74 protein-coding genes and 2 other annotated features (1 of these 76 cut by a window edge) are annotated in these 56,161 nt (G+C 38.3%); of the genes, 69 read left to right on the forward strand and 5 right to left on the reverse strand.

Translation table 11 applies throughout. The annotated features are described in order from the left end of the window. The 28 genes from DS745_RS04365 to tuf form a co-directional block, all read left to right on the forward strand. The coding region (locus tag DS745_RS04365) for an IS3 family transposase (RefSeq protein ID WP_153188168.1) at positions 1-88 on the forward strand (88 nt) is incomplete at its 5' end. 171 nt (positions 89-259) lie between these two features. Continuing rightward, on the forward strand, positions 260-1,633 hold the full coding sequence (gene radA, locus DS745_RS04370; RefSeq protein WP_129077050.1) for a DNA repair protein RadA: 1,374 nt from the start codon (positions 260-262) through the stop codon (positions 1,631-1,633). Between the two features lie 4 nt (positions 1,634-1,637). Next, positions 1,638-2,711 carry a DNA integrity scanning diadenylate cyclase DisA gene (gene disA / locus DS745_RS04375; protein ID WP_129077052.1) on the forward strand — a complete coding sequence of 358 codons (1,074 nt, stop codon included), beginning with the start codon at positions 1,638-1,640 and terminating at the stop codon, positions 2,709-2,711. Between the two features lie 194 nt (positions 2,712-2,905). Beyond that, the gene (locus DS745_RS04380) at positions 2,906-3,994 is read left to right on the forward strand and encodes a PIN/TRAM domain-containing protein (RefSeq protein WP_129077054.1); all 1,089 of its coding nucleotides are present in this window, start codon (positions 2,906-2,908) and stop codon (positions 3,992-3,994) included. 156 nt (positions 3,995-4,150) lie between these two features. After that, complete coding sequence (ispD, locus tag DS745_RS04385) at positions 4,151-4,846, forward strand: 2-C-methyl-D-erythritol 4-phosphate cytidylyltransferase (protein ID WP_129077135.1); 696 nt, start codon at positions 4,151-4,153, stop codon at positions 4,844-4,846. Beyond that, positions 4,843-5,316, forward strand: coding sequence for a 2-C-methyl-D-erythritol 2,4-cyclodiphosphate synthase (gene ispF, locus DS745_RS04390; protein ID WP_129077055.1), 474 nt, complete (start codon positions 4,843-4,845; stop codon positions 5,314-5,316). The genes ispD and ispF overlap by 4 nt, the downstream gene beginning before the upstream one ends. Positions 5,317-5,448: 132 nt before the next feature. After that, positions 5,449-6,903 (forward strand): glutamate--tRNA ligase, encoded by a 1,455-nt coding sequence (gene gltX / locus DS745_RS04395; protein WP_206662912.1) that lies wholly within the window; start codon positions 5,449-5,451, stop codon positions 6,901-6,903. Beyond that, positions 6,901-7,116 (forward strand) — a binding site (T-box leader). It overlaps the preceding gene by 3 nt. Before the next feature lie 77 nt (positions 7,117-7,193). Next, entirely contained in the window at positions 7,194-7,832 is a 639-nt protein-coding gene (gene cysE, locus DS745_RS04400) for a serine O-acetyltransferase (RefSeq protein ID WP_129077058.1), read from the forward strand. A gap of 123 nt (positions 7,833-7,955) precedes the next feature. Further along, positions 7,956-9,356, forward strand: coding sequence for a cysteine--tRNA ligase (gene cysS, locus DS745_RS04405; protein WP_129077060.1), 1,401 nt, complete (start codon positions 7,956-7,958; stop codon positions 9,354-9,356). 9 nt (positions 9,357-9,365) lie between these two features. Continuing rightward, a complete protein-coding gene (locus DS745_RS04410) occupies positions 9,366-9,794 on the forward strand; it encodes a Mini-ribonuclease 3 (protein ID WP_129077136.1) in 429 nt (142 codons plus the stop codon). Then, positions 9,787-10,536: a 23S rRNA (guanosine(2251)-2'-O)-methyltransferase RlmB gene (gene rlmB, locus DS745_RS04415; RefSeq protein ID WP_129077061.1), complete on the forward strand. Its 750-nt coding sequence runs from the start codon at positions 9,787-9,789 to the stop codon at positions 10,534-10,536. The genes DS745_RS04410 and rlmB overlap by 8 nt, the downstream gene beginning before the upstream one ends. A gap of 1 nt (position 10,537) precedes the next feature. Further along, on the forward strand, positions 10,538-11,050 hold the full coding sequence (locus DS745_RS04420) for an NYN domain-containing protein (RefSeq protein WP_129077063.1): 513 nt from the start codon (positions 10,538-10,540) through the stop codon (positions 11,048-11,050). 201 nt (positions 11,051-11,251) lie between these two features. Further along, positions 11,252-11,902 (forward strand): RNA polymerase sporulation sigma factor SigH, encoded by a 651-nt coding sequence (sigH, locus tag DS745_RS04425; RefSeq protein ID WP_129077064.1) that lies wholly within the window; start codon positions 11,252-11,254, stop codon positions 11,900-11,902. Positions 11,903-12,318: 416 nt separating this feature from the next. Continuing rightward, on the forward strand, positions 12,319-12,468 hold the full coding sequence (gene rpmG / locus DS745_RS04430; protein WP_129077066.1) for a 50S ribosomal protein L33: 150 nt from the start codon (positions 12,319-12,321) through the stop codon (positions 12,466-12,468). Positions 12,469-12,620: 152 nt separating this feature from the next. Then, positions 12,621-12,815, forward strand: a complete 195-nt coding sequence (gene secE, locus DS745_RS04435; protein ID WP_129077067.1) for a preprotein translocase subunit SecE — start codon at positions 12,621-12,623, stop codon at positions 12,813-12,815. Between the two features lie 121 nt (positions 12,816-12,936). Next, on the forward strand, positions 12,937-13,470 hold the full coding sequence (nusG, locus tag DS745_RS04440) for a transcription termination/antitermination protein NusG (RefSeq protein WP_129077068.1): 534 nt from the start codon (positions 12,937-12,939) through the stop codon (positions 13,468-13,470). Between the two features lie 155 nt (positions 13,471-13,625). Beyond that, complete coding sequence (gene rplK / locus DS745_RS04445; RefSeq protein WP_071315258.1) at positions 13,626-14,051, forward strand: 50S ribosomal protein L11; 426 nt, start codon at positions 13,626-13,628, stop codon at positions 14,049-14,051. Between the two features lie 119 nt (positions 14,052-14,170). Continuing rightward, the gene (gene rplA / locus DS745_RS04450; protein WP_129077070.1) at positions 14,171-14,866 is read left to right on the forward strand and encodes a 50S ribosomal protein L1; all 696 of its coding nucleotides are present in this window, start codon (positions 14,171-14,173) and stop codon (positions 14,864-14,866) included. A 43-nt stretch (positions 14,867-14,909) separates the two neighbouring features. Beyond that, positions 14,910-15,043, forward strand: a sequence feature (ribosomal protein L10 leader region). A gap of 102 nt (positions 15,044-15,145) precedes the next feature. Next, positions 15,146-15,661 carry a 50S ribosomal protein L10 gene (gene rplJ, locus DS745_RS04455; protein WP_129077072.1) on the forward strand — a complete coding sequence of 172 codons (516 nt, stop codon included), beginning with the start codon at positions 15,146-15,148 and terminating at the stop codon, positions 15,659-15,661. A gap of 47 nt (positions 15,662-15,708) precedes the next feature. Further along, positions 15,709-16,071: a 50S ribosomal protein L7/L12 gene (gene rplL / locus DS745_RS04460; protein ID WP_129077073.1), complete on the forward strand. Its 363-nt coding sequence runs from the start codon at positions 15,709-15,711 to the stop codon at positions 16,069-16,071. A 128-nt stretch (positions 16,072-16,199) separates the two neighbouring features. Then, positions 16,200-16,808, forward strand: a complete 609-nt coding sequence (locus DS745_RS04465) for a class I SAM-dependent methyltransferase (RefSeq protein ID WP_129077074.1) — start codon at positions 16,200-16,202, stop codon at positions 16,806-16,808. 545 nt (positions 16,809-17,353) lie between these two features. Further along, a complete protein-coding gene (gene rpoB, locus DS745_RS04470; RefSeq protein ID WP_129077076.1) occupies positions 17,354-20,899 on the forward strand; it encodes a DNA-directed RNA polymerase subunit beta in 3,546 nt (1,181 codons plus the stop codon). Between the two features lie 37 nt (positions 20,900-20,936). Then, a complete protein-coding gene (rpoC, locus tag DS745_RS04475) occupies positions 20,937-24,560 on the forward strand; it encodes a DNA-directed RNA polymerase subunit beta' (protein WP_129077078.1) in 3,624 nt (1,207 codons plus the stop codon). 79 nt (positions 24,561-24,639) lie between these two features. Beyond that, positions 24,640-24,888 carry a 50S ribosomal protein L7ae-like protein gene (locus DS745_RS04480; RefSeq protein WP_129077079.1) on the forward strand — a complete coding sequence of 83 codons (249 nt, stop codon included), beginning with the start codon at positions 24,640-24,642 and terminating at the stop codon, positions 24,886-24,888. 108 nt (positions 24,889-24,996) lie between these two features. Continuing rightward, on the forward strand, positions 24,997-25,431 hold the full coding sequence (rpsL, locus tag DS745_RS04485) for a 30S ribosomal protein S12 (protein ID WP_129077081.1): 435 nt from the start codon (positions 24,997-24,999) through the stop codon (positions 25,429-25,431). 44 nt (positions 25,432-25,475) lie between these two features. Then, on the forward strand, positions 25,476-25,946 hold the full coding sequence (gene rpsG, locus DS745_RS04490; protein ID WP_129077083.1) for a 30S ribosomal protein S7: 471 nt from the start codon (positions 25,476-25,478) through the stop codon (positions 25,944-25,946). Between the two features lie 137 nt (positions 25,947-26,083). Next, positions 26,084-28,162, forward strand: coding sequence for an elongation factor G (gene fusA, locus DS745_RS04495; RefSeq protein WP_129077084.1), 2,079 nt, complete (start codon positions 26,084-26,086; stop codon positions 28,160-28,162). A 119-nt stretch (positions 28,163-28,281) separates the two neighbouring features. Then, complete coding sequence (tuf, locus tag DS745_RS04500) at positions 28,282-29,472, forward strand: elongation factor Tu (protein ID WP_129077086.1); 1,191 nt, start codon at positions 28,282-28,284, stop codon at positions 29,470-29,472. A 578-nt stretch (positions 29,473-30,050) separates the two neighbouring features. Here tuf and DS745_RS04505 read toward each other — a convergent pair. Next, positions 30,051-30,971 (reverse strand): nuclease-related domain-containing protein, encoded by a 921-nt coding sequence (locus DS745_RS04505; RefSeq protein WP_129077088.1) that lies wholly within the window; start codon positions 30,969-30,971, stop codon positions 30,051-30,053. 376 nt (positions 30,972-31,347) lie between these two features. Here DS745_RS04505 and rpsJ point away from each other — a divergent pair, with 376 nt between their 5' ends. The 37 genes from rpsJ (at position 31,348) to rpsI (ending at position 50,878) form a co-directional block, all read left to right on the forward strand. Further along, positions 31,348-31,656 (forward strand): 30S ribosomal protein S10, encoded by a 309-nt coding sequence (gene rpsJ, locus DS745_RS04510; protein ID WP_071307865.1) that lies wholly within the window; start codon positions 31,348-31,350, stop codon positions 31,654-31,656. A 67-nt stretch (positions 31,657-31,723) separates the two neighbouring features. Then, positions 31,724-32,353 (forward strand): 50S ribosomal protein L3, encoded by a 630-nt coding sequence (gene rplC, locus DS745_RS04515; protein WP_129077090.1) that lies wholly within the window; start codon positions 31,724-31,726, stop codon positions 32,351-32,353. Positions 32,354-32,379: 26 nt separating this feature from the next. Beyond that, a complete protein-coding gene (rplD, locus tag DS745_RS04520; RefSeq protein WP_129077091.1) occupies positions 32,380-33,003 on the forward strand; it encodes a 50S ribosomal protein L4 in 624 nt (207 codons plus the stop codon). Then, on the forward strand, positions 33,003-33,293 hold the full coding sequence (gene rplW / locus DS745_RS04525) for a 50S ribosomal protein L23 (protein ID WP_071315273.1): 291 nt from the start codon (positions 33,003-33,005) through the stop codon (positions 33,291-33,293). Before rplD ends, rplW begins: the two co-directional genes overlap by 1 nt. A 26-nt stretch (positions 33,294-33,319) precedes the next feature. After that, positions 33,320-34,150: a 50S ribosomal protein L2 gene (gene rplB, locus DS745_RS04530; protein WP_129077093.1), complete on the forward strand. Its 831-nt coding sequence runs from the start codon at positions 33,320-33,322 to the stop codon at positions 34,148-34,150. Between the two features lie 57 nt (positions 34,151-34,207). Further along, on the forward strand, positions 34,208-34,486 hold the full coding sequence (gene rpsS / locus DS745_RS04535) for a 30S ribosomal protein S19 (RefSeq protein ID WP_129077094.1): 279 nt from the start codon (positions 34,208-34,210) through the stop codon (positions 34,484-34,486). A gap of 20 nt (positions 34,487-34,506) precedes the next feature. Beyond that, entirely contained in the window at positions 34,507-34,848 is a 342-nt protein-coding gene (rplV, locus tag DS745_RS04540; protein WP_129077096.1) for a 50S ribosomal protein L22, read from the forward strand. A gap of 3 nt (positions 34,849-34,851) precedes the next feature. Beyond that, positions 34,852-35,511, forward strand: coding sequence for a 30S ribosomal protein S3 (gene rpsC, locus DS745_RS04545; RefSeq protein ID WP_129077098.1), 660 nt, complete (start codon positions 34,852-34,854; stop codon positions 35,509-35,511). A 2-nt stretch (positions 35,512-35,513) separates the two neighbouring features. Beyond that, positions 35,514-35,948 carry a 50S ribosomal protein L16 gene (gene rplP / locus DS745_RS04550; RefSeq protein ID WP_129077100.1) on the forward strand — a complete coding sequence of 145 codons (435 nt, stop codon included), beginning with the start codon at positions 35,514-35,516 and terminating at the stop codon, positions 35,946-35,948. Then, positions 35,938-36,141: a 50S ribosomal protein L29 gene (gene rpmC, locus DS745_RS04555; protein ID WP_129077101.1), complete on the forward strand. Its 204-nt coding sequence runs from the start codon at positions 35,938-35,940 to the stop codon at positions 36,139-36,141. The genes rplP and rpmC overlap by 11 nt, the downstream gene beginning before the upstream one ends. A 20-nt stretch (positions 36,142-36,161) precedes the next feature. Further along, positions 36,162-36,425: a 30S ribosomal protein S17 gene (gene rpsQ, locus DS745_RS04560; RefSeq protein WP_129077103.1), complete on the forward strand. Its 264-nt coding sequence runs from the start codon at positions 36,162-36,164 to the stop codon at positions 36,423-36,425. 43 nt (positions 36,426-36,468) lie between these two features. Beyond that, entirely contained in the window at positions 36,469-36,837 is a 369-nt protein-coding gene (rplN, locus tag DS745_RS04565) for a 50S ribosomal protein L14 (RefSeq protein WP_071315280.1), read from the forward strand. Between the two features lie 62 nt (positions 36,838-36,899). Beyond that, positions 36,900-37,211, forward strand: coding sequence for a 50S ribosomal protein L24 (gene rplX, locus DS745_RS04570; protein WP_129077138.1), 312 nt, complete (start codon positions 36,900-36,902; stop codon positions 37,209-37,211). A gap of 25 nt (positions 37,212-37,236) precedes the next feature. Continuing rightward, entirely contained in the window at positions 37,237-37,776 is a 540-nt protein-coding gene (gene rplE / locus DS745_RS04575) for a 50S ribosomal protein L5 (protein ID WP_129077105.1), read from the forward strand. Between the two features lie 31 nt (positions 37,777-37,807). Further along, entirely contained in the window at positions 37,808-37,993 is a 186-nt protein-coding gene (rpsN, locus tag DS745_RS04580; RefSeq protein WP_011064535.1) for a 30S ribosomal protein S14, read from the forward strand. Between the two features lie 28 nt (positions 37,994-38,021). Next, positions 38,022-38,420 (forward strand): 30S ribosomal protein S8, encoded by a 399-nt coding sequence (gene rpsH, locus DS745_RS04585; protein WP_129077106.1) that lies wholly within the window; start codon positions 38,022-38,024, stop codon positions 38,418-38,420. A gap of 30 nt (positions 38,421-38,450) precedes the next feature. Beyond that, positions 38,451-38,990: a 50S ribosomal protein L6 gene (rplF, locus tag DS745_RS04590; RefSeq protein ID WP_129077108.1), complete on the forward strand. Its 540-nt coding sequence runs from the start codon at positions 38,451-38,453 to the stop codon at positions 38,988-38,990. Between the two features lie 31 nt (positions 38,991-39,021). Further along, a complete protein-coding gene (gene rplR / locus DS745_RS04595) occupies positions 39,022-39,384 on the forward strand; it encodes a 50S ribosomal protein L18 (RefSeq protein ID WP_129077110.1) in 363 nt (120 codons plus the stop codon). 17 nt (positions 39,385-39,401) lie between these two features. After that, entirely contained in the window at positions 39,402-39,902 is a 501-nt protein-coding gene (rpsE, locus tag DS745_RS04600; RefSeq protein ID WP_129077111.1) for a 30S ribosomal protein S5, read from the forward strand. 13 nt (positions 39,903-39,915) lie between these two features. Then, the gene (gene rpmD / locus DS745_RS04605; protein ID WP_066159606.1) at positions 39,916-40,104 is read left to right on the forward strand and encodes a 50S ribosomal protein L30; all 189 of its coding nucleotides are present in this window, start codon (positions 39,916-39,918) and stop codon (positions 40,102-40,104) included. Between the two features lie 25 nt (positions 40,105-40,129). Beyond that, the gene (rplO, locus tag DS745_RS04610) at positions 40,130-40,570 is read left to right on the forward strand and encodes a 50S ribosomal protein L15 (RefSeq protein WP_071307883.1); all 441 of its coding nucleotides are present in this window, start codon (positions 40,130-40,132) and stop codon (positions 40,568-40,570) included. Next, positions 40,570-41,862: a preprotein translocase subunit SecY gene (secY, locus tag DS745_RS04615; RefSeq protein WP_129077112.1), complete on the forward strand. Its 1,293-nt coding sequence runs from the start codon at positions 40,570-40,572 to the stop codon at positions 41,860-41,862. Before rplO ends, secY begins: the two co-directional genes overlap by 1 nt. A 63-nt stretch (positions 41,863-41,925) precedes the next feature. Next, positions 41,926-42,579, forward strand: a complete 654-nt coding sequence (locus DS745_RS04620) for an adenylate kinase (RefSeq protein ID WP_129077113.1) — start codon at positions 41,926-41,928, stop codon at positions 42,577-42,579. Then, positions 42,576-43,322 (forward strand): type I methionyl aminopeptidase, encoded by a 747-nt coding sequence (gene map / locus DS745_RS04625; RefSeq protein WP_129077114.1) that lies wholly within the window; start codon positions 42,576-42,578, stop codon positions 43,320-43,322. Before DS745_RS04620 ends, map begins: the two co-directional genes overlap by 4 nt. A gap of 16 nt (positions 43,323-43,338) precedes the next feature. Beyond that, on the forward strand, positions 43,339-43,644 hold the full coding sequence (locus tag DS745_RS04630; RefSeq protein ID WP_129077115.1) for a KOW domain-containing RNA-binding protein: 306 nt from the start codon (positions 43,339-43,341) through the stop codon (positions 43,642-43,644). Between the two features lie 4 nt (positions 43,645-43,648). Continuing rightward, positions 43,649-43,867 (forward strand): translation initiation factor IF-1, encoded by a 219-nt coding sequence (infA, locus tag DS745_RS04635; protein ID WP_071307888.1) that lies wholly within the window; start codon positions 43,649-43,651, stop codon positions 43,865-43,867. 38 nt (positions 43,868-43,905) lie between these two features. Further along, entirely contained in the window at positions 43,906-44,019 is a 114-nt protein-coding gene (gene rpmJ / locus DS745_RS04640) for a 50S ribosomal protein L36 (protein WP_003322638.1), read from the forward strand. 21 nt (positions 44,020-44,040) lie between these two features. Continuing rightward, positions 44,041-44,406, forward strand: a complete 366-nt coding sequence (rpsM, locus tag DS745_RS04645) for a 30S ribosomal protein S13 (RefSeq protein WP_129077116.1) — start codon at positions 44,041-44,043, stop codon at positions 44,404-44,406. Positions 44,407-44,424: 18 nt separating this feature from the next. Continuing rightward, positions 44,425-44,817, forward strand: a complete 393-nt coding sequence (rpsK, locus tag DS745_RS04650) for a 30S ribosomal protein S11 (RefSeq protein WP_129077117.1) — start codon at positions 44,425-44,427, stop codon at positions 44,815-44,817. Between the two features lie 203 nt (positions 44,818-45,020). Continuing rightward, positions 45,021-45,965: a DNA-directed RNA polymerase subunit alpha gene (locus DS745_RS04655; RefSeq protein WP_129077118.1), complete on the forward strand. Its 945-nt coding sequence runs from the start codon at positions 45,021-45,023 to the stop codon at positions 45,963-45,965. A 131-nt stretch (positions 45,966-46,096) separates the two neighbouring features. Next, positions 46,097-46,459, forward strand: coding sequence for a 50S ribosomal protein L17 (gene rplQ / locus DS745_RS04660; RefSeq protein ID WP_071311403.1), 363 nt, complete (start codon positions 46,097-46,099; stop codon positions 46,457-46,459). Between the two features lie 137 nt (positions 46,460-46,596). Continuing rightward, positions 46,597-47,433, forward strand: coding sequence for an energy-coupling factor ABC transporter ATP-binding protein (locus DS745_RS04665; protein WP_129077119.1), 837 nt, complete (start codon positions 46,597-46,599; stop codon positions 47,431-47,433). Further along, on the forward strand, positions 47,418-48,284 hold the full coding sequence (locus DS745_RS04670; RefSeq protein WP_129077120.1) for an energy-coupling factor ABC transporter ATP-binding protein: 867 nt from the start codon (positions 47,418-47,420) through the stop codon (positions 48,282-48,284). Before DS745_RS04665 ends, DS745_RS04670 begins: the two co-directional genes overlap by 16 nt. Further along, on the forward strand, positions 48,284-49,081 hold the full coding sequence (locus tag DS745_RS04675; protein ID WP_129077121.1) for an energy-coupling factor transporter transmembrane component T family protein: 798 nt from the start codon (positions 48,284-48,286) through the stop codon (positions 49,079-49,081). The genes DS745_RS04670 and DS745_RS04675 overlap by 1 nt, the downstream gene beginning before the upstream one ends. A gap of 33 nt (positions 49,082-49,114) precedes the next feature. Then, entirely contained in the window at positions 49,115-49,858 is a 744-nt protein-coding gene (truA, locus tag DS745_RS04680) for a tRNA pseudouridine(38-40) synthase TruA (RefSeq protein WP_129077122.1), read from the forward strand. A 170-nt stretch (positions 49,859-50,028) separates the two neighbouring features. Further along, entirely contained in the window at positions 50,029-50,466 is a 438-nt protein-coding gene (gene rplM / locus DS745_RS04685; RefSeq protein ID WP_129077123.1) for a 50S ribosomal protein L13, read from the forward strand. A 19-nt stretch (positions 50,467-50,485) separates the two neighbouring features. Next, complete coding sequence (rpsI, locus tag DS745_RS04690) at positions 50,486-50,878, forward strand: 30S ribosomal protein S9 (protein WP_129077124.1); 393 nt, start codon at positions 50,486-50,488, stop codon at positions 50,876-50,878. Positions 50,879-51,080: 202 nt separating this feature from the next. Here rpsI and DS745_RS04695 read toward each other — a convergent pair whose 3' ends face one another. The 3 genes from DS745_RS04695 to DS745_RS04705 all read right to left on the reverse strand — a co-directional run bounded on the left by DS745_RS04695 (position 51,081) and on the right by DS745_RS04705 (position 52,485). Next, complete coding sequence (locus tag DS745_RS04695; protein ID WP_129077125.1) at positions 51,081-51,581, reverse strand: YsnF/AvaK domain-containing protein; 501 nt, start codon at positions 51,579-51,581, stop codon at positions 51,081-51,083. 65 nt (positions 51,582-51,646) lie between these two features. Further along, a complete protein-coding gene (locus DS745_RS04700) occupies positions 51,647-52,111 on the reverse strand; it encodes a YsnF/AvaK domain-containing protein (protein ID WP_129077126.1) in 465 nt (154 codons plus the stop codon). A gap of 182 nt (positions 52,112-52,293) precedes the next feature. Beyond that, the gene (locus DS745_RS04705) at positions 52,294-52,485 is read right to left on the reverse strand and encodes an alpha/beta-type small acid-soluble spore protein (RefSeq protein WP_129077127.1); all 192 of its coding nucleotides are present in this window, start codon (positions 52,483-52,485) and stop codon (positions 52,294-52,296) included. A 194-nt stretch (positions 52,486-52,679) separates the two neighbouring features. Here DS745_RS04705 and DS745_RS04710 point away from each other — a divergent pair, with 194 nt between their 5' ends. The 4 genes from DS745_RS04710 to DS745_RS04725 all read left to right on the forward strand — a co-directional run bounded on the left by DS745_RS04710 (position 52,680) and on the right by DS745_RS04725 (position 56,021). After that, entirely contained in the window at positions 52,680-53,468 is a 789-nt protein-coding gene (locus tag DS745_RS04710; RefSeq protein WP_129077128.1) for a class I SAM-dependent methyltransferase, read from the forward strand. Between the two features lie 172 nt (positions 53,469-53,640). Beyond that, a complete protein-coding gene (locus DS745_RS04715; protein WP_161568177.1) occupies positions 53,641-54,075 on the forward strand; it encodes a DUF2521 family protein in 435 nt (144 codons plus the stop codon). A 62-nt stretch (positions 54,076-54,137) separates the two neighbouring features. Beyond that, positions 54,138-54,854 carry an N-acetylmuramoyl-L-alanine amidase CwlD gene (gene cwlD, locus DS745_RS04720; RefSeq protein WP_129077130.1) on the forward strand — a complete coding sequence of 239 codons (717 nt, stop codon included), beginning with the start codon at positions 54,138-54,140 and terminating at the stop codon, positions 54,852-54,854. Between the two features lie 117 nt (positions 54,855-54,971). Beyond that, complete coding sequence (locus tag DS745_RS04725) at positions 54,972-56,021, forward strand: Mrp/NBP35 family ATP-binding protein (RefSeq protein WP_129077131.1); 1,050 nt, start codon at positions 54,972-54,974, stop codon at positions 56,019-56,021. Positions 56,022-56,060: 39 nt separating this feature from the next. On the opposite strand, the gene gerD is transcribed toward DS745_RS04725, so the two are convergent. Further along, positions 56,061-56,161, reverse strand: the 3' end of a protein-coding gene (gerD, locus tag DS745_RS04730; protein ID WP_129077132.1) for a spore germination lipoprotein GerD. The gene runs 499 nt beyond the window's last position; 101 of the gene's 600 nt are visible here — the last part of the coding sequence; its start codon lies beyond the right edge, outside the window — the gene reads right to left on this strand; the stop codon is at positions 56,061-56,063.

Below are 56,161 nucleotides of genomic sequence, written 5' to 3' on the forward strand. Positions count from 1 at the left end.
GAATTACTACAACAATTATAGATACCAATGGGATTTAAAAAAGATGACCCCTGTACAGTACAGAGATCATCTTCTTAACGCTGCCTAGTCTTTTTTTAAAATGTCCTTTACAAGGGGTACAGTTTAGGTTTGCTTCTGGCTTTTTAATCAAAATACATATATTCATAGGAGAAATAACATATACATGTCATTACAAGTTAATTGCCTAGTTATGTTAAACTATATCTACCTGAATTATAGATGAGAAAGGGAAGTAACAATGGCGAAACGTAAAACGAAGTTTGTTTGTCAAGATTGTGGTTATGAGTCAACGAAATGGATGGGGAAATGCCCTGGCTGCCAAAGTTGGAATTCAATGGTAGAGGAGTTTGAAGAGCAGGATAGTAAGAAAAGAGGGTTTGTTACCTCTGGTGGTTCTGCAAGTAAGAAGCCACAACCAATAACAGAAATTGAACGTGATTTAGAGCAAAGAATTAGTACCAATATGGTAGAGCTTAATCGAGTGTTAGGTGGAGGAATTGTTCCGGGCTCATTAGTACTTGTCGGTGGTGATCCTGGGATCGGAAAGTCAACATTATTATTGCAAGTTTCAGCCAAGTTAGCACAAAATAATCATAGAGTATTGTACATATCTGGTGAAGAATCTGTAAAACAGACAAAAATTAGAGCTGACCGTTTAGATATCACATCCAGTAACTTATTTGTTCTAGCTGAAACAGACTTAGAAATTATTGAAAAGGCTATTGATGAAATAACACCTGCATTAGTAGTCATTGATTCTATCCAAACTGTCTATATGGCTGATATTACTTCAGCACCGGGAAGTGTGTCACAGGTAAGAGAAAGTACCGCTACATTAATGAGAGTCGCAAAAACGAAAGGCATTGCTATTTTTATCGTTGGCCATGTTACGAAGCAAGGAGCAATTGCGGGGCCGAGATTACTCGAGCACATGGTTGATTCTGTTCTTTACTTTGAAGGAGAACGTCACCATACGTATCGAATACTTAGAGCAGTAAAAAATCGATTTGGCTCAACAAACGAAATAGGGATTTTTGAAATGAAAGAAGTTGGTCTTGAGGAAGTCTTGAATCCATCGGAGATCTTTCTAGAAGAACGATCGCAAGGAGCTTCCGGCTCTATCGTTGTTGCTTCAATGGAAGGTACAAGAACTGTCTTAGTGGAACTACAAGCTTTAGTTTCTCCAACGACATTTGGTAACCCTAGGAGAATGGCCACAGGAATTGATCATAATCGAGTTTCATTATTAATGGCTGTACTAGAAAAGCGAGTCGGACTCTTGCTACAAAACCAAGATGCCTATTTAAATGTGGCTGGTGGAGTGCGCTTAGATGAACCAGCTGTAGACTTAGGGATTGCGATTAGTATTGCTTCTAGTTTTCGTGATTACCCTACGAGTCCAACAGATGTAGCTATTGGAGAAATTGGTTTAACAGGCGAAGTCCGCAGAGTGTCACGAATTGAGCAACGGGTACTAGAAGCAGCCAAACTAGGATTTAAGAGAGTAATTATACCAGAAAAAAACATTGGTGGTTGGAATATACCTAATGGAATATCAGTAGTGGGTGTATCTACAGTAAAAGAAGCTTTAGACATCTTGATGGGGGGTTAAGGAGTTGGACCATAGTAATAAAACGGCATTTATAAATGATGTTTTAAAATTAGTTGCACCCGGTACACCACTGCGTGAAGGTATTGATAATGTACTACGGGCAAAAACAGGTGGACTCATTGTATTAGGATATAACAATGAAATGATGAACATTGTCGATGGCGGTTTTTTTATCAATTGTGAATTTTCACCAGCATATTTATATGAATTAGCCAAGATGGATGGAGCCATTATTCTAAGTGAAGACGCCGGGAGAATACTGTACGCGAATACCCAACTCGTTCCTAACCCTTCCATATCTTCATCTGAAACAGGAATTAGACATCGGACAGCCGAGCGAGTGGCTCGCCAAACCAATAATTTAGTTATTTCAATATCACAACGACGAAATGTAATTACACTTTATCAAGGTGAGTTTCGTTATTCATTAAAGGATATTGGTGTGATATTAACAAAGGCAAATCAAGCGATTCAAACACTAGAAAAGTATAAATCTGTATTGGACCAGGGGATTACTAATTTAGGTGCACTAGAATTTGAAGAGTTGGTTACTTTTCAAGAAGTTGCTCAAGTAATTCACCGAGTTGAAATGGTTCTCCGGATTAAAAGTGAAATCTTAAATTATGTAAATGAACTTGGGGATGAAGGTCGCTTAATTTCCATGCAACTTGAAGAATTAGTCTCTAATGTAGAGAAGGAAGCAGGACTTTTAATTAAAGATTATGTCAAAGATCCTAGTCAGGACGAACAAGTGATTTTGCGGCACTTGAAGAAGTTGTCAAATGATGAATTACTTGATGATCAGGTCATCGTAAAGCTTTTGGGCTTTTCAAAAAATATTAACTTCTCGGAGCATACAATTACCCCTAGAGGTTACCGAATATTAAATAAAATCCCTCGTATTCCACCTGTGGTAGTCGATAATTTAGTTGAGAAGTTTGAAGATATTAGACAAATCATGAGAGCTTCAATTGAGGAACTAGACGATGTAGACGGAATTGGTGAGGCAAGGGCCAAGAAGATTAAAGATGGGCTAAATAGAATACAAGAACAGCTATTTATTGATCGACATATTTGAAGAAATTTCTTGACTGTCGATTATATTGACGATATAATAAAATATTTTTATAAAAATTGACAATCAATCCCGACTTTGTTATTTTAAAACTATGTATAATTTGATAATTTCTTCAAAGAAATTAGAAAAATTGCATACATTTTAAAGTTTGACCTTTGAAATAAATGTCTATACTGATAGAGGAGGTGAAATAGATGCTGAGATGGATAGTAAAACTATTCTTTGTTTTTATCGGTGGAACATTAGGGTATTTATTTGTTCCAGAATTAATACAAATCTTAAATTTTGGGTTGTCTAATTGGTTCACAAATGCCTATGTGGGTGCTGCAATCGGTGCAATTATATTTTATTTATCTTCATTTTGGATTACAGATTATGTTGTAGGTTTAATTCGTTTAGTAGAGGAAAAATTAGTTAAGGCTCCTGTTACAGATGTTCTATTTGGAACAATGGGGATCATTTTTGGGCTAATAGTTGCGTTTTTAATTGTCTTACCTCTAAATACAATAAACCTTCCTATACTTAGTTCTGTATTACCAATCTTCTTAACTATATTATTAGGGTATTTAGGGTATCAGGTTGGATTTAAAAAACGTGATGAATTGGTTAACTTATTCACACGAAAAAATGAAAGAAAAAAAGAAATTGATGAAGTAGTGAAAGAAAGACACGGTGTTGAGTTGAAAATTTTAGATACAAGCGTGATTATTGACGGAAGAATCGCAGACATTTGTCAAACTGGGTTTCTTGAGGGGACTCTTGTAATTCCTCAATTCGTACTTGAAGAATTGCAACACATTGCTGATTCTTCGGACGTTCTAAAAAGAAACCGTGGCCGCCGTGGCTTAGATATATTGAATAAAATCCAGAAAGAATTATCAATTAATGTAGAGATTTATGAAGGCGATTTTGATGACATACAAGAGGTTGATAGTAAATTAGTAAAGCTTGCAAAATTAGTTTCTGGGCTCGTTGTTACAAATGATTTTAACTTAAATAAGGTCTGTGATCTTCAAGGAGTACCAGTATTGAACATTAATGATCTAGCAAATGCAGTAAAGCCAATTGTCTTACCTGGTGAAGAACTTCATATCCAAGTAATTAAAGATGGTAAAGAGCATAATCAAGGAATTGCCTATTTAGATGACGGAACAATGATCGTTGTCGAGGGTGGCCGTGATCATATTGGTAAGCACATTGATGTAGTAGTGACGAGTGTACTACAAACATCGGCGGGCAGAATGATCTTTGCAAAGCCAAAATTGTTAGAAAAGGCATTATAGATAGTTATAGTAAAAGCAAAAAGCCTAGAAGCCTCAAAATGAACTTTTAAAAAACGTTAGGTTAGAGTTTTCTGACCTAACGTTTCCTTTTTATGCAGAGTTCGTTATAATCATAGCGATGATATATTATTTAGGTGGATGGGAGAACAAAGATTGATGAATTATTCAGTAGTAATCCCTGCGGCTGGCCAAGGAAAGAGGATGAAGTTAAATCACAATAAACAGTTTTTGCAGTTAGAAAACAAGCCTGTTATTATTCACACCTTAGAAATTTTTCAACAGGACGAATGGTGTAAGGAGATTATTGTGGTTGCTAATCCGAATGAAGCTGAGCAAATAAGGGACTTAACGAATACATATAGAATTACGAAAGCGAAACAAATCGTCTCAGGCGGAAGCGAAAGACAACATAGTGTATATAATGGTTTAAAGGCCGTAAAAGATAGTGAGATTGTTCTTATCCATGATGGAGCACGTCCATTCGTAGAGGAAGACCTCATACATAAATTAGTCATTGAAACTGACAGAAGTGATGCTGCGATATTGGCAGTACCAATCAAGGATACGGTAAAAGAATGTATTGAGTCTACTATTACACACACAGTAGATCGGTCTAGTTTATATTCAGCACAAACACCTCAAGCATTCAGCCTAAAAACTATATTGGAAGCACATAAGTTAGCAGAAGAAAACCAGTTTTTAGGTACTGATGATGCTAGTTTGGTTGAAAACTTGCAAAAAAAAGTTTCAATCGTTATGGGAGATTATTTTAATATAAAGCTAACAACGCAAGAGGACATCGTTTTTGCACGATCTATCTTACAAGTAAAGCGAGGAGCTGTTGAGTTATGAGAATTGGACAAGGTTATGATGTACATCAGTTAGTTGAAGGAAGGCCATTAATTATTGGTGGAATTGAAATACCTCATGAAAAGGGCTTATTAGGACATTCCGATGCTGATGTTTTGTTGCATACAGTTGCTGATGCAATTTTAGGTGCAATTGCCCAAGGAGATATTGGTAAACATTTTCCTGATACTGATCCTGCTTATAAGGGAGCAGACTCCGCTAAGCTTTTATCGCATGTCTGGGAATTAGTAAAGAAAAAGGGGTATAAGTTAGGGAACATTGACTGTACAATTATTGCCCAAAGGCCTAAAATGGCTCCGCATATACCTCAGATGAGACAACGCATCAGTGACTTGCTTGAGGCTGAACTTGATCAAGTCAATGTTAAGGCGACAACGACAGAGAAGTTAGGATTTTGCGGAAGAGAAGAAGGAATAGCAGCACTTGCGACTGTTTTATTAGTTAAAATATAAAATCAAAAATGCAAGATGTAGAATGGTGTGAGAATTGCTATGAAGACATCACACACTAATCCTACATTTTACATTCTACCTTCTACATTATAAAATAAGAAAAGTTATATGAGGAAATGGATGGTGTTACATATGTCAAAACAAGTAAGAGTTCGTTTTGCCCCAAGTCCGACAGGGCATTTGCATATTGGTGGAGCTAGGTCTGCACTATTTAACTACTTATTCGCTCGTAATCAAGGTGGAAAGTTTATCGTACGTATAGAAGATACAGACCAAGCAAGAAATGTTGATACTGCTCAAGAAAAGTTACTAGAGAGCATGAAGTGGTTAGGAATTGAGTGGGATGAAAGTGTTGATATCGGTGGTGAATTTGGTCCATATCGTTGTATGGATCGACTAGACATTTACAAAGAACACATTGAGAAGTTAATTAGTATGGGGAAAGCCTATTACTGCTACATGACAGAAGAAGAAAGTGAAAAAGAAAGAGAAGAGCAGGTAGCAAGAGGTGAGACACCTAAGTATAGTGGCCGAGATCGTCACCTAACACAAGCAGAGCGTGACGCATATGAAAAAGAGGGACGCAAGCCTGTTGTTCGCTTTTTTGTTCCTGAAGGTCAAGAAGTAGTGGTAGATGATGCTATCCGTGGCAGAGTAAGCTTTGAAACAGATGGCATTGGCGATTTTATCATTGCTAGACGCGATGGTATTCCAATGTATAACTTTGCAGTAGTTGTTGATGATCACTTAATGCAAATTTCTCATGTCATTCGTGGAGAAGAACATTTATCAAATGCTCCTCGCCAAGTATTGTTGTTTGAGGCTTTTGGCTGGGAAACTCCAAAGTTTGCTCATGCATCGTTAATTCTAAATCAAGACCGTCAAAAAATGAGTAAGCGTGATGAATCAATTATTCAGTTTGTAGAGCAATATCGTGATCTAGGCTATTTACCAGAAGCACTTGTAAACTTTCTTTCACTTTTAGGTTGGTCGCCGGTAGGAGAAGAAGAGATTTTTACGAAAGAAGAATTGATTGAACAGTTCAGTTTAGAGAGAGTTTCTAAAGCTCCGGCTGTTTTTGATACACAAAAGCTAGAGTGGATGAATAATCAATATATGAAGAAGGCAGATCAAGACAGAGTTGTTGAACTGGCATTGCCACATTTAGTTAATAGTGGTAAACTTCCAGTAGAAATGTCTGATGATCAATTAGCTTGGGCCCACGACTTAATTTTACTTCATCAAGAAAAGATGAGTTATGGAGCAGAAATTGTTGAGCTAACAGAGTTGTTCTTTAAGTCTGAAATTGAGTATAATGAAGAAGCGAAAGCTGTTTTAGCAGAGGAGCAAGTACCTACAGTACTAACAGAGTTTAAAGCTCAGTTAGAGGCACTAACTACTTTTACAGCAGAAGATATCAAGGCTGCAACAAAAGCAACTCAAAAAGCGACTGGACAAAAAGGCAAGCAGTTATTCATGCCAATCCGTGTAGCCACCACAGGACAAACACACGGACCTGATCTTCCGCAAGCGATTAGCTTGTTAGGAAAAGAAATTGTTATAAATCGCCTACAAGGATTATTATAGAAAACGTTGATGAGGATAAGTAAAAAGATTTATTCTTCATAGAGAGAATTGCCTAGGCTGAAAGCAGTTTAAGAATAAACTTTTGAAATGCCCCTCTGAGTCTTCTGCTAAAAAGCGTGAGCTAAGTAAGTAGAAGCGGTACTCTCCGTTATAGAGCAAAGAGGAGTATGTAATACTCAAACAGAGTGGAACCGCGCATCAAGCGTCTCTGTGCATTCGTGCACAGAGGCGTTTTTTTATACTTAATAAGATATTAACCCTAATTGGAGTTCTGAAGGGAGAGAGTTTGGTTGTTTAGAACATTACGAAATGATATTGATGTCGTTTTTGACCAAGACCCAGCAGCTAGAAGTAGACTAGAAGTGATATTTACCTATTCAGGACTTCATGCTATTTGGTGTCACCGCCTTGCTCATTGGTGTTGGAAAAAGAGAATGTTTTTCCTTGCAAGGTTTATTTCACAAGTGTCACGTTTTATTACAGGAATAGAAATTCACCCTGGTGCAGTAATTGGCCAAAGACTATTTATTGATCATGGTATGGGTGTAGTCATTGGGGAAACATGTGAGATAGGAGATAATGTAACAATTTACCAGGGTGTAACATTAGGCGGAACTGGGAAAGAAAAAGGTAAACGACATCCAACAATTGAGGATAATGTCCTGATCGCATCTGGAGCAAAGATTTTAGGTTCAATGACAATTGGGAAAAATTCTAGAATAGGTGCAGGTTCAGTAGTATTAAAAGAAGTACCGCCAAATTCTACAGTTGTGGGTATTCCAGGTCGTGTCGTCATGCAAGATGGCGTTAAGATTAGTAGGGACTTGGATCATATCAATTTACCAGATCCAGTTGCAGATAAATTTAAAGAATTAGAAGAAGAAATCAAACGACTTAGAAGTGAAGTAGAGATACTGAAAAATAAATAACAATTAGGAATTGTCAATTTTGAATGGTTATTGTTTTGGTGTTGAACTTCGAAGCAATGCCCTAAGACCAATTCATAATTCACAATTCATAATTCAAAATTTTGTTCAGAGGAGTGTAACTAAATGGCGATTAAAGTTTATAACACGTTGTCGAGGCAGAAAGAAGTTTTTAAACCGCTTGAGGAAGGTAAGGTAAAAATGTACGTCTGCGGTCCAACTGTTTATAATTACATTCATATTGGGAACGCAAGGCCAGCCATTATATTTGATATGGTACGAAGATACTTTGAGTTTCGTGGTTATGATGTAACATATATATCTAACTTCACAGATGTTGATGACAAATTGATTAATGCGGCAAAGGAATTAGGAGAAGATGTCCCAACAATTGCTGAGCGTTTTATTAATGCATATTTTGAAGATGTAGGGGCACTTGGGGTAAAGTGTGCTGACCATCATCCACGAGTAACGGAAACTATGCCTGAAATTATTGAGTTTGTTCAGGGGCTTATCGATAAAGGTTTTGCTTACGAAGTAAGAGGAGATGTCTATTTTAGCACTAGAAAATTTGAAGGTTACGGAAAACTTTCACAACAATCAATCGACGACCTTCAGTCGGGAGCTAGAATTGAAGTTGAACAACAGAAGGCAGACCCGTTGGATTTTGCGCTTTGGAAGAAAGCGAAGTCAGGAGAAATTTCATGGGAAAGCCCATGGGGAGAAGGAAGACCAGGGTGGCATATTGAGTGCTCTGCAATGGTCAAGAAATATCTAGGGGATACGATCGATATACATGCTGGTGGTCAAGACCTTTCTTTCCCTCACCATGAAAATGAAATTGCTCAATCTGAAGCTATGACCGGTAAAACGATGGCAAACTATTGGCTTCATAATGGGTATATTAATATTGATAATGAAAAAATGTCGAAATCTCTTGGGAACTTTATTTTAGTTCATGACATTATTAAAAAATACGATCCTGAAATTATCCGGTTTTTTATGCTAATGGCGCACTATCGGAGTCCAATTAATTTTAACGATGAGCTATTAAGTAGTGCAAAGAATGGGTTAGAACGTTTAAAAACAGCTGTAAAAAATTTGGAATATCGTTTAGAAGAAACGGCTAATCTGGGTAATAATGAAACTGAATGGTTAACAAAAGTGGAAGCTGAAAAAGAGAATTTTATCCGTGAAATGGATGATGATTTTAATAGCGCTAATGCAATTGCAACATTATTTGATTTAGCGAAGCTTGCAAATGTCTATTTAAGAGAAGACCATTCTTCAACGGCTGTCCTAGAGCGCTTTTTAGCAGTATTTAATGAGTTAGCAGACGTACTTGGTTTAGCCTTATCATCTCCGAGTGAACTGCTTGATGAAGAGATTGATAAGTTAATTGAACAACGAAATGAAGCTAGAAAGAATAAAGACTTCGCGCTAGCTGATAAAATTCGTGATGAGCTAAAAGATTTAAATATTGTATTAGAAGATACACCACAAGGAGTTCGTTGGAAGAGGGTTTAGAAAATAATGATGAAATTAACTGAATCAACAATCGATTTGCAACAGTTAAATGCATTAGCTTTGGCGTATATGGGTGACTCCATTCTTGATACTTACGTACGCTATCGTCTAATTGCATCGGGGAAAGTTAGGCCACAACAACTTCATAAGAAAGCAACGAGTTATGTATCAGCAAAGGCGCAGGCAGAAGTAATCAACTGCCTGCTTGCCACTGATTTTTTATCAGAGGAAGAAGTTGCGGTTGTCATGAGAGGTAGAAATGCAAAGCCTGGCAATATTCGCAGAAGTACAGATTTACAAACATATCGATTAAGCACAGCGTTCGAGGCTTTAATTGGATATCTTTATTTACTTAATAGATACGAGAGGCTAGACGAAGTCATTGCGAGAACATTTGCTATCCTCGAAAAAGAAGAAGGGAGTGAAACAAATGAGTAGTGAATTTATTGTTGGTAAAAATCCAGTATTAGAAGCTTTACGCTCGGGTCATACGATTAATAAAATCTGGATTAGCGAAGGGACTCAAAAAGGACAAGTAAATCAAGTAATTGACCTAGCTAAGGAAAATGGCATTCAGTTTCAATTTGTTCCTAAGAAAAAGCTAGAGTCACTAGTTGATACGCAAAATCATCAAGGGATAGTTGCATCAGTAGCGGCGTATGAGTACGCAGAACTTGAGGATTTATTTATCAAAGCTCAAGAAAAAGGGGAAGAACCATTCTTCTTGTTGTTAGATGAAATTGAGGATCCACATAACCTCGGCTCTATACTTCGGACAGCCGATGCAGCTGGTGCTCACGGAGTAATAATTCCTAAACGTCGGGCGGTAGGTTTAACGGCTACTGTAGCTAAAGCATCTACAGGTGCAATTGAATATGTTCCTGTTGTAAGAGTAACAAATTTGGCTAGAACAATGGATGAACTTAAAAAACGTGGACTTTGGTTTGCCGGCACCGATGCCAAAGGAGATACAGATTTTAGACAAGCTAGTTTTGACTTGCCAATTGGGTTAGTTATTGGTAGTGAAGGAAAAGGAATGAGCCGTTTAATTAAAGAGAAATGTGATTTCTTACTCGGAATACCTATGCATGGGAAAGTAACTTCTCTTAATGCATCTGTTGCTGCTAGTCTTTTGATGTATGAGGTGCGTAGAAAGCGTAATCCAATAGGAACGAAGTGAGATGGCTGAGATACTTCTCGTTGATGGCTACAACATTATTGGGGATTGGCCAGAACTAAAAGAGTTAAAGAAAGATGATTTAGAGGGTGCCCGCGATCAATTAATAGAGAAAATGGCAGAGTATCAAGCTTTTAGCGGGATGAAAGTTTATATCATTTTTGATGCCCATATGGTTCCTGGCATAGGAAAGAAATATAAAAACTATCGATTAGAGATCATCTATACAAGAGAGAATGAAACCGCAGATGAACGGATTGAGAAGTTAGTAAAAAAGCTAAAACGTATTGATACACAGGTGTATGTTGCTACATCCGATTTTGTTGAACAGTCAGTTACATTTGGGTATGGTGCATTACGTAAGTCAGCGAGAGAACTCCGAGTAGAAATGGGTATTGTAAAAAAAGGGATCGACAAAGAAGTAAGAAAGTCGAAAAAACGCGAAAACACAACGAAAATTCCGATTTCTGACGAAATGGCAGAAATTTTTGAAAAATGGCGTCGAGGGGACATGTAAGCGGTTGACGAGCCTTAAAACTATACTATATAATATTTCTATATTTAGGTAATTGGTTTTGTTTAAAAAGGTTACAAGTATCGTACTACTAATAAATCTTTTATTTTTCGGTGGTAGTATTAGGGAATTTACATAACCCACTTTCGCTTAATAACTCCCTTTTTAAACGTATACAATTCATCGAAGGTCGGAGGGATGATGGTGAGCATAGAACTCAAGGAAATCACAAATGCTGACTTTGAACAAATGGAAGATGAGTACTTAGTAGACTATGTTCGCGAGGGAGATAGTGGTGCTTTAGAATACCTAATTAACAAGTATAAGAACTTCGTTAGGGCTAAAGCGAGATCGTACTTCTTAATTGGTGCTGACCATGAAGACATAGTGCAAGAAGGAATGATTGGGCTTTATAAGGCAATTCGCGATTTTAAAGGGGACAAGCTGTCTTCGTTTAAAGCATTTGCCGAGCTTTGTATTACAAGGCAAATCATTACTGCAATAAAGACAGCAACGAGACAAAAGCATATTCCTTTAAATTCCTATGTATCTTTGGATCGACCGATTTATGATGAAGAGAGTGATCGCACACTCCTTGACGTCATTTCCGGAACACGTGTAACTGACCCAGAAGAACTCCTTATTAATCAAGAAGAGTTCGATGATATTGAACTTAAAATGGGTGAGATATTAAGTGACCTCGAAAGAAAAGTATTAATGTTATATTTGGATGGTAGATCGTATCAGGAAATTTCTGTTGATTTAAAAAGACATGTTAAATCTATTGATAACGCTTTGCAAAGAGTAAAGCGAAAGCTAGAGCGTTATGTAGAGTTAAAAGGAATAAGCATTTAAAAAAACAGGGCGAGCCCTGTTTTTTAAATTAAGAATTAAGAATTAAGAATTAAGAATTGAGAATTAAGAATTGAGAATTAAGAATTAAGAATTAAGAATTAAGAATTAAGAATTAAGAATTAAGAATTGAGAATTGAGAATTGAGAATTAAGAATTAAGAATTAAGAATTATGAATTATGAATTATGAATTATGAATTATGAATTATGAATTAAGAATTATGAATTATTATAGTGATGCTTCGAAGCACTACAAAAACATTCTTCATTTTACATTCTACATTCTACATTACCAAGAGGGTTTTAAGTAGGGTAATATTGGTTACACTGATATAAGACGTTATTGACACTGTTTAGGCCCTATGATATGGTTTATTAGTATGTGAATATTCTCATTTGTAAGATAGGGGTAGTATAGATGCGTAAGAAAATAGTTCTTGCATGCGATATTTGTAAGTCTCGTAACTATACAACAGAAAAGAACAACGCTACGACTGCAGAAAGAACAGAAATGAAGAAATTCTGCAAGGTTTGTAACGAGCATACCCTTCATCTTGAAACAAAGTAATCTTGTATTCAGTGCATATTTGTACAAGCATATGTATAAAGGGTTAGAAAAATTAACTTGTATCGCAAGCATAATTTTTTCCCCTGACTTGCTTTTATTAAGTATATACAGATTTAATTTAAGTTAGTGTTTAAAGGGTGGAGGTGGCTTGAATGGCTGAAACAGTTAAAAAAACAGGTCAATTTTTTCGTGATGTAGTAAAGGAACTTAAAAGAGTATCTTGGCCTACTCGTAAAGAATTAACTCGATATACTGCAGTAGTAGTTGCTACGGTAATTTTTATAGCAATTTTCTTTGCGGTTGTTGACTTAGGTATTTCTAGTTTAGTTCGCTTTATTTTAGGATAATTGGTCTATCCTTTTATAATAAGAGTTCGTTCAAAAAGGAGTGTATGCCTGCTTTTTTGAACATCCTCTTTAAGTAGGATTGGTCCATAGAGGAGGGAAGGACGAAAAGGTCCTGTTCATTATGGAGAAGAATTGGTATGTTGTTCATACTTACTCAGGTTATGAGAACAAAGTAAAAGCAAATTTAGAAAAGCGTGTTGAGTCAATGGACATGGCAGACAAGATCTTCCGAGTGCTTGTTCCTGTTGAAGAAGAGACAGAAACAAAAAACGGAAAAACAAAGTCTGTAACTCGTAAAGTCTTTCCAGGCTACGTATTAGTAGAGATGGTCATGACTGATGACTCATGGTATGTAGTTCGAAACACTCCTGGTGTAACTGGGTTTGTTGGTTCAGCGGGTGCGGGTTCAAAACCAACAGCGCTGTTACCAGAAGAAGTAGAAGCTATCTTACGTCAAATGGGTGTTGAAGAACCACGTGAAGAGATTGACTTTGAACTTAAGGAATCAGTAAAGGTTAAAGAAGGTCCTTTCGCGAACTTTGTTGGCTCGATTGAGGAAATTTCAATTGAGAAAAGAAAAATCAAGGTTCATGTTAATATGTTTGGTCGTGAGACGCCAGTTGAATTAGATTTTACTCAAGTAGAAAAAATCTAAAATTTATAACTTGCTTTCTTACTTTTAAAATGATAATATCTTATATGTTCTTAAACGCGAGTTAATAGAACAACTTTCGAATAGAAAGTAAATTGAGTGGGAGGATCAATTCTAGGATCCGGTTACCACATCACGGACTTAAGGAGGTGTGTCGCGTGGCTAAAAAGGTTATAAAAATGGTAAAGTTACAAATTCCTGCTGGGAAAGCTAATCCAGCACCGCCAGTTGGACCTGCACTAGGTCAAGCGGGAGTTAACATTATGGGATTCTGTAAAGAATTTAACGCTCGTACTGCTGATCAAGCTGGTTTAATTATCCCGGTTGAAATTACGGTATTTGAAGACCGTTCATTTACATTTATTACGAAAACTCCACCTGCTGCAGTATTACTTAAAGTAGCTGCTGGTATCCAAAGCGGATCTGGTGAGCCAAATCGTAAAAAAGTAGCAACTGTTAAGCGTGATAAAGTTCGCGAAATCGCAGAACAAAAGATGCCAGACCTAAACGCTGCTAACGTTGAGTCAGCAATGCGTATGGTTGAAGGTACTGCACGTAGTATGGGAATTGTTATTGAAGACTAATCCCTTGTTACTAAATGAAGGGACTTAGGAGGGTTGCGATTAGGCTCAGTTTTTTGAGCGCGCAACCTTTATTAGTGGGAGGTACTACCGCTAAAACCACAATCAAGGAGGAAATAAAATTGGCTAAAAAAGGTAAAAAGTATCAAGAGGCTGCAAAGCTTGTTGATCGCACAAAATCTTACCCTGTTGAAGAAGCAATTGAATTAGTGAAAAAAACTTCAGTAGCATCGTTTGATGAGACAGTTGAAGTTGCATTTAGATTGGGTGTAGACCCTAAGAAAGCTGACCAACAAATTCGTGGTGCAGTTGTTCTTCCACACGGAACTGGTAAAGTTCAACGTGTGTTAGTATTCGCTAAAGGCGAAAAAGCAAAAGAAGCAGAAGCAGCTGGAGCTGACTATGTTGGTGATGAGGACTACATCAACAAAATCGCTCAAGGTTGGTTTGACTTTGATGTAGTAGTAGCGACTCCTGACATGATGGGTCAAGTTGGTAAACTTGGACGTGTATTAGGACCTAAAGGTTTAATGCCGAACCCTAAAACAGGAACTGTTACTTTCGAAGTTGAAAGAGCTGTTAATGAAATCAAAGCTGGTAAAATCGAGTACCGTGTTGATAAAGCTGGAAACATCCACGCACCAATCGGAAAAGTTTCTTTCGATACAAACAAGTTAGTTGAAAACTTATCAACTGTAGTTGAAACTTTAGTTAAAGTTAAACCTGCAGCTGCTAAGGGAACTTACATGAAAAATATCGCAGTAGCTTCAACAATGGGACCTGGAATTAAAGTTAACGTTTCATCTGCTACTAAATAGTTCCAGTTGACTCAGGCTTTAATACAAGATATACTAGCCATTGTGAATTGAATAATTCATACCGTAGACAGTAGGTGCGTCTAACGCTTAATTTCCTACCGAGGTTTGTTAAATGTTGATCTAATCAATATAACAAAAGCCTCCGTGTGTCTGCATGGAGGCTTTTCCTATAAGGATCACCTCAAAAAAACGGTATGGTTTTACTACTATCGAACAGATAGTGAATAGAAGACCTTGGGCATGCCTTAAGATTTTCTAATAATCATAGGAGGTGTAAATATGAGCGTACGTGAACAAAAACAACAATTCGGACAAAAACAAGTATTAGTTTCTGAGATCGCAACGAAGCTTCGTGACAGCAAAGCAACAGTAGTTGTTGACTACCGTGGTTTAAATGTTGCTCAGGTAACTGAATTACGTAAGCAACTTCGTGAAGCGAATGTTGAGTTTAAAGTATATAAAAACTCTATGACACGTCGTGCAACTGCAGAAGTTGAGTTAACTGACCTTGACTCAGTTTTAGTAGGACCGACGGCTATTGCTTTCAGTAACGAAGACGTAATTGCTCCTGCTAAAATCCTTAATGACTTCGCGAAAAAGAACGATGCATTAGAAATTAAAGCAGGTATTATCGAAGGTCGATTTGCTTCATTAGAAGAAGTTAAAGCACTTGCTGAACTTCCTTCAAGAGAAGGTTTACTTTCTATGTTGCTTAGCGTTCTTCAAGCTCCAATGCGTAACTTTGCATTGGTTACAAAAGCTGTTGCTGAACAAAAAGAAGACCAAGGTGCTTAATAGCCCGATAAAATTAAATTTAACTTATAACTAGGAGGAAATATAAAATGAGTAAAGAGCAAATCTTAGAAGCAATCAAAGAAATGACTGTTTTAGAATTAAATGACCTTGTAAAAGCAATCGAAGAAGAGTTTGGCGTAACTGCAGCTGCTCCTGTAGCTATGGTTGGTGGCGGTGCTGCTGCTGCTGAAGCTGAGCAAACTGAGTTTGATGTAATCCTTACATCTGCTGGTGCTTCTAAAATCAACGTTATCAAAGTTGTTCGTGAGTTAACTGGATTAGGATTAAAAGAAGCTAAAGCATTAGTTGATGGTGCTCCAGCTCCACTTAAAGAAGGCGTATCTAAAGAAGACGCTGACGCTATGAAAGCTAAGCTTGAAGAAGCTGGCGCTGCTGTAGACGTTAAGTAATTTAATGAAAAAACTCGCATTTATGCGAGTTTTTTTAATTTATATAAAAAGTAAGATGCTAAAAGTATAGATCAGCAAGAGAATAAACATAATGAATCTTGGTGAATAAAGTAAAGGTGTGATAAAACGTGTCGAATCACTATTATTCAGAAAAACCGACGGTTGAAAGTTCTCGTAAAAAATGGGACTCTGAGTTACGGGGAATTAAAATGGTGTTTACATCTGATGCGGGAGTATTTTCAAAGAAAGAAGTAGATTTTGGTACTCGCTTGTTACTAGAAGTATATCAGTACCCATCGATAGAGGGAGACATTTTAGATGTGGGTTGTGGTTATGGTCCAATTGGATTAACTTTGGCTAAGGAAGGACAAGATAGAAATCTAGTAATGGTTGATATGAACGAAAGAGCATTAGAATTATCCGAACTTAATGCGAAGCTTAACGATATCACGAACGTTTCCATTAAAAAAAGCAATCTACTAAATGCGCTTGAAGGAAAAAGCTTTGCTTCGATCCTATCTAATCCTCCTATTAGAGCTGGAAAAAAGGTTATTCATCAATTATTTGAAGAGGCTTATGATCATTTAGAAAATATGGGGGAGTTGTGGATTGTTATTCAAAAGAAGCAAGGTGCTCCTTCTGCTATTGAAAAATTAGAAGAGTTATTTGGAGAAGTTCAAATACAAAAAAAGTCAAAAGGTTATTATATTATTCGCGCAAAAAAACAATTGACTTAAAAATTCATTTGTGTTAGTGTTATTTAATGCGTATGAATATCGTTTTAAACTCATTTTTTCTCAAAAGTCAATCATATTTTTACTGTTTAAATATCCATTTTTTGGGCAGACTAATATAATCAATCCTACCATTAATATGCTATTTTAGGTAATTGCCTTGGACACATAGGTACATAGTTTGACTACAACTTAGAGAAAGAAATGTGTTTGAAACAAATTGGTCTTTTTTAATTTGTTTAGCCTAGAACCATGGGTTGGTACTTGTGCTTACTTTCGAAAAAGGCCTTTATGAATGTGGTTTTTTTAAGTGAAAAACCCTTTTTCTTTTTCTTTATAAGATATTTATTTTTTATGTTATCAGCAAAACTTAGGTTTGTATATAACAGTTTTGATCTCCTAGTTTGAAAAAGCTACCTGAACTACTGCTAAGTGCAACCGAGTTTTCTAATATATGCTTAGTTAACAGCTAGGCCAAAAGATTAGTCAAAATAAAGTTTTGGCTAAAAAGATCGAAACTAAAACGCTAGATTTAAGGGGTGAATCAGTTGACAGGTCAACTAGTTCAGTATGGACGACACCGCCAACGAAGAAGCTATGCTCGTATTAAAGAGGTACTAGAGTTACCGAATTTAATTGAGATCCAAACAGCTTCTTATCAATGGTTTCTTGATGAGGGACTAAGAGAAATGTTTCAAGACATCTCTCCGATTCAAGATTTTACAGGAAACTTAATTTTGGAGTTTATTGATTACAGTTTAGGTGAGCCTAAATACTCTGTGGAAGAGTCGAAAGAACGAGATGTTACTTATGCAGCACCACTACGTGTGAAAGTACGTCTAATTAATAAAGAAACAGGAGAAGTAAAAGAGCAAGAAGTCTTTATGGGTGATTTCCCGTTAATGACTGAAACAGGTACGTTCGTTATTAATGGTGCAGAACGTGTAATCGTTTCCCAGCTTGTTCGTTCTCCAAGTGTTTATTATAGTAAGAAAATCGATAAAAACGGAAAAAAAGGTTTTACAGCAACTGTGATTCCAAACCGTGGTGCATGGTTAGAACTTGAAACAGACGCTAAGGATGTCGTTTACGTTCGTATTGATCGTACTCGTAAAATTCCAGTAACAGTTCTATTACGTGCTTTAGGTTTTGGATCTGATCAAGAGATCATTGATCTACTAGGTGAAGATGAGTACTTAAGAAACTCATTAGATAAAGATAACACCGATAGTACGGAAAAGGCTCTATTAGAAATCTATGAGCGTCTTCGTCCAGGTGAGCCACCTACAGTAGAAAATGCAAAAAGTTTATTAGAATCACGCTTTTTTGATCCGAAACGTTACGATCTAGCTAATGTAGGTCGTTATAAAATTAATAAAAAGCTACACATTAAAAACCGTCTCTTTAACCAACGCTTAGCTGAAACGTTAATTGATCCTGAAACAGGAGAAGTTTTAGCTGAGGAAGGCGTAATTATTGATCGTCGTCTACTTGACCGCCTAATTCCTTACTTAGAAAATAATGTAGGGTTTAGAAACGTTTCATTACGTGGTGGTGTGATTGACGAGGTAGAAGTACCTTTACAATCTATTAAGGTATTTGCGCCAAACAACCAAGAAGAGAATATGCCAATTAACGTTATTGGTAATGGTAATGTAGAGCAAACCATAAAAAATATTACACCTGCTGACATTATTGCTTCTATTAATTACTTCTTTAACCTATTACATGGTATTGGTGATACAGATGATATTGACCATTTAGGAAACCGCCGTTTACGTTCAGTTGGTGAGCTATTACAAAACCAATTTAGAATCGGACTTTCAAGAATGGAACGTGTTGTTCGTGAACGTATGTCAATTCAAGATGCGAACATGATTACACCACAAGCGCTTATTAATATCCGTCCTGTTATTGCATCAATTAAAGAGTTCTTTGGAAGCTCTCAGTTATCACAATTTATGGATCAAACAAATCCATTAGCAGAGTTAACACATAAACGTCGTCTATCAGCATTAGGTCCGGGTGGTTTGACGCGTGAGCGTGCAGGGTTTGAAGTACGTGACGTTCACTACTCTCACTACGGGCGTATGTGTCCGATTGAAACGCCAGAGGGGCCAAACATCGGATTAATTAACTCACTTTCTTCTTACGCAAAAGTAAATCAATTTGGTTTCATGGAGACACCATATCGTCGTGTTGACCCAGAAACAGGTAAAGTTACTAGAAAAATTGACTACTTAACAGCCGATGAAGAGGATAACTATGTAGTTGCACAGGCAAATGCCCTATTAGACGAAGATGGTTCATTTATTGATGAAAATATCATCGCTCGTTTCCGTGGGGAGAACACCATCGTTAAACGCGAACGTGTAGACTACATGGATGTATCACCTAAACAGGTAGTATCTGCGGCGACTGCGTGTATCCCGTTCTTAGAAAACGATGACTCTAACCGTGCGTTAATGGGAGCGAACATGCAACGTCAGGCAGTGCCTTTACTACAGCCACAGTCTCCATTAGTTGGAACTGGTATGGAACACATGTCTGCAAGAGACTCAGGTGCTGCGGTTGTTGCTAAGTATAGAGGAATTGTTGAGCGTGTTACTGCAAAAGAAATCCAAGTTCGTCGTCTTTTAGATGTTGAAGGAAATGAAGTAAGAGGCGATTTGGATCGCTATAATTTATTGAAATTTGTTCGTTCTAACCAAGGAACTTGTTATAACCAACGCCCAATTGTAAAAGAAGGCGATGTTGTTACAAAAGGTGAAATCCTTGCGGACGGTCCATCAATGGAGCAAGGAGAACTTGCTTTAGGTCGTAACGTTATGGTAGGGTTCATGACTTGGGAAGGGTTTAACTACGAGGATGCGATCATTCTTAGTGAGCGTCTTGTAAAAGATGATGTATATACTTCTATTCATATTGAAGAGTACGAGTCTGAAGCTCGTGATACAAAGTTAGGACCTGAAGAAATTACGAGAGATATTCCAAACGTTGGTGAGGATGCGTTACGTAACCTTGATGAGCGAGGGATTATCCGTGTTGGTGCAGAAGTAAAAGATGGAGATATTCTTGTTGGAAAAGTAACTCCTAAAGGAGTAACTGAACTTACGGCTGAAGAACGACTTTTACATGCAATCTTCGGAGAAAAAGCACGTGAAGTACGTGATACGTCACTTAGAGCTCCGCATGGTGGAGATGGAATTATCCTTGACGTAAAAGTGTTTAATCGTGAAGACGGAGATGAACTTCCGCCGGGAGTAAATCAACTCGTTCGCGTATATATCGTTCAGAAGCGTAAAATTCATGAAGGCGATAAAATGGCTGGACGTCATGGAAACAAAGGTGTTATCTCAAGAATTATGCCAGAAGAAGATATGCCATACTTACCTGACGGAACGCCTATCGACATCATGCTTAACCCTCTAGGGGTACCATCGCGAATGAACATCGGACAAGTGCTTGAGCTACATTTAGGAATGGCTGCTAGAAAGCTAGGCATTCATGTAGCATCTCCGGTATTTGACGGTGCTCGTGAGGAAGACGTGTGGGGTACACTTGCAGAAGCAGGTATGGCTAGAGACGGAAAAACAGTTCTTTATGATGGAAGAACAGGTGAGCCATTTGATAATCGTATTTCAGTAGGGATTATGTATATGATCAAACTTGCTCACATGGTTGATGATAAACTTCATGCTAGATCTACTGGACCATACTCACTTGTTACCCAGCAGCCACTTGGTGGTAAAGCGCAGTTCGGAGGACAGCGCTTTGGAGAGATGGAAGTATGGGCACTTGAAGCTTATGGAGCAGCTTACACTCTACAAGAAATTCTTACAGTTAAGTCAGATGACGTTATCGGTCGTGTGAAAACGTATGAAGCAATTGTAAAAGGTGAGAATGTTCCAGAACCTGGTGTACCTGAGTCATTTAAAGTATTAATTAAAGAACTTCAAAGTTTAGGTATGGATGTTAAGATGTTATCTAGCACCGAAGAAGAAATCGAAATGCGTGAGCTTGATGATGATGAAGAAGAGCAAAACAATGATAAGCTTAACTTAAATCTTGAAACTACTGAAATAAACGGATAAATCGAAGAACCTGAAAGCCGAAAGGGAGGTTGACCCCTTGATAGATGTAAACAATTTTGAGTACATGAAGATTGGTCTTGCTTCACCGAACAAAATTCGTTCTTGGTCTCGTGGTGAGGTCAAGAAGCCAGAAACAATCAACTATCGTACGTTAAAGCCAGAAAAAGACGGTCTTTTTTGTGAGAGAATTTTCGGACCAACAAAAGACTGGGAATGTCATTGTGGTAAATATAAACGCGTTCGTTACAAAGGTGTCGTTTGTGACCGTTGTGGTGTTGAAGTAACTAGAGCTAAGGTTCGTCGTGAGCGAATGGGGCATATTGAGTTAGCTGCCCCTGTCTCTCACATATGGTACTTCAAAGGTATCCCTAGCCGTATGGGGCTTGTCCTAGATATGTCTCCTCGTTCGCTAGAAGAAGTTATTTACTTTGCTTCTTATGTCGTAACGGATGCTGGAGATACACCTCTTGATACAAAACAACTGCTTTCTGAAAAAGAATATCGTACGTATCGTGAAAAGTACGGAAAAGGCTTCACTGCTCAAATGGGTGCAGAGGCAATTAGAAAACTTTTATCAGACATCGACCTTGAAAAAGAAGTTGATTTATTAAAAGAGGAATTAGTTACAGCCCAAGGCCAACGTCGCACAAGAGCAATTAAGCGTCTTGAAGTATTAGAGGCATTTAGAAATTCAGGGAATGATCCTTCATGGATGATCCTAGACGTACTGCCGGTTATTCCGCCTGAACTACGTCCGATGGTTCAATTAGATGGTGGACGCTTTGCTACATCTGACTTAAATGATTTATATCGTCGTGTTATTAACAGAAATAACCGTTTAAAGCGCCTTTTAGATTTAGGTGCTCCAAATATTATCGTTCAAAATGAAAAGCGTATGCTACAAGAAGCTGTAGATGCTTTAATTGATAATGGTCGTCGCGGGCGTCCTGTTACAGGACCTGGTAACAGACCGTTAAAATCTTTATCACATATGCTTAAAGGGAAACAAGGTCGTTTCCGTCAAAACTTACTAGGGAAGCGTGTTGACTATTCAGGACGTTCCGTTATCGTAGTAGGTCCACATCTACAAATGTATCAATGTGGATTACCGAAAGAAATGGCTCTAGAACTTTTCAAACCATTCGTTATGAAAGAACTAGTTGCTAAAGGTATTGCACACAACATTAAGAGTGCAAAGCGAAAAGTTGAGAGAGTGCAACCAGAGGTTTGGGATGTATTAGAAGAAGTAATTAGAGAGCATCCGGTTCTATTAAACCGTGCCCCTACGCTTCACCGTCTTGGAATCCAGGCGTTTGAACCAACTCTAGTTGAAGGAAGAGCGATTAAACTTCACCCACTCGTATGTACAGCTTACAACGCTGACTTTGATGGTGACCAAATGGCTGTTCACGTTCCGCTTTCTGCCGAAGCACAAGCAGAAGCTAGAATTTTAATGCTAGCAGCACAAAACATTCTTAACCCGAAAGATGGAAAACCAGTAGTTACACCGTCTCAGGATATGGTATTAGGAAACTATTACTTAACGTTAGAACGTAAAGATGCTGTTGGTGAAGGTGCTATCTTTAAAGATACAAATGAAGCATTAATTGCTTATCAAAATGGCTATGTTCACTTGCACAGCCGAGTAGCAATTCCGGTCGCTTCTTTAAAGAAAACAACTTTTACTGAAGACCAACAAAATCAATTGTTGTTAACGTCAGTTGGAAAATTAATTTTCAATGAAATTTTACCGGAAACATTCCCTTATATAAATGAGCCTTCAATGACAAATCTTCAGGAAGCTACGCCTGAGAGGTACATTGTGCCGCTTAATTCTAATGTAAAGGAAATCTTCCAAGAAAGAGACGTTGTTACTCCTTTCAAGAAAGGTTTCTTAGGAAATGTTATTGCTGAGGTATTTAAGATCTTTAAGATTTCTGAAACATCAAAAATGCTAGATAGAATGAAGGCATTAGGATTTAAATACTCTACAAAAGCAGGTATCACGGTTGGTGTTGCTGACATTGTTGTATTACCTGAAAAGAAAGAAATTTTAGCAGATGCAGAATTAAAAGTAGATAGAGTTGTAAAACAATTCCGTCGTGGTTTAATTACAGAGGAAGAACGTTATGATCGTGTTATTTCTATCTGGAGTGCTGCTAAAGACGTTATTCAAGAAAAATTAATGGGTACACTTGATAAGTTAAACCCAATCTTTATGATGAGTGACTCTGGTGCCCGTGGTAATGCATCGAACTTTACGCAGCTTGCTGGTATGCGTGGACTAATGGCAAACCCATCTGGTCGTATCATTGAGTTACCGATCAAGTCAAGTTTCCGTGAGGGATTAACAGTACTAGAGTACTTTATCTCTACACATGGTGCGCGTAAAGGTCTTGCCGATACAGCATTAAAAACTGCTGACTCAGGTTACTTAACTCGCCGTCTCGTTGACGTAGCACAGGATGTTATTGTCCGTGATGATGATTGTGGAACTGATAGAGGATTAGATATTGCAGCAATTAAAGATGGCACAGAGATTATTGAAAGTCTATATGATCGCTTAGTTGGGCGTTTTATCTTTAAAACTGTGTATCACCCAGAAACAAAAGAAGTTATTATCGGAAAGAACCAGTTGATTACAGAAGATATAGCTAAAGAAATTGAAGATGCAGGTATCGTAGGCGTTACGATCCGTTCTGCATTTACATGTGATACTAGACATGGAGTATGTAAAAAATGTTATGGTCGCAACTTAGCTACAGGATCTGATGTTGAAGTTGGTGAGGCAGTTGGTATTATCGCCGCTCAATCGATTGGTGAGCCAGGAACACAGCTTACAATGCGTACGTTCCATACAGGTGGGGTTGCCGGAGATGATATCACTCAAGGTTTACCGCGTATCCAGGAGCTTTTCGAAGCGCGTAATCCGAAAGGTCAAGCAGTTATTTCTGAAATCGATGGTAAGGTTATCGATGTTTCTGATGTACAGGATAAGCGTGAAGTAACTGTACAAGGTGAAATCCAGACAAGAAATTATCCAATTCCATACGGGGCTAGAATTAAAGTTACCGTTGGTCAGGAAGTAAGTGCTGGTGAAGTTCTAACTGAAGGTTCAATTGACCCTAAAGAACTGTTAAAAGTCTCTGGTATTAATGGTGTTCAAGAATACTTGCTACGCGAAGTTCAAAAAGTTTATCGTATGCAAGGGGTAGAAATTGGTGACAAGCACGTTGAGGTAATGGTGCGTCAGATGCTAAGAAAAGTTAGAGTATTAGACGCTGGAGATACTGAAGTGTTGCCAGGATCGTTAATTGAAATACCACAATTCATTGATGCGAATAAGAAAGTATTACTTACCGGCGGTCAACCTGCAACAGGTCGTCCAGTATTACTAGGTATTACGAAAGCATCTCTTGAAACAGACTCATTCTTATCGGCCGCTTCATTCCAAGAAACAACACGTGTTCTTACGGATGCAGCAATTAAAGGTAAGCGAGATGAGCTTCTTGGTCTGAAAGAGAATGTAATTATCGGTAAGCTAGTTCCAGCTGGTACTGGTATGACAAGATACCGTAATATTGATCTAAAGCTTGAAGGCCAAGAGGAAAAAGAAGTAGAAGCACTTGAGAATGAAAAAGAAATTGTACTTCATGACTAAATAGTGTTGACACTGATGCATAAAGGATGGTATTATATCTGAGTGCGTTAAAGAACCTGATACTTTGGAGGATAAAATAATGTCTTATGAAAAAGTAGCACAGGCTAAGGAAAAAGTAATTGGCACGAAACAAACACTTAAAGCTTTAGAGGATGGGATTGTTACAGAGCTATATATTGCAAGTGACGCCGACTACAAAGTAGTTCATAAAGTCCTGGCATTAGCCGAGAAAAAAGACGTCCCTACCATAAAAGTTCAATCCATGAAAAAGCTTGGAAAAGCTTGTGGAATTGATGTTTCAGCAGCCACTGTAGCGATTATAAAGTAAATACGTTTTTGCTAGGGGTTTAACCCTTGGCAAAAACGTTACTTTTGGAGAAAAATGAACCACCTGGCTCAGTGGTCTTTAAAATAGTTTTAGGAAGGAGGAAATCAAATGCCTACAATTAACCAATTGGTACGTAAAGGTCGTACAGATAAAGTTAAAAAGTCTGACTCACCTGCGTTAAACAAAGGTTACAATAGCTTCAAGAAGTCACAAACTAACCAATCTTCACCGCAAAAACGTGGTGTATGTACTCGTGTTGGTACTATGACTCCGAAAAAACCGAACTCAGCATTACGTAAGTATGCTCGTGTACGTTTAACAAACGGAATTGAGGTTACTGCATACATCCCAGGTATTGGTCACAACCTACAAGAGCACAGCGTAGTACTTATTCGCGGTGGTCGTGTAAAAGACTTACCAGGGGTTCGTTACCACATCGTACGTGGAGCTCTAGATACAGCTGGAGTACAGAACCGTATGCAAGGTCGTTCTAAGTATGGAACAAAGAGACCAAAAGCTGGTAAAACAGCTGCGAAAAAATAAATTAAATTAAAATAGATGTTTTAAGATTGAAAGGAGGGGAAATAATGCCTCGTAAAGGACCTGTAGCTCGTAGAGATGTATTACCTGATCCGCTTTATAATTCAAAGTTAGTAACTCGTCTTATCAACCGTATCATGGTTGACGGTAAAAGAGGAGTAGCGCAAACTATTTTATATAGAGCGTTTGACCTAGTTCAAGAACGTACTGGAAATGATCCAATGGAAGTTTTTGAACAAGCTATTAAAAACATCATGCCAGTTCTTGAAGTTAAAGCTCGCCGTGTTGGTGGTGCTAACTATCAAGTGCCGATCGAAGTTAAACCTGAGCGTCGTACGACGTTAGGACTTCGTTGGTTAGTTAACTACTCTCGTCTTCGTGGAGAAAAAACGATGGAAGAGCGTTTAGCTAACGAAATCATGGATGCTGCTAACAACACTGGAGCATCTGTTAAGAAGCGTGAAGACACGCACAAAATGGCAGAAGCGAACAAAGCATTCGCTCACTACCGTTGGTAGAATTAAAAGCAATTTTTATATATTTATAGCTAGAAAAGTCGGACGGACGTTCAACCCTAAGTTGAACGTCTATCGTCAGGCTTGTTAAGCTATATACAACCCAAATTTTTTCAACATTAGGAAGGAGAAAGAAACCTATGGCAAGAGAGTTCTCCTTAGAAAAGACACGTAATATCGGTATCATGGCTCACATCGATGCTGGTAAAACAACATGTACTGAACGTATTCTTTTCTATACAGGCCGTATCCATAAAATTGGTGAAACTCATGAAGGAGCTTCACAAATGGACTGGATGGAGCAAGAGCAAGAGCGTGGTATTACAATCACATCTGCTGCTACAACTGCTCAGTGGAAAGGTCACCGTATCAACATCATCGATACACCAGGACACGTAGACTTCACAGTTGAAGTTGAACGTTCTTTACGTGTACTTGATGGCGCTGTTGCGGTACTAGATGCACAATCAGGAGTAGAACCACAAACAGAAACAGTTTGGCGTCAAGCAACTACATATGGTGTACCTCGTGTAGTTTTCGTAAATAAAATGGATAAGATCGGTGCTGATTTCCTATACTCAGTAGGAACATTACATGATCGTCTTGGTGCTAATGCACACCCAATCCAATTACCAATCGGTGCTGAAGATCAATTCACTGGAATTATCGACCTTGTAGAAAACGTTGCATACTTCTACGAAGATGATCTAGGAACACGTACAGACGCTAAAGAAATTCCTGAAGAATATAAGGAATTAGCTGAAGAGTGGCGTACAAAGTTAATTGAAGGTGCTGCAGAATTAGAAGAAGAATTAATGATGAAGTACTTAGATGGTGAAGAAATCACGAAAGAAGAGCTTAAAGCGGCTATCCGTAAAGGCACAACTAACGTTGAATTCTATCCAGTAGTTTGTGGATCTGCATTTAAGAACAAAGGTGTTCAGTTATTACTAGACGCTGTTCTTGAATACTTACCTGCTCCAACAGACGTTCCATCAATCAAAGGTATTTTACCTGATTCTGAAGAAGAAGTAACTCGTGAGTCAAGTGACGATGCACCATTCTCTGCACTTGCATTCAAAGTTATGACTGACCCTTATGTTGGGAAACTTACATTCTTCCGTGTTTACTCTGGTACAGTTAACTCAGGTTCTTATGTACTTAACTCTACTAAAGGTAAGCGTGAAAGAATTGGACGTATCCTACAAATGCATGCAAACTCACGTGAGGAAATCTCAATGGTTTACGCAGGTGACATCGCAGCAGCAGTAGGTCTTAAAGATACAACTACTGGTGACACATTATGTGACGAGAAAAACGCTGTTATCTTAGAATCAATGCAATTCCCAGAGCCAGTTATCTCATTATCTGTTGAGCCTAAATCTAAGGCTGACCAAGATAAAATGGGTATGGCACTGTCGAAGCTTGCTGAAGAAGATCCAACGTTCAAAACTCACACTGATGAAGAAACTGGTCAAACGATCATCGCTGGTATGGGTGAGCTTCACTTAGATATCATCGTTGACCGTATGCGTCGTGAATTTAAAGTTGAAGCTAACGTAGGTGCTCCACAGGTAGCTTACCGTGAAACAATCCGTAAATCGGCTAAAGTTGAAGGTAAGTTCGTACGTCAGTCTGGTGGTCGTGGACAATACGGTCACGTTTGGATTGAATTCTCACCACTTGAAGAAGGAGAAGGCTTTGTCTTCGAAAACAAGATCGTTGGTGGGGTTGTACCTCGTGAATACGTACCTGCTGTTGAAGCTGGTATTAAAGAATCTATGCAAAACGGTATGCTTGCAGGTTACCCATTATTAGACCTTAAAGCTACTATCTTTGATGGATCTTACCATGACGTTGACTCTAACGAAATGGCGTTCAAAATTGCTGGATCTATGGCACTTAAGAACGCAAAAGCTCATTGTAATCCAGCTATCCTTGAGCCAATGATGAGAGTTGAAGTTGTTGTTCCTGAAGAGTACATGGGAGACATCATGGGAGATGTAACAAGCCGTCGTGGACGTGTAGAAGGTATGGAAGCACGTGGAAATGCGCAAGTAGTTCGTGCAATGGTTCCACTTTCTGAAATGTTCGGTTACGCAACATCTTTACGCTCTCGTACACAAGGACGCGGAACATACTCAATGCACTTCGATCATTATGAAGAAGTACCGAAGAGTATCTCTGAAGAAATCATTAAGAAGCAAACAGGACAATAATTTTCCAAGATTATTGTATCTGAGTTTAAAATGTTGTAATCTAAGAAAGGTGGTTTAAGGATCGCCTTTCCTAAAAAAATTATAAATTAATTTCCAATTATTTAAGGAGGCTTTTCAAAATGGGTAAAGAAAAATTTGACCGTTCGAAAACGCATGCTAACGTTGGTACAATCGGACACGTTGACCATGGTAAAACTACATTAACTGCTGCAATCTCTACAGTACTTCACAAGAAGTCTGGTAAAGGTACAGCTATGGCTTATGATCAAATCGATGGTGCTCCAGAAGAGCGTGAGCGTGGTATCACAATCTCAACTGCACACGTTGAGTACGAAACTGATGCTCGTCACTATGCACACGTTGACTGCCCAGGACATGCTGACTATGTTAAAAACATGATCACTGGTGCTGCTCAAATGGACGGCGGAATTTTAGTAGTATCTGCTGCTGACGGCCCAATGCCACAAACTCGTGAACACATTCTTTTATCTCGTCAAGTAGGTGTACCATACCTTGTTGTATTCATGAACAAGTGTGACATGGTAGACGACGAAGAATTATTAGAATTAGTTGAAATGGAAATCCGTGATCTTCTTAGTGAATACGACTTCCCAGGAGACGACATTCCTGTAATCAAAGGTTCTGCTCTTAAAGCTCTTGAAGGAGACGCTGAGTGGGAAGCTAAAATCTTCGAACTTATGGATGCTGTAGATTCTTATATTCCAACACCACCTCGTCAAACTGACAAGCCTTTCATGATGCCAGTTGAGGATGTATTCTCAATTACTGGACGTGGAACAGTTGCTACTGGACGCGTTGAGCGTGGAGTAGTTAAAGTTGGGGATGTAGTAGAAATCCTTGGTTTAACTGAAGAGCCAAAATCAACAACTGTAACTGGTGTTGAAATGTTCCGTAAGCTTCTTGACTATGCTGAAGCTGGAGACAACATTGGTGCTTTACTTCGTGGTGTATCTCGTGATGACATCCAACGTGGACAAATCCTTGCTAAGCCAGGAACTGTAAAAGCTCACACTAAGTTCAAATCAGAAGTTTACGTTCTTTCAAAAGAAGAGGGTGGACGTCACACTCCATTCTTCTCTAACTACCGTCCACAGTTCTACTTCCGTACAACTGACGTAACTGGAATCATCCAACTTCCAGAAGGCGTTGAGATGGTAATGCCTGGTGACAACATCGAAATGACTGTTGAACTAATCGCTCCAATCGGTATCGAAGAAGGAACTAAGTTCTCTATTCGTGAAGGTGGCCGTACTGTAGGCGCTGGAGTAGTAGCAACAATCATGGAGTAATCTCCATAAATATAAGGTAGCTCCTACGGGGGCTACCTTTTTAATTAGGATTAATTGGATTGAGTTTTGAGTAGTTGGGGCTAGAGTTTAAAGTATTTTTAAGATGAATATGTGCGAACCGACGACAGATCTGTAAGCAACTGTAAAAAGCGTAATCGATTCGAGTTGAACCGATGAAGGATCTGTAAGCAACTGTAAAAAGCGTGATCGATTCGAGTTGAACCGATGAAGGATCTGTAAGCAACTGTAAAAAGCGTAATCGATTCGAGTTGAACCGATGAAGGATCTGTAAGCAACTGTAAAAAGCGTAATCGATTCGAGTTGAACCGATGAAGGATCTGTAAGCAACTGTAAAAAGCGTGATCGATTCGAGTTGAACCGATGAAGGATCTGTAAGCAACTGTAAAAAGCGTAATCGATTCGAGTTGAACCGACGAAGGATCTGTAAGTAACTGTAAAATTCGTTATCGTTTCGGCCTAAATCGACGACAAATCTGTTAGTAATTGTAAAACCCTTAATCGATTCGGTGCTATCCGCCAACACAACTGTAAAAATAGCACATTATTCTATAAATTAGCTAGATTTTTTTAATGTAATGCAAAGCTTTACCCGCTCCTACCACTTTAAAATTATCCATGAGAATTCTTTGTATAATATACTTAGAACTTACTATCCTGCACCAGTCCCAAACAATATTCTTAGTAATTCTTACATCCGGAAACAAAAGAGCAAATTCTCCCACACTCCTCAACACACCACTTTCAACAGTCTCCTTAAAACCACACTTACCACAACTAAGCAAGTGAGCCTCCTTCATCCCACTGTAAAAAGAACCACAAGTTGGACATACGATCCCTTTCTTAATATCATCATACTGGTATTTAGGGACAAGGCTATATGGATTTTTACTGATATGCAAATCTAATAGTTTTTCAGCTAACTTGAAATGATTATTATTAAGCTTTAGTGAGGAGTTAAGTTTGAAATCATAGATATGTCGATTGATTTGTGTAGGGTAAATAATGGGTTGATGGATAGGGGAATTATATAAATGAAATTCAGGGTTAACAAAAATGAGGTGACTATCGATGGTGCAATTAAAACCAATTTGCTTTAGTAAGCGTCGTAAGGAGGAATCGCTTCGCTTTAATTGAAGCAGCGGGTCTTTAATTTCAGTCTTACCAAGAGTAAACCACCTGTCACTCTCAAAATAATAATCTCCTTCAAAGTTTTTAACTTCATATATATATACTTTCTCAGGAGCTATCAAGACTTTATCAAGTTGAAATAAGGAATTATTAATTTCGAGTAAGAGGTCGTTAAGAATAAGACAATTACTCCTCTGGTGATCAATCATATGATCAAAAGCTAGTTCACCTTCGTAACCTTTCTCCAAGTTAAAATAATGTTGCTTATCTTTCTCTGAAAGCTCCATACGTAAATACAGCTGGCGAAACAAAAGTAACTCTTCACTTTCACAACGTTCTTTAATAACCATATACCACAACCTCTCTATTTAATATCCTAATTTTACAACTAGCTAAACATATAAACAATCTATATTATATAGAAGGAAACAGAATTAACTTCCCGTTAAAGCTATTGGAAGAAATTATATTCTGCATACATGCATAAATTTTTCAGCCAAAGCTTGCAAATAGTTTAACATGTATATATAATAGTAAAAGTGCGACCGGTACTTAAAGAAAACACTTGCTTTCTTCTAGTATAATCTATATAATAGATAATGTTGGTCGTTGACAGCGATGATGCGGAAGGTTGCTGACACACCCGAGCCCGTTGCCATGGTGAAGGTGAGGAAATTTTCGCGGAGTATGTCTATTTATAAAATGGACGATAAAGGAGGTTATTACATGGCAAAGCAAAAAATTCGCATTCGTTTAAAGGCTTATGATCACAGAATTCTAGATCAATCTGCTGAAAAAATCGTAGAAACAGCTAAACGTTCAGGTGCTCAAGTTTCTGGACCGATCCCTCTTCCTACAGAGAAGTCAATCTACACGATTTTAAGAGCGGTTCATAAGTACAAAGATTCTCGTGAGCAGTTTGAAATGCGCACACATAAGCGTCTAATTGATATTGTGAACCCAACTCCACAAACTGTGGATGCTTTAATGCGTTTAGACTTACCGTCAGGCGTAGATATCGAAATCAAACTTTAATAGTTAGACCAAACAAACACTTAATGGCAAAACAATTATAAATTATATATATCAGGAGGTGTGACTCATGACCAAAGGAATCTTAGGGAAAAAATTAGGAATGACTCAAGTATTCACTGAAAAAGGTGACGTGGTGCCAGTAACTGTTATCGAAGCTACTCCAAACGTTGTCCTTCAAAAGAAATCAGTTGAATCAGACGGATACGTTGCGATCCAATTAGGATATGATGATGTGAAAGCATCGCGCGTAACGAAACCAGCAAAAGGTCATGCTGAAAAGGCCAATGCTAATCCTAAGCGCTACATGAAGGAAATTCGTGGCACTGACTTTGCTGCTTACGAAGTTGGTCAAGAAGTCAAAGTAGATACATTTAGTGAAGGTGACATCGTTGACGTAACAGGTGTTTCTAAAGGAAAAGGTTTCCAAGGATCTATCAAACGTCATAACCAATCACGTGGACCAATGGCTCACGGATCGCGTTATCACCGTCGTCCTGGTTCGATGGGACCAGTTGCTCCAAACCGCGTATTCAAAGGTAAATTATTACCTGGACGTATGGGTGGCGAACAAATCACTGTACAAAATTTAGAGATCGTTAAGGTAGATACAGAGCGTAACTTACTTTTAGTTAAAGGTAATGTTCCTGGAGCTAGAAAAGGCTATGTAACTATCAAGAGCGCTGTTAAAGCGAACTAATCGACAGAAAGAAAGGAGGATACCTCATGCCGAAAGTTGCATTATTTAATCAAAACGGAACACAAGTTGGTGATATCGAATTATCAGAAGCTGTGTTCGGTATTGAGCCAAATCAAAATGTATTACACGATGCTGTTGTGATGCAGCAAGCTTCATTACGTCAAGGAACACATGATGTGAAAGGACGTTCAGAAGTACGTGGTGGCGGACGTAAACCGTGGCGTCAAAAAGGAACTGGTCGCGCAAGACAAGGTTCTATCAGATCACCTCAATGGGTTGGTGGTGGAGTTGTATTCGGACCAACACCTCGTAGCTATAGCTACAAATTACCTAAAAAAGTACGTCGTTTAGCGATTAAATCAGCTTTAGCTTCAAAGGTACAGGCTGCAGAAATCGTAGTACTTGAAGGTTTAACATTAGAAACACCGAAAACAAAAGATATGGTGGCAATCTTAAATAATTTATCAGTTGATCGTAAAGCGTTAGTAGTTACTGGTGACTACAATGATAACGTTGCGTTATCAGCTCGTAATATCCCTGGAGTTACATTTGTAACTGCTGAAGGTATCAACGTGCTTGACGTATTAAAACACGACAAACTAGTTATTACTAAAGATGCTGTTCAAAAGGTAGAGGAGGTGCTAGCGTAATGGAAAACGCTCGTGATATCATTAAGCGCCCCGTAATTACAGAACGTTCAACTGACCTTATGTCAGAAAAGAAATATACTTTTGAAGTAGATGTTCGTGCTAACAAAACTCAAGTCAAAGATGCGATCGAGGAAATCTTTGGAGTGAAAGTAGCTAACGTAAACACGATGAATTACAAAGGGAAGTTCAAGAGATTTGGACGTCACTCAGGTTACACGCCTCGTCGTAAAAAAGCTATCGTTACGTTAACTGCTGAGAGTAAAGAATTAGAATTCTTTGAAGGTGTTTAAGTTTTAAGTGAAGGAGGGAAATAACAATGCCGATTAAAAAGTATAAACCGACCAGTGCCGGTCGTCGTGGTATGACTGGATTAGACTTCCAAGAGATCACAACTGACAAGCCGGAAAAATCATTACTAGCGCCGCTTCATAGAAAAGGCGGACGTAATAACCAAGGTAAATTGACTGTACGTCATCAAGGTGGCGGACACAAACGTCAATACCGTGTAATTGACTTTAAACGTAATAAAGATGGAATTCCAGGACGCGTTGCTACGATCGAATACGATCCAAACCGTACTGCTAACATCGCTCTAATCAACTATGTTGATGGTGAGAAGCGTTACATCTTAGCGCCAAAAGGACTTAAAGTTGGTATGGAAGTTATGAGTGGTTCAACTGCTGATATTAAAGTAGGTAACTCACTACCATTAATCAACATTCCAGTTGGTACTGTTATTCATAACATTGAGTTAAAGCCAGGTAAAGGTGGGCAATTAGTTCGTTCTGCTGGTACTGAAGCTCAATTACTAGGTAAAGAGGGAGACTACGTATTAGTTCGCTTAAACTCTGGTGAAACACGTATGATCTTATCTAACTGCCGTGCTACTGTAGGGCAAGTTGGTAACTTAGAGCATGAACTTGTAAACATTGGTAAAGCAGGTCGTTCTCGTTGGTTAGGTATTAGACCTACTGTTCGTGGATCTGTAATGAACCCTAACGATCACCCACACGGTGGTGGTGAAGGTCGTTCGCCTATCGGACGTAAATCACCAATGTCTCCATGGGGTAAACCAACTCTTGGATACAAAACTCGTAAGAAAAACAAACACTCTGACAAGTACATTGTACGTCGTCGTAAAAAATAACGGGATTGCACTACGGTTCAAAAGAGCCGTAGCACAGTCGCGAAGGGAGGCACACTCATGGGTCGTAGCTTAAAAAAGGGACCTTTTGTCGATGATCACTTGATGAAAAAAGTTGTTGAATTAAACGAAAAAGACGAGAAGAAAGTTATTAAGTCTTGGTCACGTCGTTCAACAATCTTCCCAGATTTTATTGGTCACACTATTGCTGTTTATGATGGACGCAAGCATGTACCAGTATATGTTACTGAAGATATGGTAGGTCATAAGTTAGGTGAATTTGCACCGACAAGAACTTATAAAGGCCATGCTGCTGATGATAAGAAAACAAGACGTTAAGATGAGAGGAGGTACTAAATATGCAAGCGAAAGCAGTTGCTAAACAAGTGCGTATTGCTGCTCGTAAAGTACGTCTAGTTGTAGACTTAATTCGGGGCAAGCAAGTTGGTGAAGCTGTAGCAATCCTACGCCATACACCTAAAGCAGCTTCTCCAGTTGTAGAAAAGCTGTTAAACTCTGCAATTGCAAATGCAGAACACAACTATGAAATGGACGTTAACAATTTGGTAGTTAGTGAAGTATTTGTCGATGAGGGAGCTACTTTAAAAAGATTCCGTCCTCGTGCTATGGGACGCGCTAGTAGAATTAACAAACGTACTAGCCATATTACTATCGTTGTATCAGAAAAGAAGGAGGGATAAAGCGTGGGTCAAAAAGTAAATCCGATAGGACTTCGTGTAGGGATTATCCGTGACTGGGAGTCAAAATGGTACGCTGAAAAGGACTATGCTGATCTATTACACGAAGATTTAAAAATTCGTGAATATATCGAGAAGCGTCTTAAAGATGCATCTGTATCTAAAATTGAAATCGAACGCGCTGCAAACCGTGTGAATGTAACAATCCATACAGCTAAGCCTGGTATGGTAATCGGTAAAGGTGGTTCTGAGGTTGAAGCTCTTCGTAAAGCTTTAAACCAATTAACTAACAAGCGAGTTCACATTAATATCTTCGAAATTAAGCAAGCTGATTTAGATGCTAAATTAGTAGCTGAAAATATTGCTCGTCAATTAGAAAACCGTATTTCTTTCCGTCGTGCAATGAAGCAAGCAATCCAACGCACAATGCGCGCTGGAGCAAAAGGAATTAAAACTGAAGTATCTGGTCGTCTAGGCGGAGCAGATATCGCTCGTTCTGAACACTATAGCGAAGGAACTGTTCCACTTCACACATTACGTGCTGATATTGACTACGGAACAGCAGAAGCTGACACTACTTATGGTAAATTAGGTATTAAAGTATGGATTTACCGTGGTGAAGTCCTTCCAACGAAAGGAACGAAAAAAGAGGAAGGAGGAAAATAATCATGTTATTACCTAAACGTGTAAAGTATCGTCGCGAACATAGAGGGAAAATGCGCGGAAAAGCAAAAGGTGGTACGGAAGTACATTTCGGTGAATTTGGTCTTCAAGCTGTTGAAGCTTCTTGGATTACTAACCGTCAAATCGAATCTGCTCGTCGTGCAATGACTCGTTATATGAAACGTGGCGGTAAAGTATGGATTAAAATTTTCCCGTCTAAGCCTTATACAGCTAAACCTCTTGAGGTGCGAATGGGTTCTGGTAAAGGGGCTCCTGAAGGATGGGTAGCAGTAGTTAAACCAGGGAAAGTTATGTTTGAAATCGCAGGTGTAACTGAAGAAGTAGCACGTGAAGCATTACGTTTAGCTGCTCATAAATTACCTGTTAAATGTAAATTTGTAAAACGCGAAGAAGTGGGTGGTGACGCAAATGAAAGCTAATGAAATCCGTAACTTAACCACTGCCGAGATCGAACAGAAAGCTAAGTCACTGAAAGAAGAGTTATTTAACCTACGCTTTCAATTAGCGACTGGACAGTTAGACAATCCAGCCCGCATTCGTGAAGTTCGTAAAGCAATAGCTCGTGCAAAAACAGTATTGCGTGAGAGAGAGCTAGGTTTAACTAACGAATAATTTGAAAGGAGGTTTGCGCAATGACTGAGCGTAACCAACGTAAGGAATACACTGGAAAAGTTATATCTGACAAAATGGATAAAACGATCACAGTTGTAGTAGAAACTTACAAAACTGATAAGTTGTACGGCAAACGTGTTAAGTATTCAAAGAAGTATAAAGCTCATGATGAAAACAATTCTGCAAAAGTTGGCGATATCGTAAAAATTATGGAAACTCGACCTTTATCAAAAGATAAGCGTTTCCGTTTAGTTTCTATCGTTCAAGAAGCAGTAATTATCTAATAAATAAAGATCTTGTATTGTTTCCGAAGGGAGGTAAGATCAAATGATCCAACAAGAAACTCGTTTAAAAGTTGCTGATAACTCAGGTGCTCGTGAAGTACTTTGTATTAAGGTTTTAGGTGGTTCAGGCCGCAAAACAGCTAACATTGGTGACGTAATTGTTTGCTCGGTGAAACAAGCAACACCAGGAGGCGTTGTCAAGAAAGGTGACGTTGTTAAAGCTGTTATCGTTCGTACAAAGACAGGTGCACGTCGTAACGACGGTTCATATATCAAATTCGATGAGAATGCTGCAGTTATTATTAAAGAAGATAAGAGTCCACGTGGAACTCGTATTTTTGGACCAGTTGCACGCGAACTTCGTGAAAAGCAATTCATGAAAATCGTTTCTCTAGCTCCAGAAGTATTATAATCTCGTGAACGGACGAATTAGAAATTGCCTTTTAAGGAGGTGCGATTATGTCAACACCTAGAATGCATGTTAAAAAGGGTGACACTGTAAAAGTGATCTCTGGTAAGGATAAAGGAAAGCAAGGCGTTATTTTAGAAGCTTACCCAAGCAAAGGGCGTGTACTTGTTGAAGGAATTAACATGGTTAAAAAACATGCGAAACCATCTCAAGCTAACCCACAAGGCGGTATCATTAACATGGAAGCGCCAATTGCTTCATCTAACGTTATGCCACTTGATCCGAAAACAGGTGAACCTACACGTGTAGGATATACAGAAGTGAACGGTAAAAAAGTACGTATTGCAAAAAAATCTGGCGAAGCATTAGATAAGTAGTCAGGTCTGAAAGGAGGTCAACCACATGAATCGTTTAAAAGAGAGGTACCAAAACGAGATCGTCCCTTCTCTAGTTGAGAAATTCAACTACAGTTCAGTAATGGCTGTTCCGAAGGTAGAAAAGATCGTTGTAAACATGGGTGTTGGAGACGCAGTTTCTAACGCAAAAGCTTTAGATAAAGCTGTTGAAGAATTAACTCAAATTACTGGTCAAAAGCCACTTATCACGAAAGCGAAGAAATCAATCGCTGGTTTCAAACTTCGTGAAGGTATGCCAATCGGTGCGAAGGTAACACTTCGTGGTGAGCGCATGTATGAGTTTCTAGATAAATTAATCTCAGTTTCTCTTCCACGTGTACGTGACTTCCGCGGAATCTCTAAAAAATCATTTGATGGTCGTGGGAACTACACTTTAGGTGTTAAAGAACAATTAATCTTCCCAGAGATCGATTATGATAAAGTTGATAAAGCCCGTGGTATGGATATCGTTGTAGTAACTACTGCAAACACAGACGAGGAAGCTCGTGAACTATTAACATTAATGGGTATGCCATTTCAAAAATAGTCGGTAAATATTTGAAGAAGGAGTGAAAACTTTGGCGAAAAAGTCTATGATTGCTAAGCAGAAGCGCCCTCAAAAGTTCAAAGTGCAAGAGTATACTCGTTGCGAACGTTGTGGTCGTCCTCACTCAGTTATTCGTAAGTTTAAATTATGCAGGATTTGCTTCCGTGAATTAGCATATAAAGGTCAAATCCCAGGCGTTAAAAAAGCAAGCTGGTAATTTCCAAGTACGGAAGGAGGTAAAACAGATGGTCATGACAGATCCTATTGCAGATATGCTTACTAGAATTCGTAATGCGAACACTGTTCGTCACGAAAAGCTAGAACTACCTGCATCAAAGTTAAAAAAGGAAGTCGCAGAAATCCTTAAACGTGAAGGTTTCGTACGCGATGTTGAATATATTGAAGATAGCAAACAAGGTATTATTCGCATTTTCTTAAAATACGGTTCGAACAACGAACGTGTAATCTCAGGACTTAAGCGTATTAGTAAGCCAGGCTTACGCGTTTATGCTAAAGCTACTGAAGTACCTCGTGTTCTTGGTGGTTTAGGAATTGCGATCGTATCTACTTCTAACGGAATTCTTACAGACAAAGAAGCTCGTCAACAACAAATCGGCGGAGAAATCTTAGCTTACGTTTGGTAAGAACATAGAAAAGAAACGGAGGTGTATCGGATGTCTCGTATTGGTAATAAGCCAGTAGTTATTCCTGCTGGAGTTACAATTACATTAAACAACAATACTATTACTGTAAAAGGACCTAAGGGTGAGCTTTCTCGCGAACTTCATACTGACATGATCGTTAAAGTTGAAGAGAATACTCTAACTGTTGAGCGTCCTTCAGATAATAAACTACACCGCTCGTTACACGGTACTACTCGTAGTATCATCAGCAACATGGTTGAAGGTGTAACGAATGGTTATGAGAAAAAATTAGAATTAATCGGTGTTGGTTACCGTGCTTCTAAGCAAGGAACTAAACTTGTTCTTAACGTTGGGTACTCTCACCCTGTAGAAATCGAGCCAGAAGCTGGTCTTGAAGTTGAAGTACCTGCAAATACGAAAATCACTGTTAAAGGTATTGATAAAGAACGTGTTGGTGCTTTAGCATCTAATATCCGTGCTGTACGTTCTCCTGAGCCATACAAAGGTAAAGGAATTCGTTATGAAGGTGAATTTGTTCGTCGTAAAGAAGGAAAAACTGGTAAGAAATAAGCGATAAGATAACGGAAAGGACTGACGTTCAATGATTACGAAGCCAAGCAAAAATCTGGCACGTAAGAAGAGACATGCACATGTTCGTCGTACAATCACTGGAACTGCAACGCGTCCTCGTTTAAATGTATTCCGTTCTTCTAAGCACATCTATGCACAACTAATTGATGATGTTGCAGGTGTAACTGTTGCTAGCGCAAACAGCTTAGACAAAGAACTTAATCTTGAAAACGGCGGAACGATTGAAGCAGCTAAAGCTGTTGGTGAACTTGTAGCTAAACGTGCTATAGAAAAAGGATTTGAAGTAATTGTATTTGACCGTGGAGGTTACTTATACCACGGACGTGTTAAAGAATTAGCAGACGCAGCCAGAGCAGCTGGATTGCAATTCTAAAGAACAAAGGAGGGAAAATAATGCGCATTGACCCAAATACTTTGGAACTAGAAGAAAAAGTAGTAGCGGTCAACCGTGTAGCAAAAGTAGTTAAAGGTGGACGTCGTTTCCGCTTTGCTGCACTGGTTGTTGTTGGAGATAAAAACGGTCACGTAGGTATGGGCATGGGTAAAGCTCAAGAAGTACCTGAGGCTATTCGTAAAGCAGTTGAAGACGCAAAGAAAAATTTAGTTGCTGTGCCAATCGTTGGTACAACAATTCCACATCAAATTATCGGACACTTCGGAGCTGGAAATGTATTCTTGAAGCCTGCAAGTGAAGGTACTGGAGTAATCGCTGGTGGACCAGTTCGTGCGGTTCTTGAACTTGCTGGTGTAGGTGACATCTTATCTAAGTCTTTAGGTTCAAACAACCCAATCAACATGGTTCGTGCAACGATCACTGGACTTAAAAACTTAAAAAGAGCTGAAGATGTTGCGAAATTACGCGGTAAATCCGTAGAAGAACTTTTAGGATAAGGAGGGAATGTAAATGGCTAAGAAATTAGAAATTACCCTCACTAGAAGCTTAATTGGTCGCCCTGAGGATCAACGTGTGACTGTTAACACTTTAGGTTTACGTAAAATGCATCAAACTGTAGTACAACAAGATAATGCTGCTATTCGCGGTATGGTTAACAAAGTATCTCACTTAGTTACTGTTAAAGAAATAGAAGCTTAATTTTTAGATTGAGGAGGTGCCCAACATGAAACTTCACGAACTTAAACCTGCTGAAGGTTCTCGTAAGGAGCGTAATCGTGTAGGACGTGGTATTGGTTCTGGTAACGGAAAAACTGCTGGACGTGGACATAAAGGACAAAACTCTCGTTCTGGTGGTGGAGTAAGACCAGGATTTGAGGGTGGTCAAAACCCATTATACCGTCGTCTTCCTAAACGCGGATTTACAAACCCAACTCGAAAAGAATATGCGATCCTTAACCTTGATCAGCTAAACCGTTTCGAAGATGGTACAGAAGTAACTCCAGAGTTACTACTTGAAACAGGAACTGTAAGTAATGCAAAGGACGGAATTAAAATCCTCGGGAACGGTAAGCTTGAAGTGAAGCTTACAGTTAAGGCTAACAAATTCTCTGCTTCTGCAGTAGAAGCAATTGAAGCTGCTGGCGGAAAAACTGAGGTGATTTAATGTTTCAGACGATCTCCAATATTATGCGTGTGGGTGATTTGCGACGTAAAGTCTTTTTCACCCTGCTAATGCTCATTGTTTTTAGGATCGGCGCATTTATACCAGTACCTGGAGCTAATGCAGATGTGCTTAAGTTCCAAGATGCTATGAATGCATTTGGTTTTTTAAATACCTTTGGTGGTGGTGCCCTTGAGAATTTCTCGATTTTCGCAATGGGAATTATGCCATACATCACTGCATCCATCATTGTACAATTGTTACAAATGGATGTAGTACCAAAGTTTGCAGAATGGGCAAAACAAGGAGAGGCGGGAAGACGTAAATTAGCTCAGTTTACCCGCTATGGAACAATCGTACTAGGTTTTATACAAGCGATTGGAATGTCGATTGGATTTAATCGACTTGTTCCAGGGTTAATTCCAAATCCTAGTGTAGGAAAATATATTTTTATCGCATTGGTCTTAACAGCAGGAACAGCTTTCCTGATGTGGTTAGGTGAGCAAATTACTGCAAAAGGTGTAGGGAACGGTATTTCGATCCTTATCTTTGGTGGTATTGCTGCTGGAATTCCTAATGCGGCAAACCAAGTATATGCAACAAGACTTCAGAATGCTGGAGATCAGTTATTTATAAATATTGTAGTTGTCGTTTTACTATTACTAATTCTTTTGGCAATCGTTGTAGGAGTTATCTATGTGCAACAAGCACTAAGAAAAATCCCTGTTCAATATGCGAAACGTTTAGTAGCAGGTAAACCTCAAGGTGGTGGGTCTACTCACTTACCATTGAAAGTAAACGCAGCTGGGGTAATTCCTGTAATTTTTGCAATGTCACTATTCATCTTTCCACCAACTGTGGCAGGATTTATGGGTGACACAAATACAGTAGCTAGATGGATTACCACATACTTTGATTTTTCTAATCCTTTTGGAATGGTTGCCTATGCAGCTTTAATTATTGGATTTACGTATTTCTATACGTTCATCCAAGTTAATCCTGAACAGATGGCTGAGAACCTCAAAAAGCAAGGCGGATATGTCCCTGGCATACGTCCTGGAAAAACAACGCAAGTTTACTTAACAAGAATTTTATATCGTTTAACATTCGTTGGCGCTATATTCTTAGCAGCAATTTCACTCATTCCTATGTTATTCACTACGGCATTAAACCTACCTCAAGCTGTACAAATTGGTGGTACTGGATTGTTAATCGTTGTTGGTGTAGCATTAGATACAATGAAGCAAATTGAAAGTCAGCTAATTAAACGACACTATAAAGGCTTTATTAAGTAATAGAGGGAATTGGGGAGTTAATCCCCTAACCCAGTTGTTAAAATGGTCGATGGAGGGATAAAGATGAACCTTATTTTAATGGGGCTACCAGGTGCTGGTAAAGGAACACAAGCGGATAAGATCGTAGAAAAGTATGGGATCCCACATATTTCTACTGGTGATATGTTTCGCGCTGCAATTAAAGGCGGAACTGAGTTAGGAAGACAGGCAAAAGAGTATATGGATGCTGGAAACCTTGTTCCTGATGAAGTAACAATTGGAATTGTTCGTGAGAGACTTAGCAACGAAGATTGCAAAAAAGGCTTTTTACTTGATGGTTTTCCAAGAACGGTAGCACAAGCAGAAGCATTAGAAAATATGTTGGCTTCTTTAGAGAAAACAATTGACTCTGTCATTTATGTAGAAGTACCTAAAGAAGAGCTTTTTGAACGATTAACTGGGCGTTGGGTTTCGCCTACTTCAGGAGCAAGTTATCATGTGAAATTCAATCCACCTAAGGTTGAAGGAATTTGCGATAAGGACGGAAGTCAACTTATACAACGTGATGACGATAAGCCTGAAACAGTAGCTAATCGTTTAGAAGTTAACTTACAACAAGCACAGCCATTAATTGACTTTTACTCTAAAAAGGGTTATCTAACGAAAATTAATGGCAATCAAGATATAGCCAAAGTTTTTGAAGATATAGATGAACTTTTGAAAGGGATTAATGAATGATTATTTGTAAGACGCCTCGGGAATTAGATATTATGCGTGTTGCTGGTAAAATTGTTGCATTAACCCACCAAGAGTTACAGAAGCATGTAAAACCCGGCATTACTACTAAGGAATTAGATTCAATTGCTGAAAAGTTTATTAGGCAACATGATGCGATTCCATCTTTTAAAGGCTATAATGGATTTACCGGAAGTATTTGTGCTTCAGTTAATGAAGAGTTGGTTCACGGAATTCCAGGAGATCGACTATTAAAGAATGGTGATATCATTAGTATTGACATTGGTGCCAAGTATATTGGATATCACGGGGACTCGGCTTGGACGTATGCGGTTGGTGAGATTTCTGAAGAAACTCAGAAGCTTTTAGATGTGACTGAACAGTCTTTGTATAAAGGACTTGAGGAAGCAAAACCAGGGGAAAGGTTGTCAAACATTTCCCACGCAATACAAACATATGTAGAGTCTTATGGTTTTTCAGTAGTTCGTGAGTATGTTGGTCATGGTATTGGTCAAAACTTACATGAAGATCCACAAATTCCACACTTTGGGCCACCAAACAAAGGTCCTAGGTTAAAGCCTGGAATGGTACTTGCAGTTGAGCCAATGGTTAATGCAGGAAAACGCTATGTTCGGACACTTCCTGACAATTGGACAGTTGTAACTACTGATGGAAAAATGTGTGCTCATTTTGAACATACTATTGCTATTGTGGAGACAGGGTTTGAAATACTAACTAAAGCCTAGGTGATGGTGATTAATTATGATGGATCCTGGTTCGGTACCGCGTATTGGACAAATGGTGCGGATATTAAAAGGCAGAGATGCTGGTGGTGTAGCATGTATAATTCAGCTTGAAGATCAACGGTTTGTATTGATTGCCGATGGTGACAAACGGAAGGTTGATCGTTCAAAGAAGAAAAATGTAAATCACTTAGAATTATTTGACTTTATATCTCCAGAAGTAAAAAATAGTATTGAACAAACGGGTCGTGTAACCAATGCGAAATTGCGCTTTGCAATTTCCACTTTTATGAACGAAAACAATTTCCTGACGGAAGGAGAGTAAATTCATGGCCAAAGAAGATGTAATCGAAGTAGAAGGTACGGTCATTGAGCCGCTACCAAATGCCATGTTTCGAGTAGAGCTTGAAAATGGACATAAAATATTAGCTCATGTTTCAGGTAAAATTCGTATGCACTTTATTCGTATTTTACCAGGAGACAAAGTAACTGTTGAATTGTCACCGTATGACTTAACACGTGGGCGTATCACGTATCGTTTTAAATAATCGTGAAGGCACTCCGTAGTAATAGGGAGGTAAAAAACATGAAGGTAAGACCATCAGTCAAACCGATTTGTGAAAAATGCAAAGTAATCCGTCGAAAAGGTACGGTTATGGTTATTTGCGAAAACCCTAAGCATAAACAAAAACAAGGTTAACAATAAGGAGGTGCGATATAAATGGCACGTATTGCTGGTGTAGACATTCCTCGTGATAAGCGAGTGGTTGTGTCTTTAACATACGTATATGGTATTGGTAGAACTAGATCTTCTCAGATCTTAGCTGCAGCTGGTGTTTCTGAAGATACTCGTGTACGTGATTTAACTGAAGAAGAATTAGGTAAAATTCGTGATATCGTTGATGGCTATAAAGTAGAAGGAGATCTTCGTCGTGAAATCTCTCTAAACATCAAACGTTTAATCGAGATTGGTTGTTTTCGTGGTGTGCGTCACCGCCGTGGATTACCTGTTCGTGGACAAAACACTAAAAACAATGCTCGTACACGTAAAGGACCTCGTCGTACTGTAGCAAACAAGAAGAAATAGTAAAGGAGGTAGCATAGAATGGCAAAAGGTAAAACAACTCGTCCTAAACGTCGCGCCCGTAAGAATGTTGAAACTGGTGTTGCTCACATCCGTTCAACGTTTAATAACACTATCGTGACAATCACTGACACACAAGGAAACGCAATTTCTTGGGCAAGTGCAGGTGGTTTAGGATTTAAAGGATCTCGTAAGTCAACTCCATTTGCAGCTCAAATGGCAGCAGAAACTGCTGGTAAAGCAGCTATGGAACATGGCATGAAAACAGTGGAAGTTTCTGTTAAAGGACCAGGCGCTGGTCGTGAAGCAGCTATCCGTTCATTACAAGCAGTAGGACTTGAAGTAAGCATGATCCGTGACGTTACTCCAGTTCCACATAATGGCTGCCGTCCACCAAAACGTCGTCGCGTGTAAAAAAAGAAATCGAATAATTGTATAGATTTCCTTGAATTGTCAATAATGTGTAAGAAGTTATTTTTTAAGCTTAAATTAAAGTACGGTTCTTACAAAGATTGACTCAATTAGGTATGAACGGCTCAGAACTACCTAATGGGGAATTCCGGTTAGACTAGGCTTAGTCAGCCGGAGTTTCGACGTTTTGAAGGAGGGTTTGTTTAATGATAGAAATTGAAAAACCAAAAATTGAGACGGTTGATATCAGCGCCGATGCTAAGTATGGAAAATTCGTTGTTGAGCCACTTGAACGTGGTTACGGTACGACTCTAGGTAACTCTTTACGTCGTATTTTACTCTCTTCATTACCTGGTGCTGCTGTTACAGCAGTTCAAATTGATGGAGTCTTACACGAGTTTTCTACTATTGAAGGTGTCGTAGAAGATGTTACTTCAATCATCCTCAACTTGAAGCAACTTTCTCTTAAAATCTACTCTGATGAAGAAAAAACATTAGAAATAGATATCCAAGGGGAAGGCGTAGTTACTGCAGCAGATATTACACATGATAGTGATGTTGACATCTTAAACCCAGATTTGCATATAGCAACTCTATCAAAAGGTGCACACTTACACATGCGTTTAACTGCTCGTCGTGGACGCGGATATGTTCCAGCTGATGGAAACAAGAAAGAAGACTTGCCGATCGGTGTTATTCCAATTGATTCTATATATACTCCTGTCTCAAGAGTAAACTATCAAGTAGAAAATACTCGTGTTGGGCAAGTAACAAACTATGACAAACTAACCCTTGATGTCTGGACAGATGGAAGCATTCGACCAGAAGAAGCTGTTTCTATTGGTGCGAAAATCTTAACAGAGCATTTAAACATTTTTGTCGGTCTTACTGATCAAGCACAAAATGCTGAAATTATGGTAGAAAAAGAAGAAGATCAGAAAGAGAAAGTTTTAGAGATGACTATCGAAGAGCTTGATCTGTCTGTTCGTTCTTATAACTGCTTAAAGCGTGCTGGTATTAATACTGTACAGGAATTAACTCACAAGAGTGAAGAAGATATGATGAAAGTTCGTAATCTTGGACGTAAATCATTAGAGGAAGTTCAAGAAAAACTTGGTGAGCTAGGACTAGGTCTTCGTAGAGAAGATTAATCATAGTTTCTTAATAGATAGATAATCAGGACTAACCTGAATTAGTAATAGATTTGATTACAACATGAATAGAAGAGTTACTAAAGAATGATATCTCTTCTTACTTCAAAACAAAAAGGAGGGAATCTCTAATGGCATACGCAAAATTAGGCCGTGATAGCTCTGCTAGAAAGGCATTATTTCGTGATTTAGCAACTGACTTAATCATCAATGAAAGAATCGAAACTACGGAAGCAAAAGCAAAAGAGCTTCGTTCAATCGTTGAAAAAATGATTACTCTTGGAAAACGTGGCGATCTTCATGCTCGTCGTCAAGTTGCTTCTTTCGTTCGTCGTGAAGTAGCTGATCAAGAATCAGGTCAAGACGCAATCCAAAAGCTTTTCGCTGACATTGCTCCACGTTATGAAGAAAGACAAGGTGGATACACTCGTATTTTAAAACTTGGACCACGTCGTGGAGACGGGGCACCAATGGTAATTATCGAGTTAGTTTAATACATCTATGAAGGGCGAGACAAAGATTATTCTTTAGTCTGGCCTTTTTATTATGTAGAATGTAGAATGTAGATTGGTTTATAAGCAAAGTGTACATTCTACATTTTACATTCCACATTAAAAGTCGGTGATGAAAATTGAGTGAAGAGATTATCAAAATTAATAGTTTATCCTTTAAATATAATGAGGATGAAGAAAACGTCTTGAATGATATTACCTTGTCAGTTACTAAAGGTAGTTGGGTTTCTATCGTTGGGCATAATGGGTCAGGTAAGTCTACATTGGCTAAATTCCTGATTGGATTATTAATTCCTTCTCAATCAAATACTGTTGTCATAGGCGGATATGATACTTTTGATGAAGAACTTATTTGGGAAGTAAGAAAAAAGGCTGGAATGGTTTTTCAAAATCCAGAAAATCAAATGGTTGCAACGACTGTACGTGACGATATTGCCTTTGGCTTGGAGAATATCGGAATTGAACGTACAGAAATGTTAGATAGAATTGAATGGTCATTAAAAAAAGTGAAAATGGAACAGTACGTTGACCACGAGCCACACAGACTCTCAGGTGGACAAAAACAACGAGTTGCTATTGCGGGTATCATTGCAATGCACCCATCAGTTTTAATTCTTGATGAAGCTACTTCAATGTTGGATCCTATGGGGAGACAGGAAGTATTGGAAACAGTGCGAATGCTAAACAAAGATGAAGGAATGACCATTATTAATATTACACATGATTTAGAGGAAACTATTTTCTCTGACCAGATTGTTGTAATGAATCGTGGAAAAATATATGCCAAAGGGCTACCGGAACAGGTGTTTCAGGAAAAAGATCGTTTAGTGGAATCTGGTTTAGAACTACCATTTTCATTGGATGTTCAAACTAGATTAGTTGATAAGGGTATCGGACTTACGAAACTATGTTTAACTAAGGAAGGTTTGGTTAATGAACTATGGAAATTAAAATAACGAATCTTTCCCATGTTTATATGCCGAAAACACCTTTTGAACATCAAGCACTAACAAATATTAATTTACATATTACGTCTGGCATGTTTGTTGCGTTCATTGGACATACAGGCTCAGGGAAGTCTACCATCGTTCAACACATAAATGGACTATTAAAGCCTACTTCTGGAGTAGTGCAAATTGGAGATACAGTAATCGAAGCTTCAAAAAAGAATAAGAAATTAAAAGAGTTACGAAGAGCTGTAGGGATGGTTTTTCAATATCCAGAACATCAGTTATTTGATGAGACAGTTGAAAAAGACATTGCCTTTGGGCCGATGAATTTTGGCTTTACAAGAGAAGAGGCTTATCAAAAAGCAAAAGAAGTACTGCCCTTAGTAGACTTAACTGAAGATATTCTCCAAAAGTCACCTTTTGATTTGAGTGGAGGGCAAAAACGGCGTGTGGCTATTGCAGGAGTATTAGCTAGTAAGCCACGTGTTCTAATTCTAGATGAGCCTACCGCAGGACTGGACCCAGTTGGTAGAAAGAAGATGATGGAGTTATTCCTATCAATCCATCAACAAGAAAAGCTTACTACGATATTAGTGACTCATAATATGGAGTTTGCTGCTATGTACGCGGATTTAGTGGTTGTTATGGATAAGGGCCAAGTCTTAAGGCAAGGGACACCAGAGGAAGTATTTAAGTCACTTCACGAATTGCAAGAGATTGGTTTAGATGTACCTGAAACTGTTCAACTTGCTCGTTTGCTTGAAGAACGTTTTAAATCAAAATTACCTCAAAATTTATTTACGAAGGACAAGCTTGTAGAAGCGATTGTTCCTTTAGTAAATAAGGAGGTGGATTAATGCTTCAAAATATAATTATCGGCCAATATGTAGCTGGAAACTCTATTATTCACCAACTAGATGCTAGATCGAAACTTACCGCAACATTTCTGTTTGTGATGATTGTCTTTTTAGCAAATAATTGGCTTACCTACACTATTTTGTTTTTGACGATCCTATTTACCATAATCATTTCAAAAGTGTCTCCGAGGTACATTTATAGAGGAATGAAGCCTATCTTCTTTTTAGTCTTTCTGATGTTCATTCTTCATGGGATTATGACAAAAGAAGGTGAATTACTTTTTACACTAGGTTGGATTGAAATATATATGGGCGGTATTATCCAAGGGTTATTTATTGCGTTACGGCTGTTACTTCTAATTATGATGACAACCTTGTTAACCTTGACCACAGCACCAATCCAACTGACAGATGGTTTGGAAAGCATATTTGGCCCGTTTCGTAAATGGAACGTACCCGTTCATGAGTTAGCTCTTATGATGTCTATTTCCTTACGATTCATTCCTACACTTCTTCAAGAGACAGAAAAAATTATGAAGGCACAGATGGCAAGAGGTGTTGATTTTTCTGGAGGCTCAATTACTGGGAGAGTAAAAGCTATCATTCCTCTTTTAGTTCCATTATTCATTCAATCGTTTCGTCGCGCTGAAGATCTTGCAACTGCGATGGAAGCACGTTGTTATCGAGGGGGTGTAGGCCGAACTAGATTAAGAGAGCTTGAGTGGAAAACAAAGGACACTGTTACAGTAGGATTAATTTTAATCTTAGGTATGATCTTAGTTTTAGTAAGGTCATAATAGTATATAAGGAAAATAGAGGTTGTGTATCTGTTGAAACGTATAAAATGCAAGGTTGCGTATGATGGAACATTTTTTAATGGATTTCAAATCCAACCAAAAGGAAGGACTATTCAAGCTGAGATAGAAAAGGGTTTGCAAAAGCTGCATAAGGGTACTCAAGTCAAAATTTATGCTTCAGGAAGAACGGATACGTTTGTTCACGCTAAGGGTCAGGTCTTTCATTTTGATACATTGATGGACATTCCGCTAGAGCGTTGGCATAATGCCATACAAACTGTCTTACCTTCCGATATTGAAGTGTTGGAAGTTAATGAAGTGAGCATTGAGTTTCACTCAAGATTTGATGTGGTGAGCAAGGAATACCGCTATTTTGTACAGCGTGGTAGAAGGATGGATGTTTTTCGAAGACATTATCGATATTTTTATCCGTACCAATTGTCAATCGAAAACATGGTCCAAGCCTCCAATCAGTTAATAGGTACCCATGACTTTACCTCTTTTTGTTCTGCCAAAACAGACAAAGAAGATAAAGTGAGAACAATTTATTCAATCGAAATCATCGAAAAAGAAGATGAGCTTGAGTTTCGGTTTGTTGGCGATGGTTTTCTTCGTAACATGGTTAGAATTCTTGTAGGAACTTTACTAGAAGTTGGCAGAGGCAGGCGTCAACCAGAGGAAATTTTGAATGTCTTAGATAGCAAGGATCGTGAACGAGCAGGACATACAGCACCTGGGCACGGCCTCTTCTTGTGGGAAGTAAATTATGACAACTGATCCTAGTGTGACATTTTCTGTTGACATTGGTCGTTGAATAATATATGATGATCTATGGTATTTCAAAAACCCACTAGCCCCGGGTTTGCGAATGTTACTTTAGACACGTAGTTTTAAACTATTTTAATTAAAAAATTAAGAATGCGATAAGCTTTAGGAGGGAAAAAAGCATGCGTACGACATATATGGCAAAGCCAAACGAAGTTGAACGTAAATGGTATGTTATCGACGCTGAAGGTCAAACTTTAGGTCGTTTAGCTAGTGAAGTAGCCTCTATCCTTCGTGGTAAAAATAAACCAACGTTTACACCACATGTGGATACAGGAGATTTCGTAATTGTAATTAATGCTGAAAAAATTCATTTAACTGGTAAGAAGTTAACGGACAAGATTTACTACCGTCACTCTAACCACCCAGGTGGATTAAAGCAAAGAACTGCGCTTGAAATGCGCACAAACTACCCAACTCGAATGATCGAGTTAGCGGTTAAAGGTATGCTTCCTAAAAACACTTTAGGACGTAAGCAAGGTATGAAATTACATGTTTATGCTGGTAGTGAACATCCACACCAAGCTCAAAAACCAGAAGTTTTAGAACTTCGCGGTTAATATATAAGGAGGGTTTTCATTGGCACAAGTACAATATTACGGTACTGGTCGTCGTAAGCACTCTGTTGCACGTGTACGTTTAGTTCCTGGTGAAGGACGTATCGTGATCAACGGTCGCGAATTAGACGAGTATTTCGGATTAGAAACTTTAAAGCTTATTGTTAAGCAACCACTTGTAGAAACAGAAACAGAAGGTAAATATGATGTATTAGTAAACGTTAGCGGTGGTGGATACACTGGACAAGCGGGAGCTATTCGTCATGGAGTATCTCGTGCTCTTCTTGGAGCAGACCCAGAATTCCGTGCTGGATTAAAGCGCGCTGGATTCTTAACTCGTGATGCACGTATGAAAGAACGTAAAAAATACGGTCTTAAAGCAGCACGTCGTGCACCTCAGTTCTCAAAACGTTAATATTGCGTTTGGAAGGCTCTCAAAGCTTTATGCTTTGGGGGTCTTTTTTACATTATAGGAAAGTTTAAAGGTTAGAAAAGATGCCCGTTGAACCTTGTGCAATACCTATTACATAAATTTTAAAAACAACAATTTATGAGAAAAGAGCCTATTCAAAAAAACATCCCAAACTGTTCTAAGTTTTGGAATGTTTTTTTAGTTACTATTTAGTTTCTTCCGTGACATCTACATCTCCTTTAACTTCAACAGAGGGTACTTCTTTTTTTAATTTTTTGGTTATTTCTTCAATATGCTCAATTTGCTTTTTGGTAACAGAAACGTCTGCTAGTTGTACGGGGTGTTTACTAATTTCTATCTCTTCTTCCTTGAGAGGAATGCGAAACTCTTCTTCACTTCCTGCCTCAATAACCATCTCTTCACGCTTGATAGGGACTGTAATAGTTTTTAGATCCTCAACGACTTCTTTTCGGATTTTGACTTCTCCTATTTTGACTCTCTCTTTTTTAATATCCAGCTGTTCTTCTTTTAGCTCAAGAGTATGTTTATTTTTAATGTCATTTGTTTGAAGGGTATTCTTGTTTAGTTGCCTTGAAAAAAGGCCTTTTATAAAAGCTCCACGACGAATAGTTATTACAACAGGGATTACTGTAACAAGGCCGATTATGGATCCGATAATAGCCCCTATAATTATATAATTTTCCATAATACCTCCGGGAAATATTTTATTAATGTATCAAAAACCCCTACGCAAAGTAGGGGCTAAATTAATTAGTCCTTATTTAGGACATCTGCGTTACCTTCTGTTTCAACATCTGCTACTTCCTTATGAAGGATATCACGAACTTGCTCTGTTTCTTGAACAGATCGTTTATGAGCAGAAATTTCACCGGTAACAACTGTGTGCTTATCAACATCCACTCGTTCCGCAGTAACCGGAATATGAATTGTTTCCTCTCCGTTAATGGGCTCATCAGTTGGAGTCCTGTCAAAAGTTTTCTTTTCAATAACGACTTGATCATGTGAAACAGGAACGTTAACGACTTTTTCTTCTTCAATAATATCTTTGTGAAGAACAACGTCACCAGTTTCTACTCGATACTTATCGATATCGAGTTCCTCTTCGCGAAGATCCATATGCGCTTCTTCTCGAGCGAATTCTGTATCTGTAACTCGATCTACTTCACGTACCTTTTTTCGATTATCTTCTTCGTTGAATAAGTCAAAAAAGCCCATAATGGAAAACCTCCTAGGGAGTGAATTTTTGATCAGCTTACCTTAATTAATTTATCCTTTTACTAAGTCGCTATACTTGGGAAAATTTACTTTGTAGGTTTGAAAAAGTAGACCAAAAAAGACTGACTCTCTATAAGAGTCAGTCTAACGAGTTGTTTTAAGAGGTGTAGGTAGGGCTAATTTTAAGAAAGTTGCTGTTGAGCCATTTGCACTAATCTTTTAGTGATTTCGCCACCTACAGATCCGTTAGCACGAGAAGTAGTGTCTGCTCCTAAATTCACACCGAATTCTGAAGCAATCTCATATTTCATTTGATCAAGTGCTTGTTGCACTCCTGGTACTAGAAGTTGGTTAGAGTTATTGTTTTGTGCCATGTTTCTAATCTCCTCCTTTGTTTTTATTCCTTTATATCATGTCTTCTTTTCGTTAGAACTATGTAAAAAAATTTAATGTAAAAAATTCCATTAAAATATCGCAAACGAGTTGCGAATTAAGTACACTTTGAATTTTGTTTCGTTGAATTATATTATAGTAAGATATACGTAACAATGTGTTTGGAGGATATAGAATGGACGTTAATCAAAATAACTTAAAAGCTTGGAATACAGGCGTATATCAAGCTTGGCATAACCGCTTTGGAACACCTGAAGAGGCAGCAAAAAAGATTATTGAAAATCCAGAAAAAAGAATTGGTTCTGCTCTTGATTTTATGGGTGGTACTGTAGAAGGAAAGAAAGTGATTAACCTACTAGGTTCAAACGGTAACAAAGCAGTAGCCCTTTCAGTACTAGGTGCGAATGTAACTGTAGTTGATTTTTCAATAGAGAACGAACAGTACGCTAATCAACTAGCATTGCACGCAGGTGTATCATTACGATATATTGTCTCAGATGTTCTAAAGTTACCTATGGAAGAGCTAACAGGGGATTATGATATTGTATTCATGGAATTTGGTATTCTCCATTACTTTAAAGACTTACACCCACTTTTTCAACTCGTTGAAAAATTATTAGGAACAAATGGGCGATTAATCTTACAGGATTTCCACCCTGTATCAACAAAATTAATATCATCTAAAGGTACCACAGCAAAAATTAGAAAGCATAAGGTAACCGGAGATTACTTTACTACGGACTTAGAAGAAAAGGAGGTTTCGCATTCTAAATTCTTAGACGGGGATAAAGATCCAGTAGTCCATAAAGTATATTTGAGGAATTGGACTCTAGGTGAAATCATTACAGCTATTGCTGATGAAAATTTATTTATCAAAACCTTAGAAGAACTTCCTAACCAATCTTCGGATGTGTTTGATAAAGGTATTCCTAAAACATTTACAATAGTAGCTGAAAAAAGGTAAACGAAAGGAATTTCCGTTGTTTTTGTTTTAGATTTGCGTACATCTTATCTAGTTCAAATTTATACTAACAATATAAACTGTTATATACTTTTTTTCCCTATAAAGTTGCAATTTCCATAGCATTAACCCTTCCTTCTTGAATGAAACTAACAACAAAAAGGAGGGGACAAACGTGAATGTCATTACTACCTTTGAGGATCGCAGGCGCAAAAAGCAGTGGGATTTTGAGCGACAAGTACTACGTAAACTTTCATTATCTACAATAAGAGGCTTCATTCATACACACTTCCCTTCAGTTTTTGAAGAGCAGAAAACTGGCGGCAGCTTTGTAGAAGACATTTGTGTTGACTTTGCCATTGATGCTTACCTTTTAGGAGCAGAGTTTAGTCGTTTTGGATATCATGGTGAAACTGCAATCTTGGTTCGAAGACGTTGCCAGGAAGAGTATGACGAACATGTAAATCATTTATATCATCAGCTATCTGGATTAATTTTTCAAAATGATCAAAACGATAACTTCTATATCTTATGTGAAGGCTTTATTTTATATTGGTGGGAAAAAGGCTTTTATGAAGGTGAAAAAAGATATCGGTTGAAATTACACTAATTTAAGTTCATATTTTCCTCCTTGTCCCAATATACTGTATGGAGACGATTGGAGGGAAGTAAATGAGCAAGTGGTTAAAGGGAATAACATTTGCAACTGGATTTTTATTATTACTTTTTATCATTCAATATCAATTCGTAAGTACTGACACTGGATCATTATGGTCACTCCCTTTGTCGGGTAAAATAATCATTGTCGATGCAGGTCATGGCGGTATGGATGGAGGAGCAAGTTCCAAAGATGGTTTATTGGAAAAAGACGTTTCTTTAGAAATTAGCTTAATTCTTAGAGACTACCTTCAGGAAGCGGGAGCATTAGTGGTTATGTCTAGGGTAGAGGATACTGACCTTGCCGATCCAGCCACAAAGGGAGTTCGAAAAAGAAAAGTTCAGGATTTAAAACGGAGAGTCCAGCTTGTGAATGAGACTGGTGGAGATTTATTCGTTTCTCTTCACCTGAATGCGATCCCCTCACCCCGTTGGTCCGGTGCTCAAACCTTTTATAATCGGGCTTATGATGAAAATGAAAAGGTAGCAAGATTTATTCAAGATGAAATCAGAAAAAATCTAGAGAATACGAACCGGTTAGCTAAGCCAATTGGAAATGTATTTTTACTTAAACATGCTGAAATTCCAGGAGCTTTAGTTGAAGTAGGGTTTTTATCAAACCCAGCCGAAGCAGAGATGTTAAAATCTACAGCGTATCAACAAAAAATTGCTGCATCAATTTATCAAGGAATTATGCGGTATTATACAAATGAACCAGCTCCTTCTTCATAATAAAGAAGGCTGGTTTTTTAATAACGACCTGTTATTACCGGAGAGCACAATGTACAATGAATTTTGAAATGTGTGTTATACTAATTTTGTAATCGAATACATAAAGGGGTGTTTTGCTTGCTTACTCAAGAACAAATATTAGATGCTTTAAAAAATGTTAAAGAACCATTTATTAATAAAAGTATCGTTGAAATCGATGCAGTAAAAGAAATAAAAATTAAAGATGGTTTAGTTAGTGTAAAAATTGGAATTTCCAAAACTGGTACAGCGGAACAAATGAAGCTACAAGGTGAGATTGTTAATGTAATTAAACAAGCTGGAGCAGATTCAGTTGGTCTACGCTTTGAGCAATTCACAGATGAAGAATTAAGCAAGTTAGGTGTTGAGGCCCCTAAGGAATCAAAGTCTTTATTAGATGAAGGTGTAAAAACCACATTTATTGCTGTAACTAGTGGAAAAGGTGGAGTTGGAAAATCAACAGTATCAGTTAACCTTGCAACTTCTTTAGCACGCCTTGGTAAAAAAGTTGGTATTGTTGATGCTGATATTTATGGATTTAGTGTACCGGATATGATGGGGATTGAAGATAAACCAAAGGTTAAGAATGAAAGAATTTACCCTGTAACTAGAATGGGTGTACAAGTTATATCAATGGGCTTCTTTGTACATGATAACTCGCCAATCGTTTGGCGTGGACCAATGTTAGGAAAAATGCTAAATAATTTCTTTACACAAGTTGAGTGGGACGATTTAGATTATCTTATTTTAGACTTGCCTCCTGGAACAGGTGATGTTGCATTAGATGTACACACTATGCTTCCAAGCAGTAAAGAAATTATTGTTACTACACCACACCCGACGGCAGCTTTTGTTGCAGCTAGAGCAGGGTTTATGGCTATTAAAACCGAGCACGAAATTCTAGGCGTAGTTGAGAATATGGCTTATTATAAGAGTCAATTAACCGGAGAAAAAGAATTTGTTTTTGGGCAAGGTGGAGGAGAGCGACTAGCGAAAGAATTAAAAACAGATATTTTAGCGCAAATTCCACTTGGACAACCTGAAATTGATGAAAAGGATTTTGCTCCATCAATTTATGCTGCTGACCATCCGATTGGACAAATATACATGAAAATGGCACAAAAAGTTATTGATAAAATAGAGCAATAAAAATAAAGAAACTCCTCTACGGTGATAGAGGAGTTTCTTTTAGTTTTCATTTCCTTCCTGTTCTTCCTCTTGTTCATCTTTTGCTGCTTCTTTCTTCATTTGTTCGCTTGCAACTTTACCGAGAATTTCATTGACCCTTG

It is taken from the genome of Anaerobacillus alkaliphilus (assembly GCF_004116265.1).
In the GTDB taxonomy this organism is placed as follows: domain Bacteria; phylum Bacillota; class Bacilli; order Bacillales; family Anaerobacillaceae; genus Anaerobacillus; species Anaerobacillus alkaliphilus.

Excerpts from the sequence above, each read along its gene's own strand:
- secE (WP_129077067.1), top strand. The coding sequence starts at position 12,621 with ATGGCTGAAACAGTTAAAAAAACAGGTCAATTTTTTCGTGATGTAGTA.
- DS745_RS04675 (WP_129077121.1), top strand. The coding sequence starts at position 48,284 with ATGCTTCAAAATATAATTATCGGCCAATATGTAGCTGGAAACTCTATT.
- rplM (WP_129077123.1), top strand. The coding sequence starts at position 50,029 with ATGCGTACGACATATATGGCAAAGCCAAACGAAGTTGAACGTAAATGG.
- rplP (WP_129077100.1), top strand. The coding sequence starts at position 35,514 with ATGTTATTACCTAAACGTGTAAAGTATCGTCGCGAACATAGAGGGAAA.
- rpmG (WP_129077066.1), top strand. The coding sequence starts at position 12,319 with ATGCGTAAGAAAATAGTTCTTGCATGCGATATTTGTAAGTCTCGTAAC.
- map (WP_129077114.1), top strand. The coding sequence starts at position 42,576 with ATGATTATTTGTAAGACGCCTCGGGAATTAGATATTATGCGTGTTGCT.
- rpsQ (WP_129077103.1), top strand. The coding sequence starts at position 36,162 with ATGACTGAGCGTAACCAACGTAAGGAATACACTGGAAAAGTTATATCT.
- nusG (WP_129077068.1), top strand. The coding sequence starts at position 12,937 with ATGGAGAAGAATTGGTATGTTGTTCATACTTACTCAGGTTATGAGAAC.
- rplR (WP_129077110.1), top strand. The coding sequence starts at position 39,022 with ATGATTACGAAGCCAAGCAAAAATCTGGCACGTAAGAAGAGACATGCA.
- DS745_RS04630 (WP_129077115.1), top strand. The coding sequence starts at position 43,339 with ATGATGGATCCTGGTTCGGTACCGCGTATTGGACAAATGGTGCGGATA.
- DS745_RS04705 (WP_129077127.1), bottom strand. The coding sequence starts at position 52,485 with ATGGCACAAAACAATAACTCTAACCAACTTCTAGTACCAGGAGTGCAA.
- rpmD (WP_066159606.1), top strand. The coding sequence starts at position 39,916 with ATGGCTAAGAAATTAGAAATTACCCTCACTAGAAGCTTAATTGGTCGC.
- DS745_RS04505 (WP_129077088.1), bottom strand. The coding sequence starts at position 30,971 with ATGGTTATTAAAGAACGTTGTGAAAGTGAAGAGTTACTTTTGTTTCGC.
- rplO (WP_071307883.1), top strand. The coding sequence starts at position 40,130 with ATGAAACTTCACGAACTTAAACCTGCTGAAGGTTCTCGTAAGGAGCGT.
- DS745_RS04480 (WP_129077079.1), top strand. The coding sequence starts at position 24,640 with ATGTCTTATGAAAAAGTAGCACAGGCTAAGGAAAAAGTAATTGGCACG.
- DS745_RS04410 (WP_129077136.1), top strand. The coding sequence starts at position 9,366 with ATGAAATTAACTGAATCAACAATCGATTTGCAACAGTTAAATGCATTA.
- DS745_RS04700 (WP_129077126.1), bottom strand. The coding sequence starts at position 52,111 with ATGGGCTTTTTTGACTTATTCAACGAAGAAGATAATCGAAAAAAGGTA.
- rpsH (WP_129077106.1), top strand. The coding sequence starts at position 38,022 with ATGGTCATGACAGATCCTATTGCAGATATGCTTACTAGAATTCGTAAT.
- rpsJ (WP_071307865.1), top strand. The coding sequence starts at position 31,348 with ATGGCAAAGCAAAAAATTCGCATTCGTTTAAAGGCTTATGATCACAGA.
- radA (WP_129077050.1), top strand. The coding sequence starts at position 260 with ATGGCGAAACGTAAAACGAAGTTTGTTTGTCAAGATTGTGGTTATGAG.
- rplL (WP_129077073.1), top strand. The coding sequence starts at position 15,709 with ATGAGTAAAGAGCAAATCTTAGAAGCAATCAAAGAAATGACTGTTTTA.
- DS745_RS04710 (WP_129077128.1), top strand. The coding sequence starts at position 52,680 with ATGGACGTTAATCAAAATAACTTAAAAGCTTGGAATACAGGCGTATAT.
- gltX (WP_206662912.1), top strand. The coding sequence starts at position 5,449 with ATGTCAAAACAAGTAAGAGTTCGTTTTGCCCCAAGTCCGACAGGGCAT.
- rplV (WP_129077096.1), top strand. The coding sequence starts at position 34,507 with ATGCAAGCGAAAGCAGTTGCTAAACAAGTGCGTATTGCTGCTCGTAAA.
- cwlD (WP_129077130.1), top strand. The coding sequence starts at position 54,138 with ATGAGCAAGTGGTTAAAGGGAATAACATTTGCAACTGGATTTTTATTA.
- fusA (WP_129077084.1), top strand. The coding sequence starts at position 26,084 with ATGGCAAGAGAGTTCTCCTTAGAAAAGACACGTAATATCGGTATCATG.
- rplQ (WP_071311403.1), top strand. The coding sequence starts at position 46,097 with ATGGCATACGCAAAATTAGGCCGTGATAGCTCTGCTAGAAAGGCATTA.
- rplN (WP_071315280.1), top strand. The coding sequence starts at position 36,469 with ATGATCCAACAAGAAACTCGTTTAAAAGTTGCTGATAACTCAGGTGCT.
- tuf (WP_129077086.1), top strand. The coding sequence starts at position 28,282 with ATGGGTAAAGAAAAATTTGACCGTTCGAAAACGCATGCTAACGTTGGT.
- rplJ (WP_129077072.1), top strand. The coding sequence starts at position 15,146 with ATGAGCGTACGTGAACAAAAACAACAATTCGGACAAAAACAAGTATTA.
- DS745_RS04695 (WP_129077125.1), bottom strand. The coding sequence starts at position 51,581 with ATGGAAAATTATATAATTATAGGGGCTATTATCGGATCCATAATCGGC.
- rplW (WP_071315273.1), top strand. The coding sequence starts at position 33,003 with ATGGAAAACGCTCGTGATATCATTAAGCGCCCCGTAATTACAGAACGT.
- rpsS (WP_129077094.1), top strand. The coding sequence starts at position 34,208 with ATGGGTCGTAGCTTAAAAAAGGGACCTTTTGTCGATGATCACTTGATG.
- DS745_RS04655 (WP_129077118.1), top strand. The coding sequence starts at position 45,021 with ATGATAGAAATTGAAAAACCAAAAATTGAGACGGTTGATATCAGCGCC.
- infA (WP_071307888.1), top strand. The coding sequence starts at position 43,649 with ATGGCCAAAGAAGATGTAATCGAAGTAGAAGGTACGGTCATTGAGCCG.
- rplF (WP_129077108.1), top strand. The coding sequence starts at position 38,451 with ATGTCTCGTATTGGTAATAAGCCAGTAGTTATTCCTGCTGGAGTTACA.
- ispF (WP_129077055.1), top strand. The coding sequence starts at position 4,843 with ATGAGAATTGGACAAGGTTATGATGTACATCAGTTAGTTGAAGGAAGG.
- rplC (WP_129077090.1), top strand. The coding sequence starts at position 31,724 with ATGACCAAAGGAATCTTAGGGAAAAAATTAGGAATGACTCAAGTATTC.
- rplE (WP_129077105.1), top strand. The coding sequence starts at position 37,237 with ATGAATCGTTTAAAAGAGAGGTACCAAAACGAGATCGTCCCTTCTCTA.
- rplX (WP_129077138.1), top strand. The coding sequence starts at position 36,900 with ATGCATGTTAAAAAGGGTGACACTGTAAAAGTGATCTCTGGTAAGGAT.
- DS745_RS04670 (WP_129077120.1), top strand. The coding sequence starts at position 47,418 with ATGGAAATTAAAATAACGAATCTTTCCCATGTTTATATGCCGAAAACA.
- rpmJ (WP_003322638.1), top strand. The coding sequence starts at position 43,906 with ATGAAGGTAAGACCATCAGTCAAACCGATTTGTGAAAAATGCAAAGTA.
- ispD (WP_129077135.1), top strand. The coding sequence starts at position 4,151 with ATGAATTATTCAGTAGTAATCCCTGCGGCTGGCCAAGGAAAGAGGATG.
- cysS (WP_129077060.1), top strand. The coding sequence starts at position 7,956 with ATGGCGATTAAAGTTTATAACACGTTGTCGAGGCAGAAAGAAGTTTTT.
- rpsM (WP_129077116.1), top strand. The coding sequence starts at position 44,041 with ATGGCACGTATTGCTGGTGTAGACATTCCTCGTGATAAGCGAGTGGTT.
- DS745_RS04420 (WP_129077063.1), top strand. The coding sequence starts at position 10,538 with ATGGCTGAGATACTTCTCGTTGATGGCTACAACATTATTGGGGATTGG.
- rpsL (WP_129077081.1), top strand. The coding sequence starts at position 24,997 with ATGCCTACAATTAACCAATTGGTACGTAAAGGTCGTACAGATAAAGTT.
- DS745_RS04380 (WP_129077054.1), top strand. The coding sequence starts at position 2,906 with ATGCTGAGATGGATAGTAAAACTATTCTTTGTTTTTATCGGTGGAACA.
- rpmC (WP_129077101.1), top strand. The coding sequence starts at position 35,938 with ATGAAAGCTAATGAAATCCGTAACTTAACCACTGCCGAGATCGAACAG.
- rplB (WP_129077093.1), top strand. The coding sequence starts at position 33,320 with ATGCCGATTAAAAAGTATAAACCGACCAGTGCCGGTCGTCGTGGTATG.
- rpsG (WP_129077083.1), top strand. The coding sequence starts at position 25,476 with ATGCCTCGTAAAGGACCTGTAGCTCGTAGAGATGTATTACCTGATCCG.
- rpsK (WP_129077117.1), top strand. The coding sequence starts at position 44,425 with ATGGCAAAAGGTAAAACAACTCGTCCTAAACGTCGCGCCCGTAAGAAT.
- rplD (WP_129077091.1), top strand. The coding sequence starts at position 32,380 with ATGCCGAAAGTTGCATTATTTAATCAAAACGGAACACAAGTTGGTGAT.
- DS745_RS04620 (WP_129077113.1), top strand. The coding sequence starts at position 41,926 with ATGAACCTTATTTTAATGGGGCTACCAGGTGCTGGTAAAGGAACACAA.
- secY (WP_129077112.1), top strand. The coding sequence starts at position 40,570 with ATGTTTCAGACGATCTCCAATATTATGCGTGTGGGTGATTTGCGACGT.
- rlmB (WP_129077061.1), top strand. The coding sequence starts at position 9,787 with ATGAGTAGTGAATTTATTGTTGGTAAAAATCCAGTATTAGAAGCTTTA.